At 70.4% G+C, this 55863-nt stretch carries 54 protein-coding genes, 1 tRNA gene and 1 riboswitch (2 of these 56 only partly in view); of the genes, 38 read left to right on the forward strand and 17 right to left on the reverse strand.

The window, feature by feature from the left end; all coding sequences use genetic code 11:
• The 15 genes from ACFVJX_RS14375 to ACFVJX_RS14445 all read left to right on the forward strand — a co-directional run.
• Positions 1–401, forward strand: partial view of a poly-gamma-glutamate biosynthesis protein PgsC/CapC gene (locus ACFVJX_RS14375; protein WP_073738471.1) — the 3' portion only. It extends 82 nt beyond the left edge of the window; 401 of the gene's 483 nt are visible here — the last part of the coding sequence; its start codon lies beyond the left edge, outside the window; its stop codon occupies positions 399–401.
• Positions 402–410: 9 nt separating this feature from the next.
• A complete protein-coding gene (locus tag ACFVJX_RS14380; protein ID WP_384125821.1) occupies positions 411–1490 on the forward strand; it encodes an NlpC/P60 family protein in 1080 nt (359 codons plus the stop codon).
• Between the two features lie 122 nt (positions 1491–1612).
• The gene (locus ACFVJX_RS14385; RefSeq protein ID WP_384125819.1) at positions 1613–2581 is read left to right on the forward strand and encodes a glycosyltransferase family 2 protein; all 969 of its coding nucleotides are present in this window, start codon (positions 1613–1615) and stop codon (positions 2579–2581) included.
• A complete protein-coding gene (locus tag ACFVJX_RS14390) occupies positions 2578–3015 on the forward strand; it encodes a GtrA family protein (protein WP_384125817.1) in 438 nt (145 codons plus the stop codon). The genes ACFVJX_RS14385 and ACFVJX_RS14390 overlap by 4 nt, the downstream gene beginning before the upstream one ends.
• Positions 3016–3152: 137 nt before the next feature.
• A complete protein-coding gene (locus ACFVJX_RS14395) occupies positions 3153–3809 on the forward strand; it encodes a SurA N-terminal domain-containing protein (protein WP_384125814.1) in 657 nt (218 codons plus the stop codon).
• Positions 3810–3840: 31 nt separating this feature from the next.
• Positions 3841–4815, forward strand: coding sequence for a nucleoside triphosphate pyrophosphohydrolase (locus ACFVJX_RS14400; protein WP_384125811.1), 975 nt, complete (start codon positions 3841–3843; stop codon positions 4813–4815).
• Positions 4816–4890: 75 nt separating this feature from the next.
• Positions 4891–6249: a cytochrome P450 gene (locus tag ACFVJX_RS14405; protein ID WP_384125808.1), complete on the forward strand. Its 1359-nt coding sequence runs from the start codon at positions 4891–4893 to the stop codon at positions 6247–6249.
• 135 nt (positions 6250–6384) lie between these two features.
• On the forward strand, positions 6385–7332 hold the full coding sequence (locus ACFVJX_RS14410; RefSeq protein ID WP_384125805.1) for a transglycosylase family protein: 948 nt from the start codon (positions 6385–6387) through the stop codon (positions 7330–7332).
• Between the two features lie 311 nt (positions 7333–7643).
• Positions 7644–7815, forward strand: a riboswitch (cyclic di-AMP (ydaO/yuaA leader).
• 4 nt (positions 7816–7819) lie between these two features.
• A complete protein-coding gene (locus ACFVJX_RS14415) occupies positions 7820–8554 on the forward strand; it encodes a transglycosylase family protein (RefSeq protein WP_384125803.1) in 735 nt (244 codons plus the stop codon).
• A 303-nt stretch (positions 8555–8857) separates the two neighbouring features.
• Positions 8858–10138: a phosphopyruvate hydratase gene (gene eno / locus ACFVJX_RS14420; RefSeq protein ID WP_327337229.1), complete on the forward strand. Its 1281-nt coding sequence runs from the start codon at positions 8858–8860 to the stop codon at positions 10136–10138.
• Positions 10139–10236: 98 nt separating this feature from the next.
• Positions 10237–10707 carry a septum formation initiator family protein gene (locus ACFVJX_RS14425; RefSeq protein ID WP_384125800.1) on the forward strand — a complete coding sequence of 157 codons (471 nt, stop codon included), beginning with the start codon at positions 10237–10239 and terminating at the stop codon, positions 10705–10707.
• Between the two features lie 84 nt (positions 10708–10791).
• Entirely contained in the window at positions 10792–11331 is a 540-nt protein-coding gene (locus tag ACFVJX_RS14430) for a DUF501 domain-containing protein (protein ID WP_384125797.1), read from the forward strand.
• 17 nt (positions 11332–11348) lie between these two features.
• Positions 11349–12290: an exopolyphosphatase gene (locus tag ACFVJX_RS14435; RefSeq protein ID WP_384125794.1), complete on the forward strand. Its 942-nt coding sequence runs from the start codon at positions 11349–11351 to the stop codon at positions 12288–12290.
• Between the two features lie 497 nt (positions 12291–12787).
• Positions 12788–14173: an NAD(P)/FAD-dependent oxidoreductase gene (locus tag ACFVJX_RS14440; RefSeq protein WP_384125791.1), complete on the forward strand. Its 1386-nt coding sequence runs from the start codon at positions 12788–12790 to the stop codon at positions 14171–14173.
• Between the two features lie 321 nt (positions 14174–14494).
• A complete protein-coding gene (locus tag ACFVJX_RS14445; protein WP_384125789.1) occupies positions 14495–15799 on the forward strand; it encodes a class I SAM-dependent methyltransferase in 1305 nt (434 codons plus the stop codon).
• 73 nt (positions 15800–15872) lie between these two features.
• Here ACFVJX_RS14445 and ACFVJX_RS14450 read toward each other — a convergent pair whose 3' ends face one another.
• The 3 genes from ACFVJX_RS14450 to ACFVJX_RS14460 form a co-directional block, all read right to left on the reverse strand.
• Positions 15873–18401: an ABC transporter permease gene (locus ACFVJX_RS14450; protein WP_384125786.1), complete on the reverse strand. Its 2529-nt coding sequence runs from the start codon at positions 18399–18401 to the stop codon at positions 15873–15875.
• 136 nt (positions 18402–18537) lie between these two features.
• On the reverse strand, positions 18538–19308 hold the full coding sequence (locus tag ACFVJX_RS14455; RefSeq protein WP_384125783.1) for an ABC transporter ATP-binding protein: 771 nt from the start codon (positions 19306–19308) through the stop codon (positions 18538–18540).
• A 213-nt stretch (positions 19309–19521) separates the two neighbouring features.
• Positions 19522–20541: a LacI family DNA-binding transcriptional regulator gene (locus ACFVJX_RS14460; protein ID WP_384125780.1), complete on the reverse strand. Its 1020-nt coding sequence runs from the start codon at positions 20539–20541 to the stop codon at positions 19522–19524.
• Positions 20542–20763: 222 nt separating this feature from the next.
• On the opposite strand from ACFVJX_RS14460, the gene ACFVJX_RS14465 reads away from it, so the two are divergent.
• The 10 genes from ACFVJX_RS14465 (at position 20764) to ACFVJX_RS14510 (ending at position 31231) form a co-directional block, all read left to right on the forward strand.
• Positions 20764–22497: an ABC transporter substrate-binding protein gene (locus ACFVJX_RS14465; RefSeq protein ID WP_384125778.1), complete on the forward strand. Its 1734-nt coding sequence runs from the start codon at positions 20764–20766 to the stop codon at positions 22495–22497.
• A gap of 119 nt (positions 22498–22616) precedes the next feature.
• The gene (locus ACFVJX_RS14470) at positions 22617–23612 is read left to right on the forward strand and encodes an ABC transporter permease (protein WP_384125775.1); all 996 of its coding nucleotides are present in this window, start codon (positions 22617–22619) and stop codon (positions 23610–23612) included.
• Entirely contained in the window at positions 23609–24511 is a 903-nt protein-coding gene (locus tag ACFVJX_RS14475; protein ID WP_384125773.1) for an ABC transporter permease, read from the forward strand. Before ACFVJX_RS14470 ends, ACFVJX_RS14475 begins: the two co-directional genes overlap by 4 nt.
• A 44-nt stretch (positions 24512–24555) precedes the next feature.
• On the forward strand, positions 24556–25497 hold the full coding sequence (locus tag ACFVJX_RS14480) for an ABC transporter ATP-binding protein (protein WP_384125771.1): 942 nt from the start codon (positions 24556–24558) through the stop codon (positions 25495–25497).
• Positions 25482–26393: an ATP-binding cassette domain-containing protein gene (locus ACFVJX_RS14485; RefSeq protein WP_384125768.1), complete on the forward strand. Its 912-nt coding sequence runs from the start codon at positions 25482–25484 to the stop codon at positions 26391–26393. The genes ACFVJX_RS14480 and ACFVJX_RS14485 overlap by 16 nt, the downstream gene beginning before the upstream one ends.
• Entirely contained in the window at positions 26390–28804 is a 2415-nt protein-coding gene (locus ACFVJX_RS14490; RefSeq protein ID WP_384125766.1) for a glycoside hydrolase family 2 TIM barrel-domain containing protein, read from the forward strand. Before ACFVJX_RS14485 ends, ACFVJX_RS14490 begins: the two co-directional genes overlap by 4 nt.
• A gap of 244 nt (positions 28805–29048) precedes the next feature.
• Positions 29049–29134 (forward strand) — tRNA-Leu (locus ACFVJX_RS14495).
• 102 nt (positions 29135–29236) lie between these two features.
• Positions 29237–29473: a hypothetical protein gene (locus ACFVJX_RS14500; RefSeq protein WP_384125763.1), complete on the forward strand. Its 237-nt coding sequence runs from the start codon at positions 29237–29239 to the stop codon at positions 29471–29473.
• A gap of 198 nt (positions 29474–29671) precedes the next feature.
• Complete coding sequence (locus ACFVJX_RS14505) at positions 29672–30706, forward strand: N-acetylmuramoyl-L-alanine amidase (protein WP_384125761.1); 1035 nt, start codon at positions 29672–29674, stop codon at positions 30704–30706.
• 153 nt (positions 30707–30859) lie between these two features.
• Complete coding sequence (locus tag ACFVJX_RS14510) at positions 30860–31231, forward strand: FKBP-type peptidyl-prolyl cis-trans isomerase (RefSeq protein ID WP_384125759.1); 372 nt, start codon at positions 30860–30862, stop codon at positions 31229–31231.
• 114 nt (positions 31232–31345) lie between these two features.
• Here ACFVJX_RS14510 and ACFVJX_RS14515 read toward each other — a convergent pair whose 3' ends face one another.
• A complete protein-coding gene (locus ACFVJX_RS14515; RefSeq protein ID WP_384125757.1) occupies positions 31346–32680 on the reverse strand; it encodes an alpha/beta fold hydrolase in 1335 nt (444 codons plus the stop codon).
• A 67-nt stretch (positions 32681–32747) separates the two neighbouring features.
• Between ACFVJX_RS14515 and ACFVJX_RS14520 the strand changes: the two genes are divergently transcribed.
• Positions 32748–33353, forward strand: coding sequence for a TetR/AcrR family transcriptional regulator (locus ACFVJX_RS14520; RefSeq protein ID WP_384125755.1), 606 nt, complete (start codon positions 32748–32750; stop codon positions 33351–33353).
• 97 nt (positions 33354–33450) lie between these two features.
• Here the strand turns inward: ACFVJX_RS14520 and ACFVJX_RS14525 are convergent, their stop codons facing one another.
• Positions 33451–34179 (reverse strand): hypothetical protein, encoded by a 729-nt coding sequence (locus ACFVJX_RS14525; RefSeq protein ID WP_384125753.1) that lies wholly within the window; start codon positions 34177–34179, stop codon positions 33451–33453.
• A gap of 101 nt (positions 34180–34280) precedes the next feature.
• On the opposite strand from ACFVJX_RS14525, the gene ACFVJX_RS14530 reads away from it, so the two are divergent.
• From ACFVJX_RS14530 to ACFVJX_RS14550, 5 genes are all read left to right on the forward strand, one after another.
• Complete coding sequence (locus ACFVJX_RS14530; protein WP_384125751.1) at positions 34281–34916, forward strand: TetR/AcrR family transcriptional regulator; 636 nt, start codon at positions 34281–34283, stop codon at positions 34914–34916.
• A 199-nt stretch (positions 34917–35115) separates the two neighbouring features.
• Positions 35116–36702, forward strand: coding sequence for a hypothetical protein (locus tag ACFVJX_RS14535; RefSeq protein WP_384125749.1), 1587 nt, complete (start codon positions 35116–35118; stop codon positions 36700–36702).
• Between the two features lie 25 nt (positions 36703–36727).
• Complete coding sequence (locus ACFVJX_RS14540) at positions 36728–37309, forward strand: hypothetical protein (protein WP_384125747.1); 582 nt, start codon at positions 36728–36730, stop codon at positions 37307–37309.
• 36 nt (positions 37310–37345) lie between these two features.
• A complete protein-coding gene (locus tag ACFVJX_RS14545) occupies positions 37346–37795 on the forward strand; it encodes a hypothetical protein (protein WP_384125745.1) in 450 nt (149 codons plus the stop codon).
• A 52-nt stretch (positions 37796–37847) separates the two neighbouring features.
• Positions 37848–38261, forward strand: a complete 414-nt coding sequence (locus ACFVJX_RS14550; RefSeq protein ID WP_384125743.1) for a DUF3592 domain-containing protein — start codon at positions 37848–37850, stop codon at positions 38259–38261.
• Positions 38262–38296: 35 nt separating this feature from the next.
• Here the strand turns inward: ACFVJX_RS14550 and ACFVJX_RS14555 are convergent, their stop codons facing one another.
• Positions 38297–38770, reverse strand: a complete 474-nt coding sequence (locus tag ACFVJX_RS14555; protein WP_384125741.1) for a carboxymuconolactone decarboxylase family protein — start codon at positions 38768–38770, stop codon at positions 38297–38299.
• A 92-nt stretch (positions 38771–38862) separates the two neighbouring features.
• Complete coding sequence (locus ACFVJX_RS14560; protein ID WP_384125739.1) at positions 38863–39483, reverse strand: hypothetical protein; 621 nt, start codon at positions 39481–39483, stop codon at positions 38863–38865.
• Positions 39484–39825: 342 nt separating this feature from the next.
• Here ACFVJX_RS14560 and ACFVJX_RS14565 point away from each other — a divergent pair, with 342 nt between their 5' ends.
• On the forward strand, positions 39826–40686 hold the full coding sequence (locus ACFVJX_RS14565; protein WP_384125737.1) for a Bax inhibitor-1/YccA family protein: 861 nt from the start codon (positions 39826–39828) through the stop codon (positions 40684–40686).
• 77 nt (positions 40687–40763) lie between these two features.
• Here ACFVJX_RS14565 and ACFVJX_RS14570 read toward each other — a convergent pair whose 3' ends face one another.
• Complete coding sequence (locus tag ACFVJX_RS14570; RefSeq protein WP_384125735.1) at positions 40764–40991, reverse strand: DUF4287 domain-containing protein; 228 nt, start codon at positions 40989–40991, stop codon at positions 40764–40766.
• Positions 40992–41094: 103 nt separating this feature from the next.
• Here ACFVJX_RS14570 and ACFVJX_RS14575 point away from each other — a divergent pair, with 103 nt between their 5' ends.
• Positions 41095–41412, forward strand: a complete 318-nt coding sequence (locus ACFVJX_RS14575; protein WP_384125733.1) for a hypothetical protein — start codon at positions 41095–41097, stop codon at positions 41410–41412.
• A gap of 93 nt (positions 41413–41505) precedes the next feature.
• On the opposite strand, the gene ACFVJX_RS14580 is transcribed toward ACFVJX_RS14575, so the two are convergent.
• The 3 genes from ACFVJX_RS14580 to ACFVJX_RS14590 form a co-directional block, all read right to left on the reverse strand.
• On the reverse strand, positions 41506–42351 hold the full coding sequence (locus ACFVJX_RS14580; RefSeq protein WP_384125732.1) for a hypothetical protein: 846 nt from the start codon (positions 42349–42351) through the stop codon (positions 41506–41508).
• Positions 42352–42617: 266 nt separating this feature from the next.
• Positions 42618–43838 (reverse strand): acetyl-CoA C-acetyltransferase, encoded by a 1221-nt coding sequence (locus ACFVJX_RS14585; protein ID WP_384125730.1) that lies wholly within the window; start codon positions 43836–43838, stop codon positions 42618–42620.
• Positions 43839–43980: 142 nt separating this feature from the next.
• Positions 43981–45060 carry an SGNH/GDSL hydrolase family protein gene (locus ACFVJX_RS14590; protein ID WP_384125929.1) on the reverse strand — a complete coding sequence of 360 codons (1080 nt, stop codon included), beginning with the start codon at positions 45058–45060 and terminating at the stop codon, positions 43981–43983.
• A gap of 155 nt (positions 45061–45215) precedes the next feature.
• Here ACFVJX_RS14590 and ACFVJX_RS14595 point away from each other — a divergent pair, with 155 nt between their 5' ends.
• The gene (locus ACFVJX_RS14595) at positions 45216–46625 is read left to right on the forward strand and encodes a cystathionine beta-synthase (RefSeq protein ID WP_384125728.1); all 1410 of its coding nucleotides are present in this window, start codon (positions 45216–45218) and stop codon (positions 46623–46625) included.
• Positions 46626–47001: 376 nt separating this feature from the next.
• On the opposite strand, the gene ACFVJX_RS14600 is transcribed toward ACFVJX_RS14595, so the two are convergent.
• Positions 47002–47817: a helix-turn-helix transcriptional regulator gene (locus tag ACFVJX_RS14600; RefSeq protein ID WP_384125726.1), complete on the reverse strand. Its 816-nt coding sequence runs from the start codon at positions 47815–47817 to the stop codon at positions 47002–47004.
• Positions 47818–47966: 149 nt separating this feature from the next.
• On the opposite strand from ACFVJX_RS14600, the gene ACFVJX_RS14605 reads away from it, so the two are divergent.
• Positions 47967–48728 carry an SDR family oxidoreductase gene (locus ACFVJX_RS14605; protein WP_384125724.1) on the forward strand — a complete coding sequence of 254 codons (762 nt, stop codon included), beginning with the start codon at positions 47967–47969 and terminating at the stop codon, positions 48726–48728.
• A gap of 56 nt (positions 48729–48784) precedes the next feature.
• Here the strand turns inward: ACFVJX_RS14605 and ACFVJX_RS14610 are convergent, their stop codons facing one another.
• Positions 48785–49210 carry a hypothetical protein gene (locus ACFVJX_RS14610; RefSeq protein ID WP_384125723.1) on the reverse strand — a complete coding sequence of 142 codons (426 nt, stop codon included), beginning with the start codon at positions 49208–49210 and terminating at the stop codon, positions 48785–48787.
• A 269-nt stretch (positions 49211–49479) separates the two neighbouring features.
• Between ACFVJX_RS14610 and ACFVJX_RS14615 the strand changes: the two genes are divergently transcribed.
• A complete protein-coding gene (locus tag ACFVJX_RS14615; RefSeq protein ID WP_384125721.1) occupies positions 49480–50325 on the forward strand; it encodes a MurR/RpiR family transcriptional regulator in 846 nt (281 codons plus the stop codon).
• A 224-nt stretch (positions 50326–50549) separates the two neighbouring features.
• On the opposite strand, the gene ACFVJX_RS14620 is transcribed toward ACFVJX_RS14615, so the two are convergent.
• The 4 genes from ACFVJX_RS14620 to ACFVJX_RS14635 all read right to left on the reverse strand — a co-directional run bounded on the left by ACFVJX_RS14620 (position 50550) and on the right by ACFVJX_RS14635 (position 52721).
• Positions 50550–50924 carry a hypothetical protein gene (locus ACFVJX_RS14620; protein ID WP_384125719.1) on the reverse strand — a complete coding sequence of 125 codons (375 nt, stop codon included), beginning with the start codon at positions 50922–50924 and terminating at the stop codon, positions 50550–50552.
• Positions 50925–50998: 74 nt separating this feature from the next.
• On the reverse strand, positions 50999–51469 hold the full coding sequence (locus ACFVJX_RS14625) for a roadblock/LC7 domain-containing protein (RefSeq protein WP_384125717.1): 471 nt from the start codon (positions 51467–51469) through the stop codon (positions 50999–51001).
• 38 nt (positions 51470–51507) lie between these two features.
• Positions 51508–52302, reverse strand: coding sequence for a transcriptional regulator (locus ACFVJX_RS14630; RefSeq protein ID WP_384125715.1), 795 nt, complete (start codon positions 52300–52302; stop codon positions 51508–51510).
• On the reverse strand, positions 52299–52721 hold the full coding sequence (locus ACFVJX_RS14635; protein ID WP_384125713.1) for a hypothetical protein: 423 nt from the start codon (positions 52719–52721) through the stop codon (positions 52299–52301). The genes ACFVJX_RS14630 and ACFVJX_RS14635 overlap by 4 nt, the downstream gene beginning before the upstream one ends.
• A gap of 278 nt (positions 52722–52999) precedes the next feature.
• Between ACFVJX_RS14635 and hutU the strand changes: the two genes are divergently transcribed.
• On the forward strand, positions 53000–54661 hold the full coding sequence (gene hutU / locus ACFVJX_RS14640; protein ID WP_384125711.1) for a urocanate hydratase: 1662 nt from the start codon (positions 53000–53002) through the stop codon (positions 54659–54661).
• Positions 54662–54822: 161 nt separating this feature from the next.
• Positions 54823–55863 carry the 5' portion of an allantoate amidohydrolase gene (locus ACFVJX_RS14645; protein ID WP_384125709.1) on the forward strand. The gene runs 174 nt beyond the window's last position, so only the first 1041 of its 1215 coding nucleotides appear in the window; it begins with the start codon at positions 54823–54825; the stop codon falls past the right edge of the window.

Raw genomic sequence — 55863 nt, forward strand, 5'->3', positions numbered from 1 at the left:
CGACCAACCTCTCACCCGGCGGCATGATCACCCCCGGCTGGCTGGCACTGACCCTCGTCGAGGACCTCCAGCGCGCCGCCATGGTGGTCGGCGTCACCGTCCTCACGTACGTCTCCGTGCTGCTGCTCCAGAAGGTCGTCATCCTCTACGGGAAGCGGCTCTTCTCCGCGGTGGTGCTGACCGGGGTCATCCTCCAGGCGACGGTGATGATCGTGCTCCAGGTGGAGTTCCCGCTGATGTACGCCAATCAGACCCTCGGCTTCATCGTCCCGGGCCTCATCGCCTACCAGCTGGTCCGCCAGCCGAAGGGCGCGACACTGCTGGCCACCGGCTCGGTCTCGCTGCTCGCCTACGTCGTCCTCACCGCCGGCATCCTGCTCGGCGCCCTTCCGTCTGCCTGAGGTGATCTCATGACCGCTCCCCGTACCAAGCAGTCCAAGCGGCCCCGTCAGATCCTGCACGGCGTCACCGTGGTCGCGCTGCTCGCCGCCAGCGCGTACTTCACGGTCGAACTCCGCAAGGACGAACAGGCCAAGGCGCCCGCAGTCCAGGCCATCACGGACAAGCCGGCCGGAGCCACGCTGAAGTCCGGTACGCAGACCTGGGAACGGCTGAACGCGCCCGCCCGCTCCGTCCTGCGCGACGCCGGCGGCAAGGTCGTCGCCACCTTCACCGACCACGCCCGCACCGCCACCCTCACCGGTCCCTCCCGGACCTTCGCCGAACCCACCAACACCAAGTCCCGGGTCATCACCGACAACTGGGTGCGGCTGATGCCGGAGAAGTGGAAGAAGGGCGCCGAGAAGCAGCAGTGGTTCAAGGACTGGTTCAAGACCTACTTCGGCAGCGAGGAGGACGACCTCTTCGCCTACGCCTTCCAGTACGTCGAAGGGGCACCGGTCAAGAAGGACGACGAGGGCGTCTCCTACGCCGGTGACGCCCAGTTCGGCCCCATCAATCCGGACGGCAGCGAGGGCAACGACCTGCGCCTGGAGGAGTCGGACTTCTTCGACTACCTGGGCATCCCGTACACCTTCCGCAACGGCGTCACCCGCCAGCCCCAGAAGATCCGCTACCGCTCCATCGACTGCTCGGGCTTCATGCGGACGATCTTCGGCTACCGGGCCCGCTACCCGCTCGCACCCCTCGACGGCCAGGGCGACGGACTGCCCCGCACCGCCAACGGCATCGCCCGCTCCAAGCTCGGCGCCGACGTGATCCCGCTCAAGGGCATCACGTCCGCTGACCGGCCCACCTCGATCGACGTCCTGCAACCGGGCGACCTGGTCTTCTTCAAGCTCGACCAGCGCACCGGACAGCGGCTGGACCACGTGGGCATGTACATGGGCCACGACTCGGACGGCCACCTGATCTTCGTCTCCAGCCGGGAGGAAGTGAACGGGCCGACCATCGGTGACAAGGGCGGCACCTCACGCCTCGACGGCAACGGCTACTACGCGGCGACCCTGCGCAGCGCCAAGCGGCTCTAGAGGGCCGGCGAACAAGGACATAACGCCGGGCGGCCGCTGGTCCCGGGCCAGTTCACCCAATGGCCGCCCGGTGGACACACGCGAAATCCGTTCCCGACATATTGACCAGCTGATGTACATGCGTGCTGATCTCGCTGGTGGTGCCCTGTTTCAACGAGGAAGAGATACTCCGTCGCTTCCATGAACGCGTGACGGACGAGATGGCCCTGCTGGGCCATGAATTCGAGCTCGTGTACGTCGACGACGGGAGCGCGGACCGGACCCTGCCGATCCTCCGGGAGCTGGCAGCCGCCGACCCGCGGGCCCGCTATGTCTCCTTCAGCCGCAACTTCGGCAAGGAGGCCGCCATGCTGGCCGGCCTCCAGCACGCCGACGGCGACGCCGTCGTCATCATGGACGCCGACCTCCAGCACCCGCCGGAGCTCGTCGGCCGCATGCTCGAGGAGCACGCCAACGGCTACGACCAGGTGATCGCCCGGCGCACCCGCACCGGGGACCGCGTCACCCGGACACTCACCGCACGGGCCTACTACTGGCTGATCAACCACCTGGTCGACGTCGAACTCGTCGACGGCGTTGGCGACTTCCGGCTGCTGTCCCGCCGCGCGGCCGACGCCGTACTCGAACTCACCGAATACAACCGGTTCTCCAAGGGCCTCTTCGCCTGGGTCGGATTCCCCACCACGACGTTCAGCTACGAGAACGCCGTCCGTGAACAGGGGCGGTCCGCCTGGACCTTCGGAAAGCTGCTGAACTACGGCCTCGACGGACTCCTCTCCTTCAACAACAAGCCGCTGCGCGCCGCGCTCTACCTCGGCCTGCTGCTGCTCTCCCTCGCCTTCGCCTACGCCGCCTGGATCGTCGGCGTCGCCCTGGTGAAGGGCGTCGACACCCCCGGATACGTCACGCTCCTCGTCGTGGTCACGGCACTCGCCGGGGTCCAGATGGTGATGGTCGGAGTGGTCGGGGAGTACGTCGGAAGGATCTACTACGAGGTGAAGCGCCGCCCGCACTACCTGGTCAAGGACACCAACACCCGGTCGCGCGGGACGGCACCGGAGCCGGAGACCCTGGAGCCCGTACGCCGATGACGGTCAAGACACAGGTGACGGTCGAGACGCACTCCACGGTCAAGGCGCAGATGGCCCGCTTCGCCCTCGTCGGCGTCGTGAACACCGGCACGTACTACGGCTGCTACCTCGTCCTGCTGCACCGGCTTCCCTACATAGCGGCACACGTGCTGGCCTTCGTCCTCAGCATGACCGGATCCTTCTTCCTCAACTCCTGGTTCACCTACCGCACCCGCCCGACCTGGCGGAAGTTCCTGCTCTTCCCGCTCACCAACGCCGCCAACTTCGTCATCACCACCGGCGGTGTCTACCTGCTGGTTGACCTGGCCGGACTCAGCAACCGCTACGCCCCGCTGATCGCGGCGGCCGCCGCGATCCCGATCACCTTCGTGGTCTCGCGCACGATCATGCTGCGGCCCGACACACCTCCCAAGACCTCCCTGCCGGTGCGCTGATCCGGCCTTCCGGGAGCCCACATCCCCAACTCCTTCCGAATCGTTGGTCGAATCAGTGGCCCGGATCAGCTCCACTGCCTAACATCGATCACCGCAAGGCCTTGTGCACCGCCGCACAATCTCCTCGGGAGGCTCCTTTGCACCGCCGCCGTCGCACCGCGCTCACCGTCTCAGCCGCACTGCTCGTCGCAGCGCCGCTCCTCGCCGCCTGCGGCAACCAGGCCCACCCCGGCGCCGCCGCCGTCGTGGGCGGGAACCGGATCGCGGTGTCCACCGTGCAGGCCCAGGTGGCGGACGTGCGCGATGCGCAGGACAGCTCCGCCCAGCCCGCCCAGGGCGCCGACCGGTCCGGTCAGCTCGTCCGCGCCAAGCTGCACGGGATCATCCTGGACCGGGTCCTGGACCGCGCGTCGGCCGATGCCGGGGTGACCGTCAACCGCGCCGAGATCCAGCAGATGCGGCAGTCGGCCGTCACCCAGTACAAGGGGGAGAAGGGGCTGCGCGCCGCGGTGCTCCAGGAGCGCTGGATCTCCCCGGGCCAGATCGACGCCTTCCTGCGCGAGCAGATCCAGCTGACCAAGCTCTCCCAGGCGCTCGGTGCCGACCCCTCGACGCCGGCCGGTACGAAGATCCTCGGTGACGCGCTGACGAAGGCCTCCAAGGCGTTGAAGGTCGATGTCAACCCGCGCTACGGCAGCTGGGACAACAAGAAGATCCAGCTCGGTGACTACAAGGCCCCCTGGCTCAACCAGGTCACCAAGCCGGAGCAGTCCACCGCGGAGGCCGGGGCCTGAGCCCGCTCCGGCGGCCGGGTAGATTCGCAGCGTGAACGCTGAAGACCCCGGCCGCATCGTCCTGCTCACCGCCAGCCACCGGGTCGCGCCCGGACTGCTGTCCTGGCCCGCCTGGCAGACGCTGCACGCCGCCGACCTGGTGCTCTGCGCCGAGCCGGACCAGCCCCAGCTGCCCTACCTGCGCGAGGCGGGCATCACCGTCGAGACCGTCGTCCCCCACGCGCAGGAGCTCCTCGACACCTGCGCCGGGGGACGGACCGTGGTCGTGGTCAGCGGCGGCGAGGGCGAGCGGCCGCTGACCGACCAACTGGCCCGGCTGGCGGGTTCGGGCCGGGTGCAGATGCCGGACCTGGAGCTGCTGCCCGGTTCGTACGACCTGCCGGGCGCCCGCCTCCTGGACCTGGTGCAGGTCATGGACCGGATCCGCGTCGAGTGCCCCTGGACCTCGCAGAAGACCCACGAGGGCCTCGCCAAGTACGCCATCGAGGAGGCGTACGAACTGGTCGAGGCGATCGAGGACGGCAGCCGCACGGAACTGCGCGAGGAGCTCGGCGACGTACTGCTCCAGGTCGTCTTCCACGCACGCATCGCCGAGGAAGGCGTTCCGGGAAGCGGGGACGAGCCGTTCTCGGTGGACGACGTAGCCGCCACGCTCGTCGAGAAGCTGATCCACCGCCACCCGCACGTCTTCGGCGACGAGAGCGCCGAGACCCCCGAGGACGTCCACGCGCACTGGCTGCGCACCAAGGCGATCGAGAAGCAGCGCGACTCGGTCACCGACGGGGTACCGCTCGGCCAGCCCGCCCTGGCCCTCGCGTCGAAGCTCGCAGGCCGGGTCCGCACCGCCGGACTCGACGTACCGCTCCCCGAGGGCGACGACATCGGCTACCGGCTCCTCGCCCTGGCCGTACAGGCCCAGGAGGACGGCACCGACCCGGAGGCCGCCCTGCGGGCCGCGGGCCGCGCCTACCGGGACGCCATCAGGGCGGCGGAGGGCAACGGCTAGCCCGCCCCGCGGCGATGGGTGGCGCATCCGAGGGCAGCGGGCGGTGCGCCGGACGCCGACGGCTAACGTCGGGGGGTGAACGACAGCCCCGCCGACACCCCTCCCGCCACTCCCGGACCCGCCGCCGACGGCCCCGTACCGGCCTCCGGCGCACCCGCGGGCTGCCCCGCCCACGGAGCGGCCGCCGATGCCGTTCCGCCCGGCCCCGCGCCCGAACTCTTCACCTGGGAGTTCGCCACCGACCCGTACCCCGCCTACGCCTGGCTGCGCGAGCACAGCCCCGTGCACCGCACCACGCTGCCCAGCGGCGTCGAGGCCTGGCTCGTCACCCGTTACGCGGACGCCAGGCAGGCCCTGGCCGACAACAGGCTCTCCAAGAACCCGGCGCACCACGCCGGTCCGGCGCACGCCAAGGGCCGCACGGGCATTCCGGGTGAGCGCAAGGCGGAGCTGATGACGCATCTGCTGAACATCGACCCGCCCGACCACACCCGGCTGCGACGCCTGGTGTCGAAGGCGTTCACGCCCCGGCGCATCGCGGAGTTCACGCCGCGCGTGCAGGAGCTGACGGACCGCCTCATCGACTCCTTCGCCGAGAAGGGGACGGCCGACCTCATCCACGAGTTCGCCTTCCCGCTGCCCATCTACGCGATCTGCGACCTGCTCGGTGTCCCCCGCGAGGACCAGGACGACTTCCGGGACTGGGCGGGGATGATGATCCGGCACGGCGGCGGACCGCGCGGCGGGGTGGCCCGTTCCGTGAAGAAGATGCGCGGCTATCTCCTCGAACTGATCCACCGCAAGCGCGAGAACCCCGGGGACGACCTGATCTCGGGGCTGATCCGGGCGAGTGACGACGGCGAGCACCTCACGGAGAACGAGGCCGCCGCGATGGCCTTCATCCTCCTGTTCGCCGGCTTCGAGACGACGGTCAACCTGATCGGCAACGGCGTCCACACCCTGCTGAACCATCCGGAGCAGCGCGAGCGGCTCCAGCGGTCCCTGGCGGCGGGGGAGACGGATCTGCTGGCCACCGCCGTCGAGGAACTGCTCAGGTACGACGGTCCGGTGGAGCTCGCGACCTGGCGGTTCGCCACCGAGGCGCTGACGATCGGCGGGCAGCGGGTCGCCGAGGGGGACCCCGTGCTCGTGGTGCTGGCGGCGGCCGACCGGGACCCCGGGCGCTTCGACGGACCGGACACGTTGGACCTCGCCCGGCGTGACAACCAGCACCTCGGTTACGGGCACGGCATCCATTACTGTCTGGGAGCACCGCTCGCCCGCCTCGAGGGGCAGGCGGCGCTCGCCACGCTGCTGAAACGCCTTCCGGATCTGCGGCTTGCGGTGGAACCTGCCGATTTGCGCTGGCGTGGCGGGCTCATTATGCGCGGACTGCGCACACTTCCGGTGGAGTTCACTCCCGAACGGGTTTAAAAGGAAAGTGACACTCTGTCAACTCTGTGACTTTCACGTGATCTGCGCTGCATCGACTTGTGACACACGTTCGAGTCCCGCTAGGTTCACCGTTCGACTCACCAGTCACTCGTCAGTCACACGGAAGGCATTCCCATGGGCTCCGCGAACGGCAGACACCGTCGCCCTCGTCAGGCACCCGCGATCATCGTCGCCGCAGGTGTGACCGGCTCGGCCATCGCCATCCCCCTGCTCGGCGCGGCCGGCGCGCACGCCGCCGACGCCTCGACCTGGGACCGGGTCGCCGAGTGCGAGAGCGGTGGCATGTGGAGTGCCGACCTCGGCAACGGCTACTACGGCGGCCTGCAGTTCTCGCAGGAGGTCTGGAAGTCCTACGGCGGCGACTCGTACGCCCCCCGGGCGGACCTCGCCAGCCGCTCGCAGCAGATCGCCGTGGCGGAGAAGGTCCTGGACGACCAGGGCCCGAAGGCGTGGCCGAGCTGCGCCGTCGTCTCCGGCCTCGCCGAGGACGGGTCCCTGCCGGGCGTCGACCCGGGCAGCACGCCGTCCGCCGACCCGTCGGAGAGCGCGGACCCGGCGGAGAGTGCCGACCCGGCGAAGAGCGCGGAGCCGTCCGACGGGGCCTCCGAGGACGCGACGGACGCTCCCTCGGACGATGCCACCGACGACGCGGCAGGCAAGGAACGTACGTCGGACACCTCGAAGAGTCCGTCCGCCACGCCCTCGCCGTCCGGCTCGACCGACGCGAACGGCCCATCCGGCGACGCCTCGGACGGGTCAGGTGAGGGCTCGGAGACGGGTGGCAAGCACCGCGGCGCGCCGGCTCCCGACGAGAGCGGCGGCGAGCGGGACTCGGGGCGGCACGCCTCGCGGGGTGACGGTGACGCACGGGACAAGGACACACCGGCCGCTGACGGCACGTACACCGTCCGCGCCGGCGACAACCTCTGGGCGATCGCGCAGGCGCAGGAGCTGCCCGGCGGCTGGACGGAGCTGTACGAGGCCAACAAGGCGGAGGTCGGCTCCGACCCGGACCTCATCCTGCCTGGCCAGAGCCTGGACCTCGGCGTGAAGGCCGGATGAGAACAGCCCTGTGCGCGGTCTGATCAACAGCTGAAAACACCCTGAATCCGGGGTACTTAAGAGGCCTATGTCCCACTTTTGACTAAGTGAGACATGGGTCTCTTTGCGTGAACTGACGCATCTTGTCCGGGTGGTCCCTCCGCATCCGTTCCGACCTGCGCAAACATATGTTTTTCAGATGCAATTAAGGGCTGTTTATCCGGTATGTCTTTCTTTGATGTGGGGGTTGCGTGTGTTTACGGTCGGAACCGCTCGCACCGCGGGCCCCGTCGATCGTCACGCCGAATCCTGCCGTCGGTCGAAGGGAACAGACGCGTAAAGCGCCGTAGGCAGGAGCGGGGGACCCAGGTAAGCGCCGGGTCCGATCGTCGCAAGACGCATCGGGAACGGCTTGGGGTGAAGTCGTGCGCTAGGACGTGCGACCGGGCAACTCACTTGGCCCGAACCCGACAGCTCACCTCGTAGGCGTCGGTGAGGAGAAGTCTCGATGCTGCTCAACAGCAAGGGCAACAAGCACCGCCGCCCGTCCAAGGCCGTCCGTATCGCCACGCTCGCCGGTGTCACCGGTGCCGCCATCGCCGTGCCGCTCATGGGTGCGACCGGCGCCTCCGCCGCCTCCGTCTCCACGTGGGACGCCGTCGCCCAGTGCGAGTCCGGCGGCAACTGGTCCATCAACACCGGCAACGGCTACTACGGCGGTCTGCAGTTCTCGCAGTCCAGCTGGGCCGCCGCCGGTGGTACGCAGTACGCGGCCCGTGCCGACCTCGCCACCAAGTCCCAGCAGATCGCCGTCGCCGAGAAGCTCCTCGACATGCAGGGACCGGGCGCCTGGTCCTGCGCCGGTGCCGGCAACCTGAGCAACGACGGTGTCGACCCGGGCGTCGACACCGGCTCCGGCAAGACCGAGACCGCTCCCGAGCAGGGCTCGGCTCCGGCCAAGCAGGCCGAGCCGAAGAAGGCCGAGCGCAGCGAGGCCCCCTCCACCAACCGCTCGGACCGCTCGACCGCCCCCGAGGCGAAGAAGACCGTCACCACCCCGACCGGCGAGAAGGTCAAGAAGGGTGACGGCGAGTACAAGGTCGTCGCGGGTGACACCCTGAGCGAGATCGCGGCCGACCACAAGGTCAAGGGCGGCTGGGAGCAGCTGTTCAAGCTGAACAAGGACATCGTCGAGGACGCCGACATGATCTTCCCGGGTCAGCAGCTGCACCTGGCGAAGTAGTCCAGAACCCCGCTCCTTCGCGGAGCGGTCGGCACTCTCCTCGCCGAGCGCCCCGGTCCGGCCGCATCTTCCCCCCGTGCGTGCCGGGCCGGGGTCCGCGCGTTTCTGTGTTGATTGTTCAACTGTTGTAGTTACCGGCCAGTAAATTTCTGGCCGTATGCCCCTTAATGCCTGCCCTTGGGTCCTTTTTCGTCCCAGGGGACGGGCGCCCGGCCGACTGAGACGGCCGGGCCGGTTAGGCTCTTGTCGCAAGGCCAAAGTGACCCTGCACAACCAGCGTCATATCCCAGAAGGAGATGCCTCGTGCCGTCCATCGACGTCGTCGTAGCCCGGGAAATCCTCGACTCCCGGGGCAACCCCACGGTCGAGGTCGAGGTTGGCCTCGACGACGGCAGCACCGGCCGTGCTGCCGTCCCGTCCGGAGCCTCCACCGGTGCGTTCGAGGCCATTGAGCTTCGCGACGGTGACCCCAACCGCTACCACGGCAAGGGTGTCGAGAAGGCAGTCCTCGCCGTCATCGAGCAGATCGGCCCGGAGCTCGTCGGCTACGACGCGACCGAGCAGCGGCTGATCGACCAGGCGATGTTCGACCTGGACGCCACCGAGAACAAGGGCTCGCTCGGCGCCAACGCCATCCTCGGCGTCTCGCTCGCCGTCGCCCACGCCGCGTCCGAGGCCTCGGACCTGCCGCTGTTCCGCTACCTCGGTGGCCCGAACGCGCACCTGCTGCCCGTCCCGATGATGAACATCCTCAACGGTGGGTCGCACGCCGACTCCAACGTGGACATCCAGGAGTTCATGATCGCCCCGATCGGCGCGGAGTCCTTCTCCGAGGCCCTGCGCTGGGGCGCTGAGGTCTACCACACGCTGAAGAAGGTCCTGAAGACCAAGGGCCTGTCCACCGGTCTCGGTGACGAGGGCGGCTTCGCGCCGAACCTGGAGTCCAACCGCGCCGCCCTCGACCTCATCGTCGAGGCCATCAAGGAGGCCGGCTACGCCCCGGGCAAGGACATCGCGCTCGCGCTCGACGTCGCCGCCTCGGAGTTCTACAAGGACGGCACGTACGAGTTCGAGGGCAAGTCCCGCTCGGCCGCCGAGATGACCGAGTACTACGAGGAGCTCGTCGACGCGTACCCGCTGGTCTCCATCGAGGACCCGCTGTACGAGGACGACTGGGCCGGCTGGAAGGTCATCACCGACAGGATCGGCGCCAAGGTGCAGATCGTCGGCGACGACCTCTTCGTCACCAACCCGGAGCGCCTGGCCCGCGGCATCGAGGAGGGCTCCGCCAACGCCCTGCTCGTCAAGGTCAACCAGATCGGTTCGCTGACCGAGACCCTGGACGCCGTCGAGCTCGCCCAGCGCAACGGCTTCAAGTGCATGATGTCGCACCGTTCCGGCGAGACCGAGGACGTCACCATCGCCGACCTCGCGGTCGCCGTGAACTGCGGCCAGATCAAGACCGGCGCCCCGGCCCGTTCGGACCGTGTCGCCAAGTACAACCAGCTGCTGCGCATCGAGGAGATCCTCGACGACGCCGCGGTGTACGCGGGCCGCTCGGCGTTCCCGCGCTTCAAGGGCTGACAAGCCGGGCAGGGGCAACTGCCCCGGCTTCCGTCCGTCCCCGCACTCGGTCCCGTACCGTGTGCGGGGACGGACGTGCGTAATGGGGAGGCGGAGACATGGCCGCGAAGGACCGGGACCGGTTCTCCACCGCGACCCGGCTGAGGCTGCTCGGTGAGCAGACCGCGGCCCGCGTCTACCGGTCGCAGAACCGCCGTCAGGCCCGCCGCTCCCGCCTCACCGGCCGGGCGGCCTTCCTGGCCCTGGTGGTCTGCTCGCTGGTGGTCGCCCTCGCCTACCCCATGCGGCAGTACGTGTCGCAGCGCGACGAGATCGCCGACCAGGAGCGGCTCGCGCAGGAGGCCGAGGCCCGTACCGAGGAGTTGCGCGACGAGAAGGCGCGCCTCCAGGACGACGCCTACGTCAGGCGGCTGGCCCGCGAGCACCTGCACTACCTTCTCCCGGGGGAGACCGGTTACACGGTGGTCGACCCCGACGCGGTCAGGGAGCGCAACGGGAAGCCGGAGGAGTCCGGCCGGCCGTGGCACTCCAACCTGTGGGACGGCGTCGACAGCGCCGACCGCGGCTGACCCGCGTTCCGTCCCTCCCACGTCTCTCTCCCCTTTCCTCTGCAGAACCGCAGTTCGAGCAGCCCGATCAGAACCTAGGCAGGCATGGAAACGCCCCCTCCCCAGACCGAGTCCACCGCGCCCACCGACGCGGACATCGCGGCGTTCCAGCAGCAGCTGGGACGCCCGCCGCGCGGGCTGCGCGCCATCGCGCACCGCTGCCCGTGCGGAAACCCGGACGTGGTCGAGACCCAGCCGCGGCTGGAGGACGGTACGCCGTTCCCGACGACGTACTACCTGACGTGCCCGCGTGCGGCGTCCGCGATCGGCACGCTGGAGGCGAACGGGGTCATGCGGGAGATGACCGAGCGCCTCGGTACGGACCCGGAGCTGGCCGCCGCGTACCGGGCCGCGCACGAGGACTACATCGCGCGGCGGGACGCCATCGAGGTGCTCGAGGGCTTCCCGAGTGCGGGGGGCATGCCGGACCGGGTGAAGTGCCTGCACGTGCTCGTGGGACATTCGCTGGCCGCCGGGCCGGGGGTCAACCCGCTGGGGGACGAGGCGATCGCGATGCTGCCCGAGTGGTGGCGCAAGGGGCCGTGCGTTTCGCCCTGCGGCGCGCAGGGTGAGGACGAGGGCTGAGCGTGAGGGTCGAAGACATGACGCGTGTGGCAGCCATCGACTGCGGTACCAATTCGATCCGTCTGCTGGTCGCGGATGCCGATCCCGGGTCCGGCGAGCTGGTCGCGCTCGACCGGCGGATGGAGATCGTGCGGCTCGGGCAGGGTGTCGACCGGACCGGGCGGCTCGCCCCGGAGGCGCTGGAGCGGACGTTCGCCGCGTGCCGGCGGTACGCGGCGGTGATCGAGGAGCACGGCGCGCAGAAGGTCCGCTTCGTCGCCACCTCCGCCTCCCGGGACGCGGAGAACAGAGACGACTTCGTCCGCGGTGTGCTGGACATCCTGGGTGTGGAGCCCGAGGTGATCAGTGGTGACCAGGAGGCGCAGTTCTCCTTCGACGGGGCCACCAAGGAGCTCACGGGCCGGGACGACCTCGCGAAGCCGTACCTCGTCGTCGACATCGGCGGCGGGTCCACCGAGTTCGTCCTCGGTGACGACCGGGTGCGGGCCGCCCGGTCCGTGGACATCGGCTGTGTCCGGATGACCGAGCGTCACCTCGCGCGGGACGGCGAGATCGTCGACCCGCCAGGGCCGGACGCGGTCGACGCGATCCGCGCCGACGTGGAGGCCGCACTGGACCTGGCCGAGCAGAGCGTGCCGCTCACCGGGGCGGGCACGCTCGTCGGGCTGGCAGGCACGGTCACCACCGTGGCCGCGATCGCGCTGGGTCTGGAGGAGTACGACTCCGAGGCGATCCACCACTCCCGGGTCTCCCTGGAACAGGTCCGTGAGATCGCCGGGCGGCTCCTCGGTTCGACCCATGCCGAGCGCGCCGCGATCGGTGCGATGCATCCGGGGCGGGTCGATGTGATCGCCTCCGGGGCGCTGATCCTGCTGACCGTCATGGAGCGGACCGGGGCCCGTGAGGTGGTCGTCAGCGAGCACGACATCCTCGACGGCATCGCCTGGTCGCTCGCGTAGGCGGGTTCCGGAGGCCGGAGTCGCTGAACGCCCCTCCTGGGGCCCCGCGAGGGGCTCCGGGGCATGGGGTGCGGGGGTGGGCGGAAACGTCGCTCATACGCATTCCTGCCTGCACCTTTGAGCCGCTGAGAGGCGCCCTGGAAGCCCCTTCCGGGGCGCGCCGCGACGAAGTTCGTGAACTTCTTCACAAGGAATTGGGTCCTTGAGGGCCGACTTCTGCTCCGTACGGGGTCCGGGGAGGGTGTGCGGGGTCACTCGGCCCGCGTACGGGAGGGTTCCGGGCGCGTTGCGGGTGTGTGAACCGAGGGTGTGGTCCACTCCGTTCGGCGGCACAAGGGCCAGCTCACAAGCGGTGAACAACGTTCGCCGGGGTGCCGTGGTTCCCCTCCCGGGCCATGACCTGGGTCACGTGGGCGGGGCAGTGTAGCAGAGGGTGGGCCATACCTTGTGAAGGGGCTCACGAGCCCTGCCCCCGAGGGGGGTGGATACTCGATGGCATGAGCACCACGGAGCGTCCCAGGATCCTCGTAGTAGGCGGTGGGTACGTAGGCCTGTACGCAGCTCGGCGCATTCTGAAGAAGATGCGCTATGGAGAGGCGACCGTCACGGTCGTCGACCCCCGGTCGTACATGACGTACCAGCCCTTCCTCCCCGAAGCTGCTGCCGGCAGCATCTCGCCTCGGCATGTCGTCGTCCCGCTGCGACGCGTCCTGCCGAAGGCCGAGGTTCTCACCGGCCGCGTCACGACCATCGACCAGGACCGCAAGGTCGCCACGGTTGCGCCGCTCGTCGGCGAGGCCTACGAGCTGCCCTTCGACTACCTGGTCATCGCGATGGGCGCGGTCTCCCGCACCTTCCCGATCCCCGGCCTGGCCGAACAGGGCATCGGTATGAAGGGCATCGAGGAGGCCATCGGCCTGCGCAACCACGTCCTCGAGCAGCTGGACAAGGCCGACTCGACGACCGATGAGGACGTCCGCCGCAGGGCGCTCACCTTCGTCTTCGTGGGCGGCGGCTTCGCCGGTGCGGAGACCATCGGCGAGGTCGAGGACATGGCCCGCGACGCGGCGAAGTACTACACGAACGTGAAGCGCGAGGACATGCGCTTCGTGCTCGTCGACGCCGCCGACAAGATCCTTCCCGAGGTCGGTCCGAAGCTGGGCACCTGGGGCCGGGAGCACCTGGAGTCCCGCGGTGTCGAGGTCTTCCTCTCGACGTCCATGGACTCCTGCGTCGACGGTCACGTGGTGCTGAAGAACGGCCTGGAGGTCGACTCCAACACCATCGTGTGGACGGCCGGCGTGAAGCCGAACCCGGCGCTGGCCCGCTTCGGTCTGCCGCTCGGTCCGCGCGGTCACGTGGACACCTCCGAGAAGCTCCAGGTGCAGGGCACCGACTACATCTGGGCCGCGGGCGACAACGCCCAGGTCCCGGATCTGATCGGCCGCAAGGCCGGCAACCCGAACGCCTGGTGCCCGCCGAACGCCCAGCACGCGCTGCGTCAGGCCAAGGTCCTCGGTGACAACGTCATCTCCGGGATGCGCGGCTTCCCGCAGGCCGACTACAGCCACGCCAACAAGGGTGCGGTCGCCGGTCTGGGCCTGCACAAGGGCGTCGCGATGATCGTCATGGGCAAGGTGAAGATCAAGCTCAAGGGCCGTCTCGCCTGGTACATGCACCGTGGCTACCACGGCATGGCGATGCCGACCTGGAACCGCAAGATCCGGATCTTCGCCGACTGGACCCTGGCGATGTTCCTCAGGCGCGAGGTCGTCTCGCTCGGTGCCATGGAGACGCCGCGCGAGGAGTTCTACGAGGCCGCCAAGCCGGCCCCGGCGCCGGCCGCCGCCAAGCCCGTCGGTGAGAAGGCCAAGGCCTCCTGACCCTCGCGGGCCGAGCAGGACCGTAGTACGACGCCCGAAGGGGCCGTCCGCCATCCGTGGTGCGGGCGGCCCCTTCGGCGTATCGCGGCAGGCCGGGGCGGGGCAAGGTACAGGGGTTCGGGGGCCAGTGACCCGGCGGATGCGTGGCCCGTACAGGTATTTTGCCGTTCCATTGCGCAGTAGCGGGATGGCCGGGCCGCCGGAAACTGTTGAGGGGGGTGTACCTCGCCGCGGCGTCCAAGGGTGGTGCCGAGGCGTGGTGCGGGACATGTGTGGGCATGTCCGGGCACGTCGGGAAACACCATCACGGAGGTGTGCGCCATGGCAGACGCCGCGTTGCGGCTGACCGCTCTCGCCCAGGAGTTGCTGGGAGAACCCCTACCGGTCCGCATCAGGGCCTGGGACGGCAGCGAATCCGGACCGCCCGATGCCCCCGCCCTCGTCATCAGGAACCGTCGCGCCCTGCGCCGGCTGCTGTGGAAGCCGGGCGAACTGGGCCTCGCCCGCGCCTGGGTGGCCGGGGAAATCGACATCGAGGGCGATCTGTACGAGGCCCTGGACCTGATCGCCGGGCTGATCTGGGACCGCGGTGCGGAGGCGAAGGACAGCATCCACCCGGTCCGCGACCCGAGAGTGCGGGCGGCCGCCAAGGGGCTGCTGCAACTGGCCGGGCCCTGGCCGCCACCCCCTCCACCACCGGAGGAGGTACGCCGCCGCACCGGAGCCCTGCACACCAAGCGCCGCGACAAGGAGGCCATCAGCCACCACTACGACGTGGGCAATGACTTCTACGCACTGGTCCTCGGCCCGTCCATGGTCTACTCCTGCGCCTACTGGGAGGACGGCGGGAACCTCGAGGACGCCCAGCGCGACAAGCTGGACCTCGTCTGCCGCAAGCTCGCACTGAAGGAGGGCGACCGTCTCCTGGACGTCGGCTGCGGATGGGGTTCCATGGCCATCCACGCCGCCCGTGAGTACGGCGCCCGGGTCACCGGTGTGACCCTCTCCACCGAACAGGCCGCCTTCGCCAGGAAGCGCATCGCCGAGGAGGGGCTGACCGACCGGATCGAGATCCGGGTCCAGGACTACCGGGACGTCAGGGACGGCCCGTACGACGCCATCTCCTCCATCGGCATGGCCGAACACGTCGGCTCCGTCCGCTACCGCGAGTACGCCGACGACGTCTACGCACTCCTCAAGCCCGGCGGGCGCCTCCTCAACCACCAGATCGCCCGCCGCCCGGAGAAGGACGAGTCCGCGTACCACGTGGACGAGTTCATCGACGCCTACGTCTTCCCGGACGGCGAACTGGCCCCGCTCGGCCGGACCGTCGCGACCCTCGAAGAAGCCGGTTTCGAGGCCCGTGACGTCGAGTCGCTCCGCGAGCACTACGCACTGACCCTGCGCCGCTGGGTCGCCAACCTGGAGAAGGAGTGGCAGCGCGCGGTGAAGATGACCTCGCCCGGCCGGGCCAGGGTCTGGCGGCTCTACATGGCCGCCTCCGCGCTCTCCTTCGAGCACAACAAGATCGGCGTCAACCAGATCCTGGCCGTGCGGCCGGCGGACGGCGGCACCGCCGGTATGCCGTTGCGCGCCCGCGACTGGAAGGCGTCCGCGACCGGCTGAGCCGGACCGGACGTGACGGAGGGCCGGTACCCGCGTCGGCGCGTACCGGCCCTCTCGCGTGCGCTGTCCCGCGCTACTCGGTCTTGATGGCCGTCAGCATGTTGAGCTTGGCGGCGCTGCGGGCCGGCCACAGTGCGGCCAGCACCCCCACCAGCCCGGCCAGCAGCAGGAAGACCGCGATCCGGCCCCACGGCACGACGAGCGCGTACTGCGGGATCGAGGACGATGCGGACCGCCCGATCGCCCAGCCGAGGAACAGGCCGAGCCCGATGCCGACCACCGCGCCGAACAGTGAGATGACCACGGCCTCCAGCCGGATCATGCGCTTGACCTTGCGCCGGTCCAGGCCGATCGCCCGCAGCATGCCGATCTCCTGCTGACGTTCGAAGACCGACATGGCCAGGGTGTTGACGACCCCGAGCACCGCGATGATCAGCGCCATCGCCAGGAGCCCGTACATGATGTTCATCATGAGGTTGATGGAGCCGCCGAACATGTCCCGGATGTCCTGGCGGTCCATGATGCTCATGCCGGGGTTGTCACCCAGCGCGTTCACGATGGACTTCTCGTTGGCGGCGCTCGCGCCGCCGTCCGTCTTCACGTAGATCTCGCGGATGTCCGGACGGCCCTCGTGCGGGGCCACCTTCTCGCGGGGGATCAGCGCCTCGGACAGGAACTCGTTGCCCTTGTAGAGCGCGCCGATCTTCAGGTCGCCCTTCTTGTGGTCCTCGTAGGTGACCGTGACGGTCTCGCCGGTCTTCCAGCCGTGCGACTTCGCGGTCTTCTCGGCGACGGCGATCTCGCCCCTGCCCAGGGAGTCCATCGAGCCGGAGAGGGTGTCGACGGTGAGGACCTTCTGCACATCGCCGGGGGTGACACCGGACGCGGAGAGCGAGGTGTCGCCGATGTCCAGCCAGACGGACTGCTGCGGCGAGACAGCGGTGACGCCCTCGGCCTTCTCCAGCGCGGTGAGCGCCGACTCGTCGAGCGAGTCCCCGCTGGCCATCGAGACCATGTAGTCGGCCTTGATGTTGTCCGTCGTCATCCGGTCGACCGCCTGGCCGAGGGTGACGCCGAGCACCGAGATGCCGGTGACGAGGGTGAGACCGATCGCCAGGGCGGAGGCGGTGGCGCCGGTGCGCCGCGGGTTGCGGACCGCGTTCTGCGCGGCGAGCTTGCCGGAGACCCCGAACAGCCGCCGCAGCAGCGGGCGGACCAGCGCGATCACCGGGCGGGACAGCAGCGGGATGAGGATGATGATGCCGATCAGCGCCAGGAAGGCGCCGACCGCGATGGCGAGCTGGGCGCTCGTACCGGACTGTGCCGCACCGGCCACGATCGCGGCCGCGCCGAGCAGGGTGATGATCGCGCCGATCGAGTTGCGCAGCACCAGGGACTTCACGGTGGCCACCGCGTGCATGCTGTTCATCGCCGCGACCGGGGGGATCTTCGCCGCCCGGCGGGCGGGCAGCCAGGCGGCCAGCACGGTGATCAGGACGCCGACGGCGAACGCGGCGCCGACCGTGGTCGGGGCGACCACCAGCGGGCCGGCCGGGATCTTGCCGCCGATCAGGCTCATCGCGGAGCGCAGCCCGGTGGCGAGTCCGAGGCCCAGCGCGAAGCCGATGACGGACGCGATCAGGCCGACCACGGCCGCTTCGAGCAGCACCGAGCGCTTGACCTGGCGGCGCGAGGCGCCGACGGCACGCAGCAGCGCCAGCTCCTTGGTGCGCTGGGCGACGAGCATGGTGAAGGTGTTGGCGATCAGGAAGATGCCGACGAACAGGGCGATGCCGGCGAAGCCGAGCAGCAGCTTGTTGAGGTTGCTGAGGCCACGCTCGGTCCGCTCGGCCTCCTCGTTCGCGACGACCTTGCCGGTCTTGGCCTCGGCGTCCTCGGGCAGCAGCGGCTTCACCGCGGCCAGCACCTGCTGGTCGGAGGTGCCGGGTGCGGCGGTGACGGAGACGTCCCGGAACTCGCCCGGACGCAGGAAGAGCTTCTGGGCCACCGGGGTGTCGAAGAGGACCAGGCTGCCGCCGGCGTTGACCGCGCCGTCCTCGGTGGTGAAGACGCCGGAGAGGGTGTACTCCTTCACCGGTCCGTTGGTGGCGACCCGTACCGTGTCGCCGACCTCGTACTCGCCCTTCTTCGCGGTGTCCTTGTCCAGGGCGATGCTGCCCGCCGCGGTCGGGCCCGAGCCGTCGGTGAAGGTGTACTGGGGGTCCTTGCCGTCCTTGCCGGGGGCGAAGTTGGCGCCGGTGTTGGTCCAGCCGTTGCCGATCAGCTTGCCGTCGGGGTCGGCGACCCCGGCGAAGCCGTCGACCCGGCCGGTGGCCGTGCCCACGCCGTCCAGGGCCTGGATCTTCTTCAGGGTGGCGGCGTCGACGGCGGGGGTCTTCTCGTCGCGCTGGTTGGCGTAGGTGGTGACCGCGACGGCGACGTCGTCGTAGTTCTTCGCCGACTGGTTGCGGAAGGCGTTTCCGAGCGTGTCGGTGAAGACCAGGGTGCCGGAGACGAAGGCCACGCCGAGCATCACGGCGAGGACGGTCATCAGCAGCCTGGCCTTGTGCGAGAGCACATTGCGCAGGGCGGTACGGAACATGTCTGTCAGTCCTGGGATGGGGAGGGGTACCGGATGGGGGCATGGCTCAGGCGTCGCGCGGCACGAGGCGGTGCGACGACGGGCCCGGGGAGGGGCCGGGGCCCGGGGGCGGCCCGGCGGATCAGGGGCACGCGCCCTAGCTGGTACGGCCCTTGGCGTCGAAGGCCTTCATCCGGTCCAGCACCCCGTCGGCTGTGGGGTGCATCATCTGGTCCACGATCGCCCCGTCCGCGAGGAAGATCACCCGGTCCGCGTAGGAGGCGGCGGCCGGGTCGTGGGTCACCATCACCACGGTCTGGCCAAGCTCCCGCACCGAGTTGCGCAGGAAGCCGAGGACCTCGGCGCCGGAGCGGGAGTCCAGGTTCCCGGTCGGCTCGTCACCGAAGATGATCTCCGGCTGCGAGGCCAGGGCGCGGGCCACCGCGACGCGCTGCTGCTGGCCGCCGGAGAGCTCCGTCGGCCGGTGCTTGAGGCGGTCGGAGAGGCCCACCATCTCGATGACCTTGTGCAGCCACTCCTGGTCGGGCTTGCGGCCCGCGATGTCCATCGGCAGCGTGATGTTCTCCAGCGCCGTCAGCGTGGGCAGCAGGTTGAACGCCTGGAAGATGAAACCGATCTTGTCCCGTCGCAGCTGGGTCAGCTGCTTGTCCTTGAGGGAGCCCAGCTCCGTCTCGCCGATCCGCACCGAACCGCTGCTGAAGCTGTCGAGACCGGCCACGCAGTGCATCAGCGTGGACTTGCCGGAGCCCGACGGGCCCATGATCGCGGTGAACTCGCCCTGCGGGAAGTCCACGGTGACCCGGTCCAGCGCGGTCACCTTGGTCTCGCCCTCTCCGTAGACCTTGGAGAGTTCCGTGGCGCGGGCAGCCACCGCGGTGGCGCGGTGAGCGGTGGTCATGGTGGTCACGGGAGACTCCAGGGTTGGTTCGTACGGAACGGGGCTGCCCGGCCGGCCGCCGCCGTGGGCGGCCGGGGGGAAGGGCATGACTCCATCCTCTCCGTCGCTTCGCCGCCGGTCGTCACTCCCGGTGCCCGTTCCGGGGGCCGCCTTGAGTCGCACCGAAGGGCCCCCGCGTCCTCCTGCGGTATGACACCGCCCCTGAGGCGCGCGTACGCCGCCCTACCGCGGGGCGGCCGTCGACCCGCGCGGGACGAGCCGCGCCGCCGCGTCCTCGTACCCGTCGGCCGCACCGTCGGCGACCAGGGCCAGCAGGGTGCGCGCCGCGTGCCCGCCGTACGCCGGGATGTCGCGGCTCAGCGCGGTCAGGGGCGGCCGGACCACCCGGGAGAGCTGGGAGTCGTCCCAGGCGACCAGGGAGAGGTCACCCGGTACGTCGAGTCCCATCTCCTGGGCGACCGACAGCCCGGCGACGGCCATGATGTCGTTGTCGTAGATGACCGCCGTCGGCCGCTGCGGGGAGCTGATCAGCCGCCGGGTGGCGTGCGCTCCGTCCTCGCCGGAGTAGTCGGTGTGGACGATCACCGGCTCGCCGAGCCCGAGTCGCGCGCAGACCTCTCGCTGGGCGCGGTCGCGCAGCCCGGTGTGGTTCAGTCCGGGCAGCCCGGCGACCCGGGCGACCGACCGGTGCCCCAGCGCGGTCAGGTACGTGAGGGTGTCCCGTACCGCCGCCGCGTCGTCCGACCACACGGACGGGAGCGGGCCCGCGGCCGAGGGGTGGCCGATCACCACGGCCGGCAGCCCCAGTCCGGCGACGCCCTCGATCCGGGGGTCGGGGCTGCGCAGATCGGCGAGGAAGACACCGTCCACCCGGCCCTCGCCCCACCAGCGGCGGTAGACCTCCAGCTCCTGCGACGGATCGCTGACGACCTGGAGCAGCAGGGCGCAGCCGCGCGGTGAGAGTTCGCTCTCGATGCCGCTGATCAGCTCCATGAAGAACGGCTCCATGCCGAGCAGCCGGGCGGGCCTGCACAGGGCCAGGCCCACCGCGTCCGCCCGCGCCCGGGTGAGGGCGCGGGCCGCGCTGTTGGGCCGCCAGCCGATCTCCTGCGCGATGGCCTTGATCGAGGCGCGGGTCGCCGGGGAGACCCCCGGGCGGTCGTTCAGCGCGTACGACACCGCGACCTTGGAGACGCCCGCGCGGCGTGCGATATCGGCGATCGTGGGGCGGTGCCTGGGCATGCGACCTCGCTTAACCGGTTCGTGTTCGACGGCCATCCTAGTCATCGACGGTGCCGCCGCCAGTCCAGGGCAGCGAGGTCCTGATCACTCAACTCCCTTGCCCACAAAAGAAATGGGAGCGCTCCCGCACCCTTGACAGGCTCTCCGGGCGGCCTTAACTTCACCCCACTTACCCGGTTCAGTAACTCCGCTCGGCAGGGACGGCGGGGAGAAGGAGGGACGATGGGCACGGGATTCCGGGGACGGATCGCGACCACGCTCGCCGTGATCGCACTCGCCGCCACCGCGTGCACGGGGGGCGGCTCCTCGGCGGGCGGCTCGGGCGGGTCCGGCGGCGGGGGCGGCGCGCTTCCGCGCAACGAGACGCTCTACACCACCGGTACGCAGTGGGGGCCGCCGGCCAACTACAACCCGCTGCACAACTGGGACCACGCCACCGGCACCAAGGGGCTGGTCTACGAGACCCTGTTCCACTTCGACCCCAACGCGGGGAAGCTGACGCCCTGGCTGGCGGAGTCGGGCAGCTGGACGGGCGACAAGACGTACGAGCTGAAGCTCCGTCCGGGCATCACCTGGTCCGACGGGAAGCCGCTCACCGCCGGGGACGTCGCGTACTCCTACGGTCTCGGCAAGATCGAGGCCTCGTCCTTCCACACGCTCTGGAGCTGGCTGTCGGACGCGAAGGCGGTGGACGCGACGACCGTCCGCTTCACCTTCAAGGAGGCCCGCTACCAGGAGTGGGACTACACCCTCTACGGGCAGCCGATCGTCCCCGAGCACATCTGGGGCAAGCGCTCCGAGAAGGAGATCCTCGACGGCGTCAACGACAAGCCGGTCGGCACCGGCGCGTACACCCTCAAGAGCCACTCCCAGGACCGGGTCGTCTGGCAGCGGCGCGACGACTGGTGGGGCGTCAAGGCGCTCTCCATGAAGCCCGCGCCCCGCTACATCGTCGACGTCTCCAACCCCAGCAACGAGGTCGTCATCGGTCAGCTGGGCCAGGGCCAGCTGGACCTCAGCAACAACTTCCTGCCCGGCGCCGCCTCGCTGGTCAAGAGCAAGAAGGTCGTCTCGTACTACGACAAGCCGCCCTACATGCTCTCCGCCAACACCGCCTGGCTGGTGCCCAACACCACGAAGAAGCCGATGAACGACGCGGCGTTCCGCAGGGCGCTCGCCGCCTCCGTGGACGTCGGGAAGATCGTCAAGGGCGTGTACGGCGAGCTGGTCAAGCCCGCCGACCCGACGGGCCTGCTCCCGCAGTGGGACAAGTTCGTCGACCGGGACCTGGTGGCCGGTGAGGGCTTCTCCTTCGACACCGCCGAGGCCAAGCAGATCCTCGCGGACGCCGGGTACAAGGACACCGACGGCGACGGCCTGGTGGAGAACAAGGACGGCTCCAGGATCAGCCTGAAGCTGGCCGTGCCCACCGGCTGGACCGACTGGATGGAGGCCGCCAAGGTCATCGCCTCGTCCGCCAAGGCCGCGGGCATCGGCGTCACCACCGAGTTCCCCGACCAGAACGCCCTCAACGAACAGCGCGGCAAGGGCGCGTTCGACCTCGTCGTCAACAACGAGCGCCAGCTGTCCAACACCCCGTGGACGTACTACGAGTACATGTTCCAGCTGCCCGTCCAGAAGCAGCAGAACACGGTGAACTTCGGCCGCTACGAGAACAAGGAGGCCTGGAAGCTCGTCCAGGAGCTCGGCGCGGTGAAGACGGACGACACCGCGGGCATGAAGAAGATCATCTCCAGGATCCAGGCCATCCAGCTCAAGGAGATGCCCGTCATCCCCCTCTGGTACAACGGCCTCTGGGCCCAGTCGACCACCGGGAGCTGGACGAACTGGCCGTCGGACGCGCCGGGTGCGCCCAAGTACGCACCGGCGTTGTGGCGCAACTGGCTGGAGATGGGCGGCTTCGAGGCGCTCACCCAGCTCAAGCCCGCCAAGTGACACGGCTGTTCCGGGCGTGACCGGCCCCCTGCCGGTCTCCCTCCAACCATGACCGCCCCGCCGTGCGCGTGCCGCCCTGACCGCCGCCCGCACGGCGGGGCTCTCCCCGGGGAGCTCCCTTGCGCCGCTACTTCGCCCGAAAACTACTGATCTACGCGCTGACCTTCGTCGTCGCCGTCACCGTCAACTGGATGATCCCGCGTTTCATGCCCGGCGATCCGGTCGCCGCGATGGTGGCCCGTGCCAGGGTCTCGCAGCCCGAGGCCGTCGAGTCGATGCGCGCCTACTACAACAGCCTCTTCGGCTTCGACGAGCCCGTCTGGCAGCAGTACCTGCACTTCTGGAGCGCCCTGCTGCAGGGCGACTTCGGGCTGTCCATCTGGGTCTTCCCCAAGCCCGTCGCCGACGTACTGCTCGACGCGCTGCCGTACACGCTGGGGCTGATGATCCCGGCCGTCCTGCTCAGCTGGTTCGTCGGCAACTGGGCCGGGGCGCTGGCCGCCCGCCGCAAGGTGCTCGACAACACCGTCCTCCCGGCGGGGTACCTGCTCACCGCGATGCCGTACATGTGGATCGCCGTCATCCTCGCCTGGGCGCTCGGCTCCAAGGCGGGCTGGTTCCCGATCTCCGGCGGCTACAGCCTCGACATCCAGCCGAACTGGTCGGCCGCCTTCGCCGTCGACCTGTTCCAGCACTGGGTGCTGCCGTTCCTCTCGCTGTTCCTGGTCGCGCTCGGCGGCTGGGCCATCGGCATGCGCAACATGATCATCTACGAGCTGGAGTCCGACTACTCGTCCTATCTGGCGGCCCTCGGCGCCCCGCAGCGGCTCATCCGCCGCTACGCCTTCCGCAACGCCGTCCTGCCCCAGATCACCGGACTCGCCCTCCAGCTGGGCGTCCTGGTGGCCGGCGCGCTCGTCACCGAGATCGTCTTCGCCTACCCCGGGCTCGGCTCACTGATCCTCGCCGCGATCCAGAACCAGGACTTCTTCCTGCTCCAGGGCGCGTTCCTGTTCATCGTCATCGGGGTACTGATCGCCAACTTCCTGATCGACCTCGTGTACGTCGTCGTCGACCCCCGTACCCGTACCGGCATGGCAGGAGGCCAGTCATGAGCACCGTGCCCGAACCGGCCACCGAGCCCGCCGCACCCGCCTCCGCCGCCCGTCCCGGCCGGGAGACGCTCCACTACGCCGTGCGCAACCCGAAGCTCCTCATCGGGTTCACCGTCGTCGTGCTGCTCCTGCTCGTCGGGCTGATCGGCCCCCCGCTGCTGGACAGCGCCGACCCCAACGAGTACGTCGGACCGCAGGCGGCGGCGCCGGACGGCACGTACTGGATGGGCACCACCACCTTCGGCCAGGACGTGTACGCGCAGTTCGTGCACGGGCTGCGGGCCACCTTCCTGGTCGGCGTCGTCGGCGGGGCCATCGCCGCCGTCATCGCCATGCTCGTCGGCTTCCTGGCCGGCTACCGCGGGGGAGTGGTCGACGAGGTCCTCAACATGCTCACCAACGTGGTCCTCGTACTGCCCGCCCTGGCCGTCCTGCTGATCATCAACGCCTACCTCGGGGTCCGCTCGGTGCCCGTGCAGGGCCTGTTCATCGGACTCACCTCCTGGCCCTGGGCCGCGCGGGCGATCCGGGCACAGACCTTCTCGCTGCGCACCCGGGAGTTCGTGGACCTGGCCCGGCTCAGCGGCAGCGGCACCTGGCGCATCGTCTTCCGCGAGATCGCGCCCAACATGAGCTCGTACCTCTTCATGATGTTCATCCTGCTCTTCGGCGGCTCCGTGCTGATCGCCTCCTCCCTCGACTTCATCGGGCTCGGTCCCACCGAGGGCGTCTCGCTCGGGCTGATGCTGCAGAGCGCCCAGCAGTGGAGCGCGCTCCAACTCGGCATGTGGTGGTGGTTCGTCCCGCCCGGCGCCGGGATCACCGCGATCGTCGGCGCGCTGTACGTCGCCAACGTCGGCCTCGACGAGGTCTTCAACCCGAAGCTGCGGGAGGCCTGAGCAGATGCCCCTGACCGTGACCGATCTCGGGGAGGCCTGAGCACATGACCCTGACCGTGAACGACCTACGGGTCCACTACCGCACGCTGCGCGGCGAGGTCCGGGCCCTGGACGGCGTCTCCTTCGACCTGGCCGACGGGGAGATCCTGGGCCTGGCCGGCGAATCCGGCTGCGGCAAGACGACGCTCGGGAAGTCGCTGATCCGCCTCGACGGCCGGATGCGGCACGCGGGCGGCACCGTCACCCTGGACGGCGACGACGTCCCGGTCTCCGACGACCGGGCGATGAACGCCTTCCGCTTCCACCGGATCTCGCTCGTGCCGCAGTACTCCATGAGCGCCCTCAACCCGACCCGCCGCATCGGACGCATGATCCGTGAACTGCTCGCCTCGCGCGGCGTCGGCGTCGACACCGCCGAACTGCACCGCAGGCTCGACCTGGTGGGCCTGGACCACGACGTCCTGGACCGCTACCCGATCGAGCTGTCCGGCGGTATGAAACAGCGCACCGTCATGGTGATCTCCACGCTGCTCGACCCGTCGGTGCTCATCGCCGACGAGGTCACCTCCGCGCTCGACGTCTCCACCCAGCGGGCCGTCGTCGGCGCGCTCACCGGTCTGCGTGACAAGGGCCTGGTCACCAGCATGATCTTCGTGACCCACGACCTCGGCCTCACCTCGCACATCGCCGACTCCATCATGGTCATGTACGCGGGCCGGCTCGCGGAGAAGGCCCCCACGAAGGTCCTGACGACCGCGCCCCGCCACCCGTACACCAAGCTGCTGCTCGGCTCGCTGCCCGAGGTCGGCGCCCGGTACGCGGACAAGCCCCTCAAGGGCATCGCGGGCGCCCCGCCCTCCCTCCTGAACCCGCCGGCCGGCTGCCGCTTCCGGGACCGCTGCCCGATCGCGGACGAGCGGTGCGCCGAGGAGCCCCCGGTCGTGGAGATCGCCCCCCGTCACTCCGTCGCGTGCTGGAAGGCCTGATGCTGACCCTCGACCACGTCACCAAGACCTACCGCGCCGGAGCGTTCGGCGGCGGTTCCGTCACCGCCGTAGACCGGGTGTCCTTCACCGCCGCACCCGGTGAGGTCGTCTCCCTCATCGGTGAGAGCGGCAGCGGCAAGTCCACCATCGGCCGGATGATCCTCGGCCTGACGGGCGTCAGCTCCGGCAGCCTCACCCTGGACGGGCGCGCGGTCCGCCCGGGAAAGGACTTCTACCGCCGTGTCCAGGGCGTCTTCCAGGACCCCTTCTCCTGCTACAACCCGGTCTTCCGGGCCGACCGCGTCTTCGACCTGATCCGCCGCGCCTACCACCCGGGCGTCCCCGACAAGGAGTGGGGCGACCGCGTCGAGAAGGCCGTACGGGACGTGCGCCTGGACCCCGGACAGGTACTCGGCCGCTACCCGCACCAGCTCAGCGGCGGCCAGCTGCAACGCCTCCTCATCGCCCGCGCCCTCCTGCTCGACCTGAGCTTCCTGGTCGCCGACGAGATCACCAGCATGCTCGACGCCTCCACCCGCATCGACGTCCTCAACCTCCTGGCCGTCCTGAAGGAACGCGGCCTCGGCGTCCTCTACATCACCCACGACCTGGCGCTCGGCACCTACCTCGCCGAGAAGACGGTCGTGCTGCGCCGCGGCCGGGTCGTCGAACGCGGCGACACCCAGAAGGTGTTCGGCAATCCGCTGCACCCGTACACCCGCACCCTGCTGGCCGCCGTGCCCCGACTGAACACGCCGTGGGACCCGCCGGAACCGCTGCACTCCTGCGCCTTCCACGCGGGCGGCGCACCCGGCACCACCGATCTGTACGAAACCGAGCCGGACCACTTCGTCGCCTGTGCCCAGCTCCCCGACTGCGGAAGGACCTCCGCGTGACCCTTCGCCACCTGCCCCTGCACGACGGCTGGACGCTCCACCCCGCCGGCCCGGTGCCCCTGGGGCTCCCCGCAGGGGGCGTCCCCGCCACAGTGCCCGGCTGTGTCCACACCGACCTGCTCGCCGCCGGGCTGATCGACGACCCGTACCTGGACGACAACGAGTCCCGTCTCGGCTGGATCGGCCGTACCGACTGGACGTACCGCACGGCCTTCGACTGGAGCCCGGACGGCCACGACCACGCCGACCTGTGCTTCGACGGCCTGGACACCGTGGCAACCGTCCTGCTCAACGGCACCGAGGTGGGACGCACAGCCAACCAGCACCGCAGCTACCGCTTCTCCGTCCGGCCACTGCTCCGGGAGGGCGCCAACACCCTCGACGTACGGTTCACCGCCCCGTACAGCTATGCCGAGGAACTGCGCGAGCGGCTCGGCGACCGCCCCGGCGCGTACGCGGAGCCGTACCCCTTCATCCGCAAGATGGCCTGTAACTTCGGCTGGGACTGGGGCCCGACACTCGTCACCTCGGGGATCTGGCGCCCGGTGGCCCTGGAGACATGGAGCGGTCCGCGCATCGCGTCCGTGAAACTGCTCCCGGACCTGGACGCGGACGGTGTGCCGCGCCTGACCGCTGAGCTGGAGGTCGAACACGACGGCTCCGCGCCGCTGTCGGGCGAGGTCGGGGTGGTCGGGGCGGGCGCCGTCTTCGTCGCCACGGAGGACGAGCACCGTGTCTCGGTCACCCTTTCGGTCCCCGATGCCGAGGTCTGGTGGCCGCACAGCCACGGCGGACAGCCGTTGTACGAGGTGCGGGTCCGCGTCGGTGACGACGTCCGCCGGTTCAGGACCGGCTTCCGTGCCGTCACCCTGGAACGCGAGGCGTTCCGGATCTCGGTCAACGGCGAAGCCGTCTTCGTGCGCGGCGTCAACTGGATCCCGGAGGACTGCTTCCCGTCCCGCCTCACCCGGCAGCGCGTCTCCGACCGCCTGGACCAGGCGGTCGCGGCCGGCGTCAACCTGGTCCGGGTCTGGGGCGGCGGCCTCTACGAGAGCGACGACTTCTACGAACTGTGCGACGAGAAGGGGCTGCTGGTCTGGCAGGACTTCCCCTTCGCCTGCGCCGCCTACCCGCAGGAGCAGCCGCTCCGGGACGAGGTGGCGGCCGAGGCCCGCGAGAACGTCACCCGCCTCGCCCCGCACCCCTCCCTCGTCCTGTGGTGCGGCAACAACGAGAACCTGGAGGGCCACGCGGACTGGGGATGGCAGAAGGAGCTGGGCGACCGTACCTGGGGCCACGGCTACTACCACGAGCTGCTGCCCGCGATCGTCGCCGAGACCGACCCGAGCCGCCCCTACTGGCCGGGATCGCCCTACTCCGGCACGCAGGACATCCACCCGCAGGACCCGGACCACGGCACCATCCACATCTGGGACGTGTGGAACCGGGCCGACTACCGCGCGTACGCGGACCGGGTGCCGCGCTTCGTAGCCGAGTTCGGCTTCCAGGGCCCGCCCACGCACGCGACCCTGCGCCGCGCGATCAGCGGCCCGCTCACCCCCGACGCCCCGCTCCTCGCGCACCACCAGAAGGCCGAGGACGGCAACGCCAAACTGCTGCGGGGCCTGGGCGAGCACCTGCCGCAGCCGGGCGACGACTTCGACGACTGGCACTGGCTCACCCAGCTCAACCAGGCCCGCGCGGTCGCGTTCGGCATTCGCCACTTCCGTTCCCACAGCCCGTACTGCATGGGCACGATCGTCTGGCAGCTCAACGACTGCTGGCCGGTGGTGTCCTGGGCGGCGGTCGACGGCGACGGCCGCCGCAAACCGCTCTGGTACGCCCTGCGGGCCGTCTACGCGGACCGTCTGATCACCGTCCGCGACGGTGCGGCCCACCTCGTCAACGACGCCCCCACCCCCTGGTCCGGCACCCTGCGGCTGACCCGGCACGGTCTGGACGGCGCGGTACTGGCCGAGGAGGAGGTGGCGGTCAGCACGCCCGCGCGATCGGTGACCCGGGTCCCGCTGCCCCCGTCGGTGGCGGAACCGGCCGACAGCACGCGCGAACTCCTGGTGGCCCGGCTCGGCGACACCAGGACGGTCGGCTTCTACGAGGAGGACACCCGCCTCGCGCTCCCACAGGCCCGCTACGACGTCACCGTGACGGAGACGGAGAACCCGGCCGGGCCGCCCGCCTACCGCGTCGAGATCACCGCCCGCACCCTTCTGCGGGACCTCGCGCTCTTCCCCGACCGGCTGCACCCGTCGGCCGTGGTGGACGACATGCTCGTCACCCTGCTGCCCGGCGAGAGCACTGTGTTCATGATCACAGGCGCGGCCCTGCCGGACCCGGAGGCACTGGGCTCACGCCCGGTCCTGCGCTGCGTCAACGACACCGTCGTCAGGTAGGGGTGGCGCGCCCCTGGCGATCCGTGGCGCGCCACTGGCGAATCGGCTGTGTGGGTGCGGCGAATTTCCGTCAATTCGGATTGCCGGTCGTCGCGCCCACAACCCCGCCAGGCATGTGACTATGCCTCATGGGTGTGCTGACGCCCCCTCAAACGGTCAATAAAATAAGACAACATCGAGCCACTGTTCGGCTGGCCGGGGGAGACCCCCGGATAGGGTCATGTGCCAACGCGGAGCCGCGCAAGCCCGGATGGTGGAATGCAGACACGGCGAGCTTAAACCTCGCTGCCCCTCGGGGGCGTGCCGGTTCGAGTCCGGCTCCGGGCACCACCGCGCGCGCACGGTCTGACCTGCATATACGGCCGATTCCGCACATCTCTCTTTCGGCTTTCCTGGCGCACCGTGGGTGCGGGTGGCGGAGGCCCCGACGCCATGAGCGCGGACGGCGCCGAGGCGTCCGGTGAGGGTGTCCGGCCCCGGGTCCCGACCGGCCCCGGCACCGCGTACGACCCCGCGCCGGACGTCATCACCGCGCACCTGTCCGACGGCGCGGGACGCACTCCTGCGATCGGCGACGACGACGGCCCGCGCGCCCCCGCGGCCGGCGGTGGCACAGGCGCGGGCCGACCGGTGGCGGGTCGGCCGGTACACCGCGGCCGTGACGTTTGACCGGGGCGGTGGCGGCGCATCGTACAACCGAATCCAGGTCGACATCCGCGTCCTGATGATCAGCCGTTAAGGAGCCCCCATGACAGCAACTGCGATCGCGGCGACCGGAGTCAGCCCGGTCGAGGCATCGGTGACGTACCGGGCCCCGCACGACCACGGGGCGCCGCTCACGGCGGGTGTCCCGGCGGACGGTGCGTGATGGCGACCCCGCTCACCGCTGACGCGCTGCTGAAAGCCCTGCGCGCCGAGGGTGTGACGGTGGTGCAGGTGGGGGACTGGCGCACCCACAACCGCAACCACAAAGGCGCCTGGGGCCCGGTGCACGGATCGATCGTCCACCACACGGTGACGTCCGGGACCGCGGCCACGGTCGCGATCGTCCGGGACGGATACGCCGAACTGCCGGGTCCGTTGTGCCACGGGATGATCGCGAAGGACGGGCGGGTGCACCTTGTCGGGTACGGCCGCGCCAACCACGCGGGCGGCGGCTGCCCGGTCGTCCTGGGCCAGGTCATCGCCGAGTCCTACGGTGCCCGTCCGTCTCCGCCGACCCGCGGCAACAGCGACGGCACGGACGGCAACGCGCGCTTCTACGGGTGGGAGTGCGAGAACCTCGGCAACGGCAAGGACCCGTGGCCGCGGGTCCAGTACGACGCGATCGTGCGCACCCAGGCCGCGCTCATCCGGGCCCACCGCGCCAAGGGCGACGAGTGGGGCACCGAGGCCAAGTCGTCGATCGGGCACCTGGAGTGGTCGAACGACAAGATCGACCCACGCGGATTCACCATGCCGACCCTGCGCGCGGACGTCGCGGAGCGGCTGCGGCACCCGGCGAGCTGGAACCCCACGGAGGACGACATGCCCGAACGAGCCAACCCCACGGTCAAGAAGACGACGGCCCGCGCGTCCGGCGAGTGGTTGACCGTGCCGCTTTCCGGTCCGCTGGTCACCGGCGCCGCGCACTACTCCGGGACCGTGACACTGCGCCTTTCCGGCGTCACGGCCGGGGCGACGGTGCAGTTGCGGTTCTACGAGACCAAGGGCGGCAAGCGCCACAAGACCGGCCAGATCGTCGAGCGCGCCGGCACGGCCGGGGACACCTTCGTGGACGTGACCAACGCGGGCGGGCACGCCGATGCCGGCGCCGCCCTGGGCGTCGAGTACGCGGTCTTCGGCGACGCCGGCACGCACGACCTGCTGTCCGGCCAGGCGCAGCTCCTCTACTGGAAGTGACGTCGAGCCACTGCCCCCGGGGAGCCGGCTCATGGCCGCTCCGAGGCGCCGACGGCGGAGCGGACTTCGTTACAGTGATCGCTCGGCCGCATGGAGTGACCATGCGCGTGATCGCCCCGCCGGAGGCCTCCGGAGGGGCGGAATGGGGTTGAAGTGAGCCTGACGAAGCCTGAAATCGATTTTCCGGAGGGCGACGCTCCGACCGATCTGCTGGTCGAGGACATCGTCGTGGGCGACGGTGCCGATGCCAAGGCCGGCGCGATGGTCGAGGTCCACTACGTGGGGGTCAACTTCGAAAGCGGCGAGGAGTTCGACGCCTCCTGGAACCGCGGCCAGACGTTCCGGTTCCCCCTGGGCGGCGGCAGGGTCATCAAGGGCTGGGACCGGGGAGTCGAGGGGATGAAGGTCGGCGGTCGGCGCAAGCTCACCATTCCCCCCGGCCTCGCCTACGGCAGCCAGTCCCCCTCCCCCCTGATCCCGCCGGGATCGACGCTGATCTTCGTCGTGGACCTGCTCGGCGTCTAAGGGCCGTCCCGTAGGCCCGGCCCGCTGCTGCCCGGCCGCGCCGGCCGGCATCCCGCCCCAACCCGCCTGCCGTACGCCTCCGATGGGCGTCGCGTCGGAGCGTGCCCGCCGTTGTCACCTGCGGTCGTGGAGGAAGGCGGGGACCTCGTCGCGGGTCGGGTAGTCGGGCAGCGGCGACGGCTCGTCCTGGAGGAACGCGGTGATGGAGGCGACGGCTCGTTCGTTGTTGCCGTCCAGGCCGTTCCACATGTGGTGTCCGACTCCGGGCATGTACTGCGTGCGCCGGATGGCGGGGTCGCTCTCGAGGGCGGCGGTCGCCCATTGACGGACCTGGGAGGAGCACTCGGCGATCATCAGCATCGCGGGTGTGCGGGAGCGCTTCAGCTGCGGGGCGATGGAGGGTGAGTCCTTGATCGTCTGTTGGATGCGGAGGCTCGCGGCGGCGCTGAAGGAGAAGTTCTCCGCGGTGTCCTCGGCGGGGATGCGGTGCGCGTCACGCGCGCAGTAGCCGGACGCGGTGTCGCTGCCGAGATCGGCGGCGGTGAACGCGTTGTCCCCTTCGGCCTGACCGATCAGCCCGTTGTCGGGGGTGAGGAGTCCGAGCCGCATGAGGCCGAAGGCGACGGCGTACCGGGGGACGCGCGTCGACCGCGGTCCGCGCACGGCCGGCGCGAGGCCGCGGGCGGACGCCCGCCCCTTGTGTCCGGCGATCCGCGCGGTGGGGCCGTCCATCGGGCCGGGCTCGGCGATGATCGCCCGGTGCACGTGTGCGGCGACGCCCGGATCGGCCAGGGCCCGGGTGAGCAGGCTCCCGCCTGAGGAGAACCCGAGGACGTCGACCCCGCCCCTGTCCAGGCGGCGGACGAAGGCGCCGAGGTCACGGACCGATCTGGAGATCGTGTACTGGTCCATGGGGAGCAGGCCGCTTCGCCCGCCACCGGCCTGCTCGTAGGCGTAGACGTCGTAGCCCTTTCGGGCGAGAAGCCGCAGGAACCGGTGGTCGAGCACCGAGATGCCCCGTACCGGGCCCCCGTTGAGATACACGAACGGCGTGGCATGCCGGACGGACGGATTCGCGGGCGCGTAGTGGTAGACCGCGACCCGGCTGCCGGTGGACAGGCGCCAGTGCTGCGCGGCCACGAACGGCAGGGCCTTCGGGTACTGCCGGGCTGTGGGTGCGGTCGGGACGCAGACCGAGGCGGTCAGAGCCGCCGCGACGACCACCGGCAGGAACGGTAGGAGCCGCGCGGGCCAGGCGCGGCGCCGGCCCAGCCACAGTGCGAGGACAGCCGTCACTCCAAGGGCCGTCGACCATGCGACGAGCCCCGAACCCGCCCCGTCCGTGAGGACGAGCAGTGCGAGAAAGACGCCGACCGACCCCGCGACGGCAAGAAGGGCCAGTGCCAAGCGCCCGGTGAAGCGGACAAGACGTATGACAGGTGCTGGCATAGCGGGCCCCCACGGTTTCGGAACGCTGTTTCAAAACGACGTTACCAGAGAGGGTAGGGTGACTTCCGTGGGTAGGCCGAGAACGAACGACGACAGCGTCAGGGAGCGGCTCGTCGCATGTGCGACCGAGATGCTCGCGACACTTCCGCGGGAGTCGGTGACGGTCCGGGCCCTGGCGGCCGCGGCCGGTACGTCGACGGCCGCCGTCTACTCGCTGTTCGGCGGCAAGGACGGGTTGATCGACGAGGTGCGCGGCCGAGCGGTCGCCGGCCTGTTCCAGGACCTGTCCGTGGTGCCGGCCACCGAGGACGCCCTCGCCGACCTCTGCGCGCTGGCCGATGCCTACCGCCGCTGGGGCGGCGAACACCGTCACCTCTACACGGTGCTCTTCGGTGGCGTGAAGTCCTTCGATCCTTCGGGTGCGGTCGGTGCCGGTGACCCCGTCCGACCGCTCCTCGCGGCGATCGATCGCGCCCTGACGGAGTCCGTCCTCGACGGCGACGCGAAGCTGATCGCGCTGTCGCTCTGGGCGACCCTGCACGGGCTCGTGACGCTCGAACTGGCCGGGGCCCTCGACGCCGCCACGGTCGAGGCCGTATTCCGGTCGTCGATCCACGCCACGCTGCGCGGCTGGGCGACCCCGGCGGTGTTCCGCACCCTGCGGAGTGCCTGACCTGCCCCACCGTCGGAGGCTGGGCGCGCGGGCACCGGAGCCCGCGGGCGGAGCCGCCGCGCGTGTCCCGAGCGGCCTGGCCCCCGGTCGCGGTGGTCTACGGCTGCTCGCCCTCGCTGCCCGGTGCCGGTCCGCCGGCCGGGGCCGGGCGGTCCGCCGTGCGGTGGGTGAGGGCGTAGACCGCGGCGCCCACGGCGAAGCCGTACACGGAGACCAGGCCGTGGCCGTTGGACTGGGCGAACCAGGTCGCCAGGCCGATCACGGGGACGCTCACCGCGAGCAGGATCTCCTTGAGGGTTTTGCGGTCCTTGCGGCGGGCGCTGCGCAGGATGTGCAGGAGCAGGGCCGCGGACAGTGTCGCCGCGAGGAAGTACGTGGCACCGGAGCTGCCGGCGAAGTTCCGGGGGTCCGTGCTGTGGCCGTTCTCGCCGAACAGGGCGTCGATCTGCTCGGGCAGCAGGATGCCGGCGAGGAACAGGACCAGGGTCAGGGGCGCGCCCCAGAACCAGTTGGCCAGGGCGGCGATGACGGCGAGGGTCGCGAAGTTCCACGCGTCGCCGAGCAGGCCGCCGTTCTGCATGAAGGTCGAGGTGAGCGGCCGCCACCAGCCGGACCTGGCGGGGTCGTTGTCGAGGGCGTCCATCGCGCCGGACCAGCAGGCCTGGATGGTCACCCCGGCGAGGGCGACCGCGAGCAGCGCCACCGCCGCCCACGGGATGCGGCGGTCCCGCAGGGTCTCCTGGCCGACCAGGGCCAGGCCCCCGTTGAGCATCACCATCATCAGTACCGCCGTGGTCACGTTGAACAGCAGCCCGCCCATCGTCATCACCCCCCCTTCAAGCGCTGCTTGGTACTCCGTGGTGACGACAGTAGACGAACCCCGGGCAAGTTTCAAACGGTGTTTGAAAATCGGTTAGAGTGGGTTCCATGAAGCTGAGCAGAGACCGGATCATCGACGCCGGCATGGCGGTGTTCGCCGAGGCCGGCTATCACGGCCTGTCCATGCGGCAGGTGGCGAAGCGCCTCGACGTGCACGCCGGCAGCATGTACTACCACGTGCCCAACAAGGGGGCCCTGCTCCAGCTGATGGCCGACAAGCTGGCACAGCAGGCCTACGACGCGGGTACCGAGGCGCTGGCCGGGTTGCCCGAAGGGGCGGGCTGGCCGGAGCGGGTCGAGGCCCAGGCCGTCGCGCTCCGGCGGAGCCTGCTGAAGCATCCGGGTGGCGCGGTCATGTTCGCCGACAGCCCGAAGGTGCTCAGTACCGGGGCGCTGTCCCTCATGGAGCGGCTGCTGCGGACGCTGCGGGAAGCCGGGGTCCACGACGAGAACCTCGGCGTCGCCGGTGACGCGCTGTTCAGCCACATCACCGGTTTCGTGCTCCAGGAGCAGGGCGAACCGCCGGTCCTCGCCGTCAGCGCCGAGGACGTCGCCGATCTCCACCGGCGTTTCCCGATAACCCTGGCCGCATCGGCCTCCCATGAGCAGGACGAGCTCTTCGTCCGCGGCGTGCGGCTCCTCTGTGCCGGAATCAGGGCGCTCGACGAGATGGGGCGGCCGTGAGCCGGGACCGGCCGTCCGGCGACTGTACGTAAGATCAATTACGCAGCCCGCTACTCGCTGCCCCCATTTGTCCGTCGGGCCGGTTTCTCCGTCACCGGCGTCTCCGAATTGGGACCTGGATTGGGCCCACGGGCCCGTGCCTCAATGGCGCGCCTTACATAACCTCCCTGCCCTAAGGGCCATACGGGGAGGATCAGTCATGCCGCGAACGAGGTATCGGGAGCCCATACCCAGGAGCAGATGGGGTGACCGGGGCGCCACCGCGTTCGAGTACCTCGGGACGATCCTGGTCGTCGTCTCCCTCATCGGCGGTATGGCGGTGGCCGGCCTCGGCGGGCAGATCAGCCACCGGATCCACTGTCTCGTCGCCTCGATCGGCGGCGGCAGTGGTGGCGGGTGCGACTCGGGCAAGGGCGGCGAGGCGGGCGGTGATCCCAATGCGGAATTCGAGCCCATCACCTGCGCGACCGTCACGAAGTCCGGTACCCAGGGCGGCAAGATAGGCGTTTCGTTCGAAACGCTCGGTATCGAGTTCGGCGGCGAGTTCGGATTCGAGGAGACGACGTCCAAGGCCAAGACGGACATCAACAAAGACGGAAAGATCGACGACAAGGACGAGCAGGTCTCGCTCACCTTCACCGACGCCGCATCGGTGAAGGGCACGGAGAAGCCCAAGGGCCGGATCAAGATCGGCGACGTGGGCAAGGACAAGGTCGAGATCGGCGCCGGTCTCTCCGTCACCACGGGCGACACCTGGGTGTTCAACAGCCAGGAGGAAGCCGATCAGTTCCGCAAGGACCTCCAGGAGTACAAGAAGCTCAACCGGCTGAACAAGCTCTCCAACCTCAGCCCGATCGTGGGCGGCACCACCGAGGTGGCCAGCTGGTTCGGCAAGGGGCCGAAGGCCAAGGAGAGCCGCCTCAAGAAGAACATCGAGGACAAGCTCGGCAACAAGCACATCACCACCCAGAAGCTGAGCCTGGAGGTCGCGGCCCAGGCCGGCCTCCAGTTCGGTGCGGGGATGAACGCCCCGGACACGACCAACCCCGACGGCACGACCACCCCGGCTCCCAAGCCGGGCGCGACCGTCGAGGCCGGACTCAAGATCTCCGAGTCCCAGGAGGTCACCCTGACGCAGAACCACATCAGCAACACCGACGCGTACACCTACCAGGCCAAGGCCACCGGTGGCGCGTACGCGAAGGGTGAGGCGGGACCGGCCAAGGCCGGCGCCGAGGCGAGCGGTTCGGCGGCGGGTGCCATCACCGTCACGGTCGACAGCAAGACCGGCAAGCTGCAGAGCATCACGATGACGCGGACCCTGGAGGGGAAGGCGGACGCCAACGCCGGCATCAGCGGTGACGTCAGCGGCAGCCAGAAGGGCGGCGGGACGACCAGCCAGGTCGTCACCACCACCGTGCCGCTGGACGACAAGAACCTCTCCAAGGCGGAGTCCGACCGGATCAAGGCCCAGCTGTTCTCCGGACAGGGCATGAACAGTGCCTTCAACTACCTGTTCACCGGCACGCCGGTCCCGACCAAGGACCCCGGCACCGACGATCCGTTCGGCCACTACGCCTTCGAGCACGGACAGGTCAGCAAGCAGGAGTACGACGGTTCCTCCTCGTCCGAGGAGATCGGCCTCGACGTCAATCTGGAGGTGGCGGGCATCAACGGTGCCTACACGACCTCCGAGAGCGAGAAGAACCTTCAGAAGGCCGAGTTCCTCGGGGCGCCCACCAACGGGCAGCGCTCCTTCGTCCCGTACAGCTACTGTGCGAACTGATCGACCAGCACAAGGAGACGTGATCATGACCTACCGTTCCCTCCGCCGGACGGTGCAGGCCGTCGCCGTCACGACCGCTGTCGTCACCGCCGGGCTGACCCTCAGTGCCTGCGGCTCGGAGAAGCAGGAAGCGCCGGCCGCGCCCAGCGGCTGGAAGGAGCTGTCCGGGCCGACCGTGTCGCTCTCCTACCCGGCCGAGCTCACCGAGCAGAGCAAGGCGGAGCGCGGCAAGCTCAACGACGCCGCGGCACTGCGCAGCGAGGGGGACCGGCCCACGGTCAAGGTCTCGATCCAGAGCGGCTTCGCCAGCGCCTCCAACGGGGACGACGCGGCCTCGGTCGGCCGGGCCCTCCTCATGGCGACCACCGAGGTGAAGGACACCAAGGACGCCGACATCAGCGGGGCGAAGGGCGCGAAGCGCATCGACTTCAGCTACACCGGTACGGGTGTGCCGCAGTCGCCCCCGAAGGGTGCGAAGGTCAACGGCGTGGTCATCACGGGCGTCGACTCCAACGGCAAGATCTACTCCGTGCGCATCGACGCCCAGGCGGGCAAGCTCAGCGACGCCGACCGGACGAAGATCGTCGACAGCATCGAGGTGAAGTAGTGCCCGAGCGCCGGCCGACGACGAAAAGGCAGCCCAATGTCCCGATTTGACGCCCACCGCGGGTACGCCTCCGCCTCCGGCGGTGACCGGCCGCGGCTGCTCGATCTGATGCTGCCCTGGGCCGCGGGCATCCTGGTGACCGTGATCGCGGAGCTGGCCGTCGCGGTGGTCGTCTGGGACTGGGTGGCGGGCGACGACCCGGAGAGCGTGGCCTCGCCGGCCCGTACGATCCTGTTCCTGCACCTGCCGTCCGCCGTGTGCATCGCGCTCGGCACCTGGGCCGCCGCGGCCCTGCACCGCTCGCCGTCCCGGGATTCGCGCGTCCGGCACGCCCTCGCCGCGTTCGCGCCCGCCGTCGCCCTGCAACTGGTGATCTACCTGTCCCAGGGGAGCGACCTCACGGTCATCACCTTCCTGGTCCAGCTGGCGGTCCTGCTGGTCGGCTGCGCGGTGGGTTTCCTCCTGGACCGGCTGCGCAACGGCTGACAGGGGCCGGGGCACCGCAGGACCGTCATCGAAGGATCAAGGAATCCAATCCATGGACACCTCGTACGTACTCATCGCAGTGTTCGCCGTGGTGGCACTCAGGTCCCTGGGACGGACCGCCCGGCAACTGCGCGGTGCCCGCTCCGGCGTATCCGCGCCGGCGCGCTGCATCAGGGTGTACGAGCGCGATACGGCCACCGGCTCCTCCGGAGACCGGCGGGCCTGGTACGTCTTCGCGTTCACCGCGCAGAACGGGGAGTGGGTCGAGTTCCAGAACGGCGGCAACAAGCGCTTCATCGAGGGCGCGCGGGTGACGGTGCGCTACGACCCCGCCGACCCGAAGCGGACCGCGACGCTGGCCGGCAGCCCGCGCGCGGCCCTTACGGAGGGTGCCGTCGCCCTGGTCCTGATGGCGTTCGTGCTGGTGATGTTCCTGACCGACTTCCCGGAGAACCTCTTCTCCTGACCGGAGAAGAGGTTCTCCCGGCCGGACGGCAGCCGTTACCCGTGCCGGCCCACCTCGTAGCCGCCGGCGGGCTGCTGGGTGATGACGTTCAGCCGGTTGAAGGCGTTGATGACGGCGATGACGCACACCAGGGCGGCGAGCTGGTCCTCGTCGTAGTGCTTGGCCGCGTTCGCCCAGACGTCGTCCGGGACGCCTCCGGCGGCGTCGGCGATGCGGGTGCCCTGTTCCGCCAGCTCCAGGGCGGCGCGCTCGGCCTCGGTGAAGACCGTCGCCTCCCGCCAGGCCGCGACCAGGTTGAGGCGCAGCGCGCTCTCCCCGGCGTGCGCGGCCTCCTTGGTGTGCATGTCGATGCAGCCCGCGCAGCCGTTGATCTGGCTGGCGCGGAGCTTCACCAGCTCCTGTGTCGCGAACGGCAGTGTCGAGTCCGTGAGCGTGCTGCCCGCCGCGATGATGTGCTTGAGGGCCTTGGCCGCGACCGGGCTTCCGAGAGGGTTCAAACGGGCGTTCATGGTGCACTCCCCAACTTCTCGTCCATTGGTGCCTGTACCTCTTCGACGGATCGGACCGGTGAGATGTGACACCCTCAAATGTGACGCACATCTCAGCCCTGTGCATCGGCTTCGTCCATCACCTCGTCCAGCGCCTCGCGCGCCAGGGCACCGAAACGCCGCTGCGCGGTCTCCACGAGGAGGCCCGTCTCCGCCGCGGCTGAGCGGTGGTGCTCCCGCCGCTCGTCGCCCAGCGGGCCCCTGCCCAGCTCCATCAGGTAGTCGATCGGCGGATGGATGTGCCGGTCCAGGGCCTGCGCCCAGTCGGACGCCGCCTGCGCCACCGGGGCGGGCCCTTCGAGCTGGACCCTGTTGGCCGCCTGCCGGGTGGCCCGCACGGCGTCGATGGCGAGGCCGCGCCTGGTGTCGTAGCGCTGCTGGTCGTAGGGGTCCAGCGTCAGCCTGTCCAGCTGCCAGACCGCCCCGTGCGCCTCGTGCGCGGCGTCCATCAGGCTCTGGTAGGCGGCCTGCCTGCTGTCCCTGCGCCACTTCCGGTGTTCGACCCGCAGATCACGGCGGCGCGTGCGGTCGTCCGCGACCTCCTGGCGCATCTGCTGCCGTTGCAGGGATTCGTCCTTGCGCCGCTCCGTCCGGGCGGTCACGAGGGCCGTCAGCCCGCTGCCGAGCAGAGTGCCGCCGACCGCGATGGCGGTGGTCGTCCAGGTGCTCTCCATCTCCCGATCCTCGCAAGGAATCCCGGCCTCCAGGCCGGGCGGGACGGGAATGAACACGGCGCCCGGCCGACACGCCGACATCGTCCGCGAACTGACCGACGGGACCACCGGCCCGCGGACCGGGGACCACGCCGTGGCCCCCGGTGACACGGCGTGGTGGGCCGGCCACCGGGGCCGGACGGAGCGCGCGGTCCGGGCCCCGGACGGCATCCGGCGCCCCGGTCCGGTCAACCTGAGTGGTAGCACGATCCCGCAAAGATCCTCCCCTGGCACTAGGGAGTTTGTTTTGCCTACCCATTACTCTTGTTCCAAGGCCGCGCTGGGTGGCCATGGAGGAGTGAGATGAGGAGCAGCAACCCGGTCTTCTCGCGACGGGGCTTCAGCCGCGACAACGGTTACGCGAACTTCAACGCGGCACCGCAGGCCGGGGCCCCCGTGGCGGGTGCCAACCCGTACGCCACCAACCCGTACGCCCAGCCGGACGCCCAGTACGGTGCTCCGCAGGCGCCGGCGCGCTCCGGTGTGATGACGATCGACGACGTCGTCACCCGTACGGCGCTGACGCTGGGCACGGTCGTGGTGGGTGCCGCGCTCGCCTGGGCCCTGCTCCCGGTCGACGAGGCCAACCTCGGCAAGTCGTACGGCATCGCGATCGGCGCCGCACTGATCGCCTTCGTGCTGTCGCTCGTCCAGTCCTTCAAGCGCAAGCCCGTTCCCGCGCTGATCATCGCGTACGCCGCCTTCGAGGGCGTGTTCCTCGGCGTCATCTCCAGTGCCGTCAGCACGTACATCTCGCCCGGTGTCGTGATGCAGGCGGTGATCGGCACCATGTGTGTCTTCGCCGGTGTGCTGTTCGCGTACAAGATGCGCTGGATCCGCGTCACCCGCCGGTTCTACGGCTTCGTGATGGCCGCCGCCATGGGCTTCATGCTCCTGATGGTGGTCAACCTGCTGTTCGCCGCCTTCGGTGGCGGTGACGGCCTCGGCTTCCGCAGCGGCGGCCTCGGCATCCTCTTCGGTGTCGTCGGCATCATCCTCGGTGCGTGCTTCCTGGCCATGGACTTCAAGCAGGTCGAGGACGGCATCGCGTACGGCGCTCCGCGCGAGGAGTCCTGGCTGGCGGCCTTCGGCCTCACCCTGACCCTGGTCTGGATCTACCTGGAGATGCTGCGCCTGCTCTCGATCCTGAGCGGCGACGACTAGAGGCGCTCCGCCCGACACGGACGGCCCGCAGGCTCCCTCGCTGGAGCCTGCGGGCCGTTTTCGTCGTGCGGGGAGGGCTACAGGAGTTTGCGAGCTGCTCTTCGCAGGTCGTACTCGTGGATGAGCGCCTTCGCGTGTCCGTACGCGAGGTCGTGCTCGCTCCGCAGCCAGCTGACCTTCTCCTCGAAGCGGAGAGCGGGGCCGTCCTCGATGGTGCGGAGCCAGTCGGAGATCTCACGACCGGTGCAGTGCGGGATTCTGGCGAGCAGATTCCGATGGGTCTCTTCGGACAGGACTTGGGACATCGGCGCCTCCGACGCGTTGTGCGCGGTACTGGTCCTTCCCGACACCGTGCCTGAGCGTCGGCCCGTTGGCAACCATCGCGGCGGGGGCGCGTAGGGTCGCGGAGTGCTCGATACGACGCCCCTGATCATCGCCGTGGACCGATTCGCCGACCGGCTGCGCGCCGCCCCGCAGAGCAGGCTGCAACGGGGAACGGCGGCCGAAGGACTGGCTCTGGCGCGACGGTTGACGGAGCGGGCCCAGCGCATCGAGGAACCGGACCGGGAGCCGAGGGTCATGCCGGATGCGGGCATCTTCGCGATCGGCGATCAACTCGCCGTCGCGGGGCGGGATCTGGCCGTGGCACTGGAAATGGCCCCGCCAGCCGAGCTGGACGAGGCCGTGCGATGCGTCGAGGAGGCGGCAGCTCGGGCGTTCGCCTAGGCGATGCGCGCCCGGTGCGGGCGGTGTCTTCTGCGGCAGCGGCCGGCGAGGGCCGCTGTGTGGGGGGAAGGGGCCGGACGACCGGTCAGCGGGCTAGAAGCTCGCGATGACGCGGTCGGCCAGTATGTAGACGTTCTCCCTGCCGCACGAGAACGTCAGGGCGTACGCACCGGAGACACCGGAACCGCCCAGCAGCACGGGGTGCTCACCGGAGCGCAGCGACTCGGCCAGCTGCTCGGCCGTCTCGCGGTGGCCGGGCGTCATGCAGAGCGTGGTGCCGTCGGCGAAGACGTAGACGTCGAGGGTGCCGAGCGGGCCGGGGCGCACGTCGGAGAGTTCCGTACGGCTGTCGGCGAGCTCTTCCAGGCGGTTCACCGTGCGCTCGTGGTCGGTGACCACGGGTGTCTGCACGGGGACGAAGTCCGGGTGCGAGGGGTGGCGGCGGCGGGCCGCGGCCAGTTCGGGGGAGTCCTCGGCGAACTCGGCCGTCTCGGGAAGCTCGGTGAAGTCGGCCAGCTCGGCCAGTTCCGTCAGCTCGTCGAGCGCCTCGGCGGCGTCCAGGTCCATCGCCTCCAGGCCGGCGAAATCGGCCTGGCGCGGCATGAAGAACGGGGCGTCCTCGCCGATCCCGGCCAGACCGCCCAGCAGTGACGGTGCGTCGGCGGCGTCGCGCGCTTCCTGCGAGGCCCAGAAGGCCCGGGCCTCGGCGAGCTCGCGCTCCCGCTCCTCGGCCAGCGCCTCGGCGACCGCCGCGCGTATCTCCGCGGCAGGTGTGGCGTCGTTACGGCTCTGGGCCGGGACCGCGGCGGTCTGCGCGCGGTCGTCGGCCAGCTCCCTTCGAAGGGCCGATACCTGCTTACGCAGCCCGTGAGCGGCGTGCAGAGCAGCGGCGCCCACGGCCGTGGCAGCGGCGGTGGTCAGCAACAGGGCAAGAGGCATGGCGCTCACTGTCATACTCCCGGTCTCAATCGATCCCCCGACTTCCTACATCAGCTTGGCCTCTACCGGCACCATGTGTCAGTGCATTACGTCACGAATTGGACAGGTCTTTGTGCCCGAGGTTTAGCCCTGATGCGGGTGTGACCTGGGGGAATGACTCTCCCCCAGGAGATAGGTCACATCCTGGGGGAGATTCGGTCACGGTCGGGGCTCGGAACCGGCCATTCCGTCCGGCCGGAGCGCCTCGGACGGCGTGGCCCGGCGGTTCAGCTCAGCCGCTCGATGACCATCGCCATGCCCTGGCCGCCACCCACGCACATGGTCTCCAGGCCGAACTGCTTGTCGTGGAACTGCAGGCTGTTGATCAGCGTGCCGGTGATCCGTGCGCCGGTCATGCCGAAGGGGTGGCCGACGGCGATGGCGCCACCGTTGACGTTGACCTTGTCCAGCGGCAGGCCGAGGTCGCGGTAGGACGGGATCACCTGGGCTGCGAAGGCCTCGTTGATCTCGGCCAGGTCGATGTCGCCGACGCTCAGCCCGGCCCGCTTCAGCGCCTGCTTGCTCGCCTCGACCGGCCCGTAGCCCATGATCTCGGGCGAGAGGCCGGAGACGCCGGTGGAGACGATCCGGGCCAGCGGGGTCAGGCCCAGCTCGCGCGCCTTGGTGTCGGACATGATCACGAGCGCCGCGGCACCGTCGTTGAGCGGGCAGCAGTTGCCCGCCGTGACCAGTCCGTCGGGGCGGAAGACCGGCTTCAGGCCCTGCACGCCCTCCAGGGTGACGCCGGCGCGCGGGCCGTCGTCCTTGGCGACCACCGTGCCGTCCGGCGTGGTCACCGGGGTGATCTCGCGCTCCCAGAAGCCGTTCTTGAGGGCTTCCTCGGCGAGGTTCTGCGACCGCACGCCGAACTCGTCCATGTCCTGACGGGTGACGCCCTTGGTCCGGGCCAGGTTCTCCGCGGTCTGCCCCATCGAGATGTAGGCGTCCGGCACCAGGCCGTCCTCGCGCGGGTCGTGCCAGCTCGCGCCGGACTCCTCCGCGCGGGCCGCGGTGCGGGCCTCGGCGTCGGCGAAGAGCGGGTTGTGCGTGTCGGGCCAGCTGTCGGAGTTGCCCTTGGCGAACCGGGACACCATCTCGACACCCGCCGAGATGAACACATCGCCCTCGCCCGCCTTGATGGCGTGCAGCGCCATGCGGCTGGTCTGCAGGGAGGACGAGCAGTAGCGGGTGACCGTACAGCCGGGAAGGTGGTCCATCCCCATCTGTACGGCGATGATGCGGCCCAGGTTGTTGCCCTGCTCGCCGCCGGGGAGGCCGCAGCCGAGCATCAGGTCGTCGATGTCCCTGGGGTCCAGCTCGGGGACCTTGGCCAGCGCGGTCTGGATGATCGTGGCGGTCAGGTCGTCCGACCGCAGGTCCTTCAGCGAGCCCTTGAAGGCCCGGCCGATCGGGGAACGGGCAGCAGAGACGATCACGGCTTCGGGCATCACGCGGCTCCATGAGGGCTGGAAGGCTGTCTGGCTGGACTGCTCTGGAAGTTACCCGGACGTACTGCTGAGGTCACCCGACGGGGCGTGTGATGCGGGCCTCTTTTCTAAGCAACCGCTCAGTTCGCTGTCCCGGGGCGGCTCAGGCGCTCCGGGGAGAGGTGTCGGTGCCGGTCTCCGTGTCGGTGCCCGGACGCCTCTCCACCCGCGTCGAACCGCCCGGTTCCCCGTGCGCCCCCGGACACGGATGCGGATGCGGGTGGGGCTCGGTCGTCGCGGGCAGGCGCCGCCGCCTGCGGTGCTTGAGGAGCGCCCAGGGCGCCCGCGCCCCGGTGACCTCCGTACCGGCCTCCCTGGCCGCCTGCGAGGCCGCCTTGGCCACCGGAAGCATGTCCTCGCGCCGGGCACCGTCCAGGTGGTCGGACTCCGGCCACAGTCCCAGCACCGCGCAGAGCGTGGGCAGGACCGCCATCGCGGCGGTCGCGTAGCCCTCCGCCGACGGGTGGTAGTTGTCCGGACCGAACAGCTCCCGGGGGTTCGCCTCGAACTCCGGGCCCAGCAGGTCGCCCAGTGAGACCGTGCGCCCGCCCTGCTCCACCGAACCGATCGTCTGCGCCGCGGCGAGCTGCCTGCTCACCCGCCGGGCCAGCCACCGCAGCGGCTGGTAGACCGGCTCGATCGTGCCCAGGTCCGGGCAGGTGCCGACCACCACCTCCGCCCCCGCCGTCCGCAGCCTGCGTACCGCCGTGGTCAGACATCGCACCGACTGGGTCGCGGGCATCCGGTGCGTCACGTCGTTCGCGCCGATCATGATCACGCAGACGTCCGGCGTCCCGGACGGGTCCGCCAGCAGCAGCGAGACCTGCCGCTCCAGATCGTCCGACCTCGCCCCCGGCTGCGCGACATTGCGCAGATCCACCGGCCGCTCCGAGACCGCCGCAAGACCCGAGGCCAGCAGCGCCCCGGGTGTCTGCCCGGCCCGGCGCACCCCCTGCCCGGCCGCCGTGGAATCCCCGAGCAGCCCCAGCCGCAACGGGTCCGACGGTCCCGCGAACGCCACCCCGTACCGCCCGTCCGCGCTCGGTGGCACCGGTGCCACACCGCCGCCCACCAGCCGCTTCGCCAGCTGGACCTCCGCCAGCAGGACCCCTACCGCCGCCGCGCCCAGCAGGCCGACGCTGCCGCCGCCGTAGGCCGCGCCCGCCGCGATCCGCCGTGCCACCCTTGCCCTCGACACAGTCCGGTCCACCTCCTCGTTGCCGTACTGCCGTACACACACCTAACTGCCCGCAAGAGGCCGTCGTTCAATCGCTTCGCCCAATCTCGTGCCCGTACGCATACTCTTGCCGCACCATCACGGAGACCCCGGAGTACACGGTGCAATTCCACGATTCGATGATCAGCCTCGTAGGCAACACCCCGCTGGTGAGGCTGCGCAGTGTGACGGCCGGCATCCAGGCGACGGTCCTGGCCAAGGTCGAGTACTTCAACCCCGGCGGATCGGTCAAGGACCGGATCGCCCTTCGCATGATCGAGGCCGCCGAGCAGAGCGGCGAGCTGCAGCCCGGAGGCACGATCGTCGAACCGACGAGCGGCAACACGGGCGTCGGCCTGGCGATCGTCGCGCAGCAGAAGGGCTACAAGTGCATCTTCGTCTGCCCGGACAAGGTGTCCACGGACAAGATCAATGTGCTGCGTGCCTACGGGGCGGAGGTCGTCGTCTGCCCGACGGCGGTCGACCCCGACCACCCGGACTCGTACTACAACGTCTCCGACCGACTGGTCCGTGAGACCCCCGGGGCCTGGAAGCCGGACCAGTACTCCAACCCGAACAATCCCCGCTCCCACTACGAGACCACCGGTCCCGAGCTGTGGAAGCAGACGGACGGGGAGATCACGCACTTCGTCGCGGGGGTGGGCACCGGCGGCACGATCAGCGGCACCGGCCGCTACCTGAAGGAAGCCAGCGACGGCGCGGTCAAGGTGATCGGCGCGGACCCGGAGGGCTCGGTCTACTCCGGCGGCTCGGGCCGGCCTTATCTGGTCGAGGGTGTCGGCGAGGACTTCTGGCCCTCGGCCTACGACCGGACGGTCACCGACGAGATCGTCGCCGTGTCCGACAAGGACTCCTTCCAGATGACCCGCCGGCTCGCCAAGGAGGAGGGGCTGCTGGTCGGCGGCTCCTGCGGGATGGCGGTCGTGGGCGCCCTCGAGGTCGCGAAGCGGCTGGGCCCCGACGACGTGGTCGTCGTGCTGCTGCCGGACAGCGGGCGCGGCTACCTCAGCAAGATCTTCAACGACGAGTGGATGGCCGACTACGGCTTCCTGGAGGACGGCGGACCCTCCGCGCGCGTCGCGGACGTCCTCGACTACAAGGAGGGCCCGATCCCGACGCTCGTCCACATGCACCCGGAGGAGACCGTCGGCGAGGCGATCGACGTCCTGCGCGAGTACGGCGTCTCGCAGATGCCGATCGTGAAGCCGGGCGCGGGACACCCCGACGTGATGGCCGCGGAGGTCATCGGCTCGGTGGTCGAGCGCGAGCTGCTGAACGCGCTCTTCGCCCAGCGCGCCTCGCTCTCGGACCCGCTGGAGAAGCACATGTCGGCGCCGCTGCCGCAGGTCGGCTCCGGCGAACCCGTCGAGGACCTCATGGCGGTGCTCGGCGGTACGGGCGCGGCCGACGCGGCGATCGTGCTGGTGGAGGGCAAGCCGAAGGGCGTGGTCAGCAGGCAGGACCTGCTGGCCTTCCTCGCCAAGGACGCGACGGCGGTCATCAAGCCGTAGGCAGGTATCCGGCGGTCATCGGGCCGTAGGCGGCCGGCGGTCGTCAGGCCGTAGGTGGCCGGAGTGCCGGAGCCGGGTCCGTCGGAGTGCCGGAGACGGGTTTCCGGCGGGCCGGAGACGGGGCTTCGCGAAAACGGTACGAGCGCGACACGTACCCGCAGCACCGGCTTAACACGGCTCGGGCAGATTGATGGGTGTCGGCAGGGAAACCCGCCGGCACCCGATACGGCGACACGGACTACGGAGCGGCTCCCGGACCTCCACCGTCGCCCGGATGCGGAGACCGGCCCTGACCCGGCCCGCGTCCCTCGCGGGGACCGCCGTCGTCCCGCCCCCTGGGAAACCGGGGGTGCGGCGGTCCCCGCGATACAACTCGTCACGGAACCGCCGTCAGCAGCGCGAGGCGCTCGGCGGACTCCGTCCCGGGCTCCGGCGTGTAGACCACCAGACACTGGTCGGGATCTCCGGGCGCGCCGAGCGTCTCGTACGGGAGTGTGAGCGGGCCCGTGGCCGGATGGCTGATCCGTTTGACGCCGTGCGCCTTCGCCTTCACCTGGTGATCCGCCCACAGCCGGCGGAACTCCTCGCTCTTCACCGACAACTCACCCACCAGCGCGGCCAGTCGCTTGTCGTGCGGGTGGAGCCCGGCGTCCAGGCGCAGATGGGCGACCGTCTCGGCCGCCACGGCGGCCCAGTCCGGGTAGAGCTCCCGGGAGGCGGGGTCGAGGAACACCTGGCGCGGGACGTTGCGCGCTTCCGGGGAGAGCCGCGAGAAGCCGAGGAGCGCGTCCGCCGCCCCGTTCCACGCCAGCACGTCCATCCGGCGGCCCAGGACGAACGCCGGCGCCCCGCCCAGGGTGTCCAGCAGCAGCCGCAGTCCCGGCCGCACCCGCTGGGCCGCCGCGGGCGCCGCCGTGCGCGGCTTCGGGCGTGCCACCGTGCGCAGATGGGCGTGTTCGGTCTCGTCGAGGCCGAGCACCCGGGCTATCGCGTCGAGCACGGCGTCCGAGACGCTCGGACCGCGCCCCTGTTCCAGCCGGATGTAGTAGTCGACGCTCACCCCCGCGAGCTGCGCGACCTCCTCGCGGCGCAGGCCCGGAACGCGCCTGCGGCCGTAGGAGTTCAGCCCGACGTCCCCGGGCTGGATGCGGGCACGTCGTGAGCGGAGGAAGTCTCCGAGGTCGCCGTCCATGCCGCCGATCGTAGAAGACCCCGCCCCCGCCCAGCCTGGTACTGCCGGACCCAGGAAAGACGCGTCCCTGGGTAGCGGGCGCGCACGGCCGCAGAGTTGGGGCCGAGCCGGGGAAACGCCCCGGCAGCACAGCACCGGGGAGCACACACATGTCGTACGGGACGCTCGCAGGCCGCACCGCCGTCATCACCGGGGCCGCCAGCGGCATGGGGAACGCGACCGCGAGGCTGCTCGCGGCGCAAGGGGTCCGGGTGGCCCTGCTGGCCCGCCGGGCGGAGCGGCTGGAGGAGCTGGCCGCGAAGATCACCGCGGACGGCGGCCGGGCGCTCGCCGTCGTCACCGACGTCACCGACCAGGCGTCCGTGGACGCCGCGGCCGAGCGGGTGCACGCGGAGTTCGGCCGGGCGGACCTGGTGGTCAACGCGGCCGGTGTGATGCTGCCGAACCCGGTGGACGAAGGCCGCACCGACGAGTGGCAGCGGATGCTGGACACCAACGTGGCGGGCGCACTGCGCATCATCCGGGCCTTCACCGCGGATCTGGTGGCCTCCGCCGCCGCTGGCCGTACCGCCGACCTGGTCAACATCTCCTCGATCGGCGCGCACATCACGTTCCCCAACTACGCGGTGTACGGCGCGACGAAGGCCGCGCTCACCTATCTTTCGGCCTCACTGCGCACCGAACTCGGCCCGCGCGACGTGCGGGTCACGAACATCGAACCCGGTCTCACCGACACGGAGCTGGCCGGACACGTCGACAACACCGAGCTCAGCGGGCAGCTCGACGGGATGTTCGACGCGCTTGGCGGGTTGTCCGGGGACGAGATCGCCGACCTGGTGGCGTACGTGACGAGCCGTGCGCGCCACATCAACCTGCGCCAGCTGGTCGTGCTGCCGACCCGTCAGGCGTGAGGCCACCGGGCCTCCCTGCCGCTCGGTCCTCCCGGCCGCTCGGTCCTCTCAGCCGTTCAGTCCTCCCAGTCGGACTTCGCCCGCTCCTCGCCGCGCCGCCTGAACAGTCGCCCGCCGTGGGCGACCTGGAGGGCGTTGACACCGACGATTCCGAGCCAGGCCACGACCAGCCCCTGGATGCCCGCGTTGGCGACGCCGATCGCGGACAGCGGGATGGCCAGGACCAGCGAGACGATCGCGAATCCGTACCGCTCGCCGAAGTGCCCCAGCGGAGGCTCCGGCGAACGCGCCCCCCTGGCGACGACGATCTGCTGCTCCGCGAGATGACGCCTGACCCGCCTGTCGAGCGTGCCGTCGAGCCGCTGCTCGACCTTCTCCAGAAACGACTCGACGAGCGCGGGCTCGTACTCGGCCCCCAGCTCGCTGCGGGCTTGCAGGGTGGCCTTGAGCTCCTTCTTGAGCTCGGTGTCGGGTGCGTCCATGGTTCCACGGTACGAAGCGGCGGCGACCGGGTCAGTGGGGCTAACCCCCCTGTTTGCCCGGGGGCGGGCAGGCGGCGGCAGGCCATGAGAGCCGGGCCCGGGGCCCGGCCTCGTGGGCATCCGGAGGGGCCCCGTGCGGCCGGCCGTGCGGCGGGGCTGTCCGGACAGGCCCGTGACGGGTGTCTGCATATGGACATGCAGACGCCTTCCTGGCTGAATGGATTCGTCGGCGCCGGAGTGCGGCGCGACGCGTCTACCGAGGGGACAGGATGAGCGGGAGCAGCCCGGCCGCGAGGTTGCAGCAGCTGTTCGAGGGGCGCAGGCTCACACCCACCCAGCGGCGCATCGCGCACTCGATGGTGCGCAGGGCCGGTGACGCCCCGTTCCTGTCCAGCGTGGAACTGGCCGAACTGGCCGGGGTGAGCCAGCCCTCCGTCACCCGGTTCGCCGTGGCCCTCGGCTTCGACGGCTATCCCGCGCTGCGCCGGCATCTGCGTGAGGTCACTCCGGCCGGACCCGCCGAGGGCGGCGGGGAGGACACGTACAACGAGTACCAGCAGGCGGTGCTCGGTGAGATCGAGAACCTGCGCCACCTCGCCGAACTGCTCGCCGACCCCGGTCCGGTCGAGCGGGCCGGGCGGCTGCTCGCCGCATCACGCCCGCTGCCCGTGCTCGGACTTCGGGCCGCGTCCTCGCAGGCGCGCGGGTTCGGTTACTTCGCCGCGAAGGTGCACCCGGACGTCCGGGTGCTCGACGAGGGCGGCAGCATGCTGCACGACCGGATCGACGCCGCCCGGCGGGCCGGGGCCAGTGCGCTGATCTGCTTCGCGCTGCCGCGCCACCCCCGGGAGGTGGTGGACGCCCTCGCCTACGCGCGTGAACAGGGGCTGGCCGTGGTCTCGGTCGCCGACTCCGCGTTCGCCCCGGTGGCCCGGCACAGCGATCTGCTGATCCCGGCCGCCGTCGGGACCGGCCTGGCCTTCGACACGGCGTGCGGGCCGATGCTGCTCGGCCGGGTGCTGCTGGAGGCCATGTGCGACGCACTCCCGGACGCGCAGGCCAGGCTGGAGGAGTTCGACGCGGGAGCGGCGGCGCGGGGCCTGTTCATCGAGTGAACCGTCTGCGGATGGGCCCCGCGGGGGCGGTGCGGGCTTGCTTCCCCGGGCTCGGCCCGGGTTCAGTCCTCAAGCCCGTCCGGCGCTTGAGGGATGGCTTGAGGACGAGCTTGAGGACGGCTTGAGGTCCGGCTTTAGGACGGGCTTGAGGACAGGCTTTAGGACGGGCTTGAGGTCGGAACCCCGCGCCCGGTGGGGCGCGGCGCTCCCGCCGGGCAGGCCGGTCAGACGTCCAGGTCCGCTTCGATCTTCTTCAGCTGGTGGCGGGCCATGGCCAGGTTGGCGCGGGCGGAGTCCAGCACCAGGTAGAGGAACAGGCCGTTGTTGCCACGCGTCTTGAGCAGCCGGATCAGGTGGTACTGGGTGCCCAGCGTGATCAGGATGTCCTCGATCTCGTCCTGGATGCCCAGGTGCTCCATGGTGCGGAGCTTGGCGCGCACGACGTCGGTGTTGCCCGCCGCCGCGACCTCCAGGTTGAATTCCTTGCCGCCGCCCAGGGTGCCCAGCGCCATGCCGCTCGTGTAGTCGACGAGGGCGACACCGGTGGTGCCCTCGATGGACGTCATCGCTTCCTTCAGTGACGCTTCGGTGTTCGCCATGAGTGATTTTTTCCTTTCCCTGACCGGCCGCGACGGCCGGTTCCGTTTTCTTGGTCCGAGAGCTGAGGGCCCGGTCATGTCGTGCGGTGGGGCAGGGGACCGGGCTGCTGCGGTGTGCGTGGCACGGGTGTGCGTGCGCCCGGTGAGGGCTGCGGGGTGCGTTCCAGCGCGGCGTCGACCAGACGGCCGATCCTGGTGCCGGCCCGGCGGCCCTCCAGATGGAGCCTGCCGACGTTGATCCGGTCCTCGGCCAGCAGGGTGAGCACCGCCGACGACCCCGCGGCGTACGCGGCGATGTACCCCGTCTCGCCGCGTACGAGCAGTTCGCGGAAGCCGCCGCGGCCGGTCGCCTCCGTCATCCGGATCGCGACGCCCAGCGCGGCCGCGGTCAACGCGGCGACCCCTTCGGCCTCCACACCCGGGGTGTCGTGGGCGAGGACGAGTCCGTCGGTGCTGGCCGCCAGGGCGCCGGCGAGGAGCGGTACCCGTGCCCGCAGCTGCTGGAGTTCGGCCAGGACATCCTGGACTTCGGCCTCGGGCACCATCAGCTGTCTCCTCCCGGCACGCTGTCTGAGCGCGCGTATCACAGGGCCTCCAATGCGTCTCGGAGCCGGCGCAACAGGGCGACGTCGGGGTCGGCCGTGACCTCGGGCAGTTCGATCCGGGCGGCTGCCGGGGCGGCCGGACCGGCCGGCCGGCGGACCGCTTCGACCAGCCCGGATGCGGCCAGCCGCCGCAGGTCGACCAGGGTGTGGAACGCCGATCTGCCCAGCTCCTGGGCGATGTCCGTCGCGGTGCGCACCCCGTCCACCTGCTCCAGTACGCGGAGCTGGCGCGGTGGCACGGGGGAGTCGACCGGGTGACCGGTCCGTACGAGCGGGGCGTTGTCGGTCTGCGCCCCGGGCCAGATCCGGTCCAGCAGCTCCCGGCGCCGGAGCGTCTCGCGCTGCACGGCGTCGACGGGCACGGGACGGACCGGGCCGATCCAGTGGGCGACCCCGTAACGGAAGCGGGCCGGGGTCCGGGTCGGGGCGAGGGCGAAGAACGCCGCGTCGTACAACGCCCCCAGATGGCACAGCTCCAGCGCACCGCCCGCCACCCGCCCGCTGTCCACGAGATACCGGCCGACCCGCTGCCCGGCGCCCGCCTGCGCGACCGCGTCCCACCAGCCGTCGCGGTGGAGCGCACCGCCCCGCGTGAGCAGGACGTCGATACCGGGCGTGGCCGGACTCTCGGCGTGCACCACTTTGCCGTCGGCCAGGTAGAGGGTGCCGCGGTCGCGCATCAGTGCACCGGTGGCCCGTTCGGCCGCGAGGCGCTGGAGCATCGGCGAGAGCGCGGGGACGGCGGGTGCGGAAGCGGGGGCGGGTGTCGTCATGCCAGGACCAGCCGCTCGGCCATCTCGCCCAGCCGTATCCGGGCCAGGGCCAGATTGCCCTCCGCGCGGTCCAGCCACAGGTGCAGGAAGACGCTGCTGTCGAAGGCCGTCTCGACGAACCGGAGGATGTGGTACCCGGCGCGGGTGGTGACGATGACGTCCTCCACCGGGGGCCGGGACGCCGTAACACCCGGTTTCTCGGGTGTGGTTGACGCCTCCGGTAACCCGAGCGCGAAGGCGGGCTGCTCGGCCGCCATCCGTGCCACCTCGGCCGTTTCGGCGGCGGTGGCCTCGTGATCGCCGTTGGGCGAGTCACCGATGGTGCCGAGGGCGAGTCCGCTCGTCCAGTCGACCACGGCGGCGCCGCGGGCGCCGGGCAGTCTCATGACGTCGAGCAGGCATTCGTCAATTCCGGGCACGCGGACTCCCCTCCGGCAATGCATGCGGCTGTGACCCTGAGGTTACGCAACGTGCACACGCCTGGTGGAGGTTCTGGCATTTTCCATAGGTACATGCAGGTGGCGATGGAAAATACGCCGCCGCACATCGGCGCAGGCGCTCCGGAAGCCCTCGCGGCCACGTCCCGGCCGGCCTCCGGGCCGCCCTCCCGGCCGCCGTCCGGGCCACCCTGTTGACTGGACGTATTCAGCCGACCAAGATGTGAATAGAAAAATCACAGTCGCGAGGAGGCATTGCCATGTCAGGACCCCGCCCCGTACGGGCGCCGCGCGGTACCGAACTGAGCACCCTGGGATGGCAGCAGGAAGCCGCGCTGCGGATGCTGCAGAACAACCTGGACCCCGAGGTCGCCGAGCACCCCGACAAGCTCGTCGTCTACGGCGGCACGGGCAAGGCCGCCCGCGACTGGCGCTCGTTCGACGCGATGGTGCGGACGCTGCGCACGCTCAAGCAGGACGAGACGATGCTCGTCCAGTCCGGGCGTCCGGTCGGCGTCATGCAGACGCACGAGTGGGCCCCGCGCGTCCTGATCGCCAACTCCAACCTGGTCGGTGACTGGGCGAACTGGGAGGAGTTCCGCCGCCTGGAGGCGCTCGGTCTCACCATGTACGGCCAGATGACCGCCGGGTCGTGGATCTACATCGGCACCCAGGGCATCCTGCAGGGCACCTACGAGACCTTCGCCGCCGTCGCCGCGAAGAAGTTCGGCGGGACGCTGGCCGGGACGATCACGCTGACCGCAGGGCTCGGCGGCATGGGCGGTGCCCAGCCGCTCGCCGTGACGATGAACGACGGCGTCGCGATCTGTATCGACTGCGACCCGCGAGCCATCGAACGCCGCATCGAGCACCGCTTCCTGGACGTGAAGGCCGACTCCCTGGACCACGCGCTCCAGCTCGCGGTCGAGGCGCGGGACGCCCGCAAGCCGCTCTCCATCGGTCTGCTCGGCAACGCGGCGGAGCTGCTGCCCCGGATGCTCGCCGAGGGCGCTCCGGTCGACATCGTCACCGACCAGACCAGCGCGCACGACCCGCTCGCCTACCTCCCGCTCGGCGTCGACTTCGACGACATGGCCGACTACGCCACCGAGAAGCCCGCCGACTTCACCCTGCGCGCCCGTGAGTCGATGGCCAGGCACGTCGAGGCGATGGTCGGCTTCATGGACGCGGGCGCCGAGGTCTTCGACTACGGCAACTCGATCCGCGGCGAGGCGCAACTGGCCGGCTACGGGCGGGCCTTCGACTTCCCGGGCTTCGTGCCCGCGTACATCCGGCCGCTCTTCTGCGAGGGCAAGGGCCCGTTCCGCTGGGCGGCGCTGTCCGGCGAGGCGTCCGACATCCACAAGACGGACAAGGCGCTGCTCGAACTCTTCCCGGAGAACGAGTCGCTGCACCGCTGGATCAAGATGGCCGGCGAGCGCGTCCACTTCCAGGGGCTGCCCGCGCGCATCTGCTGGCTCGGCTACGGCGAGCGGGACCGGGCCGGCGAGCGGTTCAACGACATGGTGGCGAGCGGTGAGCTGGCGGCGCCGCTGGCCATCGGGCGCGACCACCTGGACTGCGGCTCCGTCGCCTCCCCGTACCGGGAGACCGAGGCCATGCTCGACGGCTCCGACGCGATCGCCGACTGGCCGCTGCTGAACGCGATGGTCAACGTGGCGTCGGGGGCCTCCTGGGTCTCCATCCACCACGGCGGCGGTGTCGGCATGGGGCGCTCCATCCATGCGGGACAGGTGACGGTGGCCGACGGTACGAAGCTGGCGGGCGAGAAGATCCGGCGGGTGCTGACCAACGACCCCGGCATGGGGGTCATCCGGCACGTCGACGCGGGGTACGACATCGCGGAGTCCGTCGCCTCGGACAAGGGCGTGCGGGTGCCGATGGGGGAGGGCTCCGCGTGACGGCGCGGGCCGGCCGCTCCTCGACGGGGGCGGGCGACGCGCTGCCGGATGCGGATTCCGTTGTGCCCGGCAGCCCCGGCAGCCCCGACAGCCCTGGGTGCGTGGGAGATGCCCCCCTCGCCCTGCGGAACGAATACCCACAACAGCCGTCGTTTCAGGCCATGTGGCGAGAGCTTGCTCCCATCGGGCGGCACCCGGACAGCGGCGGCTACCGGCGTTACGCCTGGACCGGGGCCGATGCCGACTGTCGGGAGTGGTTCCGGGCGCAGGCCGAGGCTCGCGGGCTGGTGCTGGAAGCCGACCGCAACGGGAACCAGTGGGCCTGGCTCGGCGACCCCCTGGCCGGGGACGCCGTCGTCACCGGGTCGCACCTCGACTCGGTGCCGGACGGCGGTGCCTTCGACGGTCCGCTCGGTGTCGTCTCCTCCTTCGCCGCCCTCGACGAACTCCGCCGCAGAGGAGTGGAGTTCACCAGACCGCTGGCCATCACCAACTTCGGTGACGAGGAGGGTGCCAGGTTCGGGCTCGCCTGCGTCGGCTCCCGGCTCGCCGCCGGGCAGCTGACCGTCGAGGCCGCGCACCGGCTGCGCGACGGGGACGGTGTCACGTTGCCGCAGGCCATGGCGGCGGCCGGGTACGACCCCGACACCATCGGGCCCGACCCCGAACGGCTCGCCCGTATCGGCGCGTTCGTCGAGCTCCACGTCGAGCAGGGGCGCGCCCTCGACATCGGCGGTGACCCCGTCGGCATCGCATCCGCGATCTGGCCGCACGGACGCTGGCGGTTCGATTTCCGCGGCGAGGCCAACCACGCGGGCACCACCCGGCTCGTCGACCGGCGCGACCCGATGCTCACGTACGCCGAGACCGTGCTCGCCGCCCGCCGGGAGGCGGAACTGGCCGGCGGCCTCGCCACCTTCGGGAAGATCGCCGTCGAGCCGAACGGTGTCAACGCCATCCCCTCCCTCGTGCGCGGCTGGCTCGACTCCCGCGCCGCCGACCAGGACACCCTGGACACCGTCGTCACCGCGATCGAACGAGCCGCCCGGGAACACGCCGAACGGGCCGGGATCGATCTCGACGTCGTACGGGAGTCCTTCACGCCCGTCGTGGAGTTCCAGCACGCACTGCGCGACGAGCTGGGCTCGATCCTCAAGGGCGCCGCCACCCGTGGCGACGGTCGCGCCGTCCCCGTGCTCGGC

Origin of the sequence: Streptomyces sp. NPDC127177 (genome assembly GCF_042672475.1) — a bacterium.
GTDB lineage: Bacteria > Actinomycetota > Actinomycetes > Streptomycetales > Streptomycetaceae > Streptomyces.

What these genes read in the sequence shown, in the direction of transcription:
- ACFVJX_RS14380 (WP_384125821.1), top strand. Translation starts at nt 411, where the DNA reads ATGACCGCTCCCCGTACCAAGCAGTCCAAGCGGCCCCGTCAGATCCTG.
- ACFVJX_RS14390 (WP_384125817.1), top strand. Translation starts at nt 2,578, where the DNA reads ATGACGGTCAAGACACAGGTGACGGTCGAGACGCACTCCACGGTCAAG.
- ACFVJX_RS14410 (WP_384125805.1), top strand. Translation starts at nt 6,385, where the DNA reads ATGGGCTCCGCGAACGGCAGACACCGTCGCCCTCGTCAGGCACCCGCG.
- ACFVJX_RS14415 (WP_384125803.1), top strand. Translation starts at nt 7,820, where the DNA reads ATGCTGCTCAACAGCAAGGGCAACAAGCACCGCCGCCCGTCCAAGGCC.
- ACFVJX_RS14425 (WP_384125800.1), top strand. Translation starts at nt 10,237, where the DNA reads ATGGCCGCGAAGGACCGGGACCGGTTCTCCACCGCGACCCGGCTGAGG.
- ACFVJX_RS14430 (WP_384125797.1), top strand. Translation starts at nt 10,792, where the DNA reads ATGGAAACGCCCCCTCCCCAGACCGAGTCCACCGCGCCCACCGACGCG.
- ACFVJX_RS14435 (WP_384125794.1), top strand. Translation starts at nt 11,349, where the DNA reads ATGACGCGTGTGGCAGCCATCGACTGCGGTACCAATTCGATCCGTCTG.
- ACFVJX_RS14440 (WP_384125791.1), top strand. Translation starts at nt 12,788, where the DNA reads ATGAGCACCACGGAGCGTCCCAGGATCCTCGTAGTAGGCGGTGGGTAC.
- ACFVJX_RS14445 (WP_384125789.1), top strand. Translation starts at nt 14,495, where the DNA reads ATGGCAGACGCCGCGTTGCGGCTGACCGCTCTCGCCCAGGAGTTGCTG.
- ACFVJX_RS14450 (WP_384125786.1), bottom strand. Translation starts at nt 18,401, where the DNA reads ATGTTCCGTACCGCCCTGCGCAATGTGCTCTCGCACAAGGCCAGGCTG.
- ACFVJX_RS14460 (WP_384125780.1), bottom strand. Translation starts at nt 20,541, where the DNA reads ATGCCCAGGCACCGCCCCACGATCGCCGATATCGCACGCCGCGCGGGC.
- ACFVJX_RS14465 (WP_384125778.1), top strand. Translation starts at nt 20,764, where the DNA reads ATGGGCACGGGATTCCGGGGACGGATCGCGACCACGCTCGCCGTGATC.
- ACFVJX_RS14475 (WP_384125773.1), top strand. Translation starts at nt 23,609, where the DNA reads ATGAGCACCGTGCCCGAACCGGCCACCGAGCCCGCCGCACCCGCCTCC.
- ACFVJX_RS14480 (WP_384125771.1), top strand. Translation starts at nt 24,556, where the DNA reads ATGACCCTGACCGTGAACGACCTACGGGTCCACTACCGCACGCTGCGC.
- ACFVJX_RS14500 (WP_384125763.1), top strand. Translation starts at nt 29,237, where the DNA reads ATGAGCGCGGACGGCGCCGAGGCGTCCGGTGAGGGTGTCCGGCCCCGG.
- ACFVJX_RS14505 (WP_384125761.1), top strand. Translation starts at nt 29,672, where the DNA reads ATGGCGACCCCGCTCACCGCTGACGCGCTGCTGAAAGCCCTGCGCGCC.
- ACFVJX_RS14515 (WP_384125757.1), bottom strand. Translation starts at nt 32,680, where the DNA reads ATGCCAGCACCTGTCATACGTCTTGTCCGCTTCACCGGGCGCTTGGCA.
- ACFVJX_RS14525 (WP_384125753.1), bottom strand. Translation starts at nt 34,179, where the DNA reads ATGACGATGGGCGGGCTGCTGTTCAACGTGACCACGGCGGTACTGATG.
- ACFVJX_RS14530 (WP_384125751.1), top strand. Translation starts at nt 34,281, where the DNA reads ATGAAGCTGAGCAGAGACCGGATCATCGACGCCGGCATGGCGGTGTTC.
- ACFVJX_RS14535 (WP_384125749.1), top strand. Translation starts at nt 35,116, where the DNA reads ATGCCGCGAACGAGGTATCGGGAGCCCATACCCAGGAGCAGATGGGGT.
- ACFVJX_RS14540 (WP_384125747.1), top strand. Translation starts at nt 36,728, where the DNA reads ATGACCTACCGTTCCCTCCGCCGGACGGTGCAGGCCGTCGCCGTCACG.
- ACFVJX_RS14545 (WP_384125745.1), top strand. Translation starts at nt 37,346, where the DNA reads ATGTCCCGATTTGACGCCCACCGCGGGTACGCCTCCGCCTCCGGCGGT.
- ACFVJX_RS14550 (WP_384125743.1), top strand. Translation starts at nt 37,848, where the DNA reads ATGGACACCTCGTACGTACTCATCGCAGTGTTCGCCGTGGTGGCACTC.
- ACFVJX_RS14555 (WP_384125741.1), bottom strand. Translation starts at nt 38,770, where the DNA reads ATGAACGCCCGTTTGAACCCTCTCGGAAGCCCGGTCGCGGCCAAGGCC.
- ACFVJX_RS14560 (WP_384125739.1), bottom strand. Translation starts at nt 39,483, where the DNA reads ATGGAGAGCACCTGGACGACCACCGCCATCGCGGTCGGCGGCACTCTG.
- ACFVJX_RS14565 (WP_384125737.1), top strand. Translation starts at nt 39,826, where the DNA reads ATGAGGAGCAGCAACCCGGTCTTCTCGCGACGGGGCTTCAGCCGCGAC.
- ACFVJX_RS14570 (WP_384125735.1), bottom strand. Translation starts at nt 40,991, where the DNA reads ATGTCCCAAGTCCTGTCCGAAGAGACCCATCGGAATCTGCTCGCCAGA.
- ACFVJX_RS14580 (WP_384125732.1), bottom strand. Translation starts at nt 42,351, where the DNA reads ATGCCTCTTGCCCTGTTGCTGACCACCGCCGCTGCCACGGCCGTGGGC.
- ACFVJX_RS14585 (WP_384125730.1), bottom strand. Translation starts at nt 43,838, where the DNA reads ATGCCCGAAGCCGTGATCGTCTCTGCTGCCCGTTCCCCGATCGGCCGG.
- ACFVJX_RS14600 (WP_384125726.1), bottom strand. Translation starts at nt 47,817, where the DNA reads ATGGACGGCGACCTCGGAGACTTCCTCCGCTCACGACGTGCCCGCATC.
- ACFVJX_RS14605 (WP_384125724.1), top strand. Translation starts at nt 47,967, where the DNA reads ATGTCGTACGGGACGCTCGCAGGCCGCACCGCCGTCATCACCGGGGCC.
- ACFVJX_RS14610 (WP_384125723.1), bottom strand. Translation starts at nt 49,210, where the DNA reads ATGGACGCACCCGACACCGAGCTCAAGAAGGAGCTCAAGGCCACCCTG.
- ACFVJX_RS14615 (WP_384125721.1), top strand. Translation starts at nt 49,480, where the DNA reads ATGAGCGGGAGCAGCCCGGCCGCGAGGTTGCAGCAGCTGTTCGAGGGG.
- ACFVJX_RS14620 (WP_384125719.1), bottom strand. Translation starts at nt 50,924, where the DNA reads ATGGCGAACACCGAAGCGTCACTGAAGGAAGCGATGACGTCCATCGAG.
- ACFVJX_RS14625 (WP_384125717.1), bottom strand. Translation starts at nt 51,469, where the DNA reads ATGGTGCCCGAGGCCGAAGTCCAGGATGTCCTGGCCGAACTCCAGCAG.
- ACFVJX_RS14630 (WP_384125715.1), bottom strand. Translation starts at nt 52,302, where the DNA reads ATGACGACACCCGCCCCCGCTTCCGCACCCGCCGTCCCCGCGCTCTCG.
- hutU (WP_384125711.1), top strand. Translation starts at nt 53,000, where the DNA reads ATGTCAGGACCCCGCCCCGTACGGGCGCCGCGCGGTACCGAACTGAGC.